This is a genomic window from Paenibacillus plantarum, assembly GCF_013141695.1.
In the GTDB taxonomy this organism is placed as follows: domain Bacteria; phylum Bacillota; class Bacilli; order Paenibacillales; family NBRC-103111; genus Paenibacillus_E; species Paenibacillus_E plantarum.
Genome location: NZ_WHNY01000082.1, coordinates 57672 through 115342 on the forward strand (window position 1 = coordinate 57672; position 57671 = coordinate 115342).

A 57671-nucleotide genomic window follows, 5' to 3' on the forward strand; every position below is an offset into this window, starting at 1 on the left:
GAGCTCAAACTGCTGCTGCACTACCTTGTGTATCCCTTCCGGATTCGCTTCGTGAATGACCGAACGCATCTTAGTTCCGAAGACGTTGCGCTCGACCGCCCGCTGGAGCAAGTCTTTCAGATCCGGAATTGGCTTTAGCAGCTGCACGCCTCCGTCTGATTCTGCCAGCCCCTTGTCAATCTTCAAAAAAGGTACAATGCCTTTCTTCTCCCACAAGTAATCGGTCGTAAACAGCCCATCGATCTTGCGGTCCATGGTGTTCTCGAACAGTATAGATCCCAGGATGTATTCCGCGTCAAACGCAGGGTTCTTGATAATACGCGTCCTCATTTCATGCACCAGCTCAAACATCTCCTCGTCGCCAGAATAACGGCTCGGCTCGATGCCGTACTGCTGGAGCGCCTTCGGTGTACTCCCTCCGCTTTGATCCAACGCTGCGATGAACCCTCGACCAGTGCGAATTCGTTCCAATTGCTTCGTATTCATGTACAATTCCTCCCAAGAATGCGTTTTTTTTCATTCATTGTACATCAAATTGATCAAAATTGGAAAAAGTGCCGAGAATGCTGAGAATAAGTATTATTTCCATTGGCAGAGGGACATATTGCTTTAATGCGATTCTCAGATCAACTAATAGTGCATAATTTCGTTACATTATGTCATAGGCCAATCTAAATGTTTTATTATGCGCTTGAAACTTACGTAACGTAATGCATTATGATGTGGATACTGGCTAAAGTTGGGTAAAATGAGAGGGAGTTGAAGAGAATGACGAAACTAACACGAATTGGTAAAACAGATTTAGTTGTCAATCCAATTGGGCTTGGATCAAGCGCTGTGGGAGGGCATAATGTTTTTCCTAATTTAAATGAAGAAGTAGGCAAAGATTTGGTGCGGGCTGCGATCAACCATGGAGTAAATTTTTTAGATACAGCGTTTTTTTATGGAATAGGACGTTCAGAGGAGCTAATAGGTGAAGTGATCAAAGAAGCAGGAAACCGTCATGAACTCATCCTTGCAACAAAAGCCGGCCTTACACTTGTCGGCAATGATCTTGCCATGGATAATTCACCTTTTTTTTTGAAACAAGCTGTTGAAGATAGTTTGAAAAGGATGCAAACAGATTACATTGATTTATTTTATATTCATTTTCCAGATCAAGATACACCTAAGGATGAAGCGGTTGGAGTCTTAAAGCAGCTTAAAGACGAAGGTAAAATTAGAGCAATTGGCGTTTCTAACTTCTCACTCGAACAATTGAAAGAAGCCAATAAGGATGGCTATGTTGATGTATTACAGGGAAACTACAACTTGCTGCAGCGTGAAGCGGAACTAGATTTCTTTCCCTATACGACAGAGAATAAAATCTCTTTTATTCCATACTTTCCACTAGCTTCGGGCTTGCTGGCCGGCAAATACAATTCGGATATGACATTCAATGATTTTCGCAAAGATATGCCTCACTTCCATGGCGGTAAATTTAATATAAATTTAGAAAAGGTAGAGCAGCTCCGTATAATCGCAAATGAAAAAAATGCCGAAGTTGCTCATGTGGTCCTTGCTTGGTATTTAACACATGATTCAATTGATGTTGTCATTCCTGGTGCAAAAAGAACAGAGCAAGTGCTGGATAATTTAAAAACATTAGACGTCCACCTGACAAAAGAAGAAATCAACGAAATTGATCATATTTTTAAATAGGTGCTCTGTGGTGAACACATTCAGGCCGATCTCTTATCTTCTTTGGTCACAGATGTCTCACGCGTGCATATAGTTAGCTCCATCCGTCATATTCGGCATAGACATAATCTCTAAGTCAGCCCTTTCTCTTGTTTATTTAAGGTACGATTCACCTTTTCCACACTTATCAACATTAGGGCGAGAAATACTAAGACGACAATTGGGAATAGAGATAAACTAATTTGTGACGCAATAAGACCAAACATAGGGGGAAGGAATGTTGTTCCAGTGTAGGCGACAGCCATTTGGTACCCCATTAATTTGGCTGAATTATCGCGTCCGAAACGAGCGGGAGTTTCATGCAAAAGCCCAGGATAAATGGGAGCAAGGCCTAATCCAATAAGAATAATACCAATTAGAGAAAATGTACCCGGTAATGGAAGTAGAAGAATGATTCCCCCGACAATTGTTACGATCTGTCCGTATCTAATTAACACACGATTACTGACCTCAAGGGCAATAAATCCGGTTATCAACCTTCCTAATGTAATGCCTGCATAATACAAGGAGATCCAGCGGGCCGCACTCTCAGCGGATATTTCCAGCGGACCAACCAAATAACTGGCCCCCCATAGTCCTATGGTCATTTCCACGCCACAATAAAATAGGAAAGCTATTAGAGTAGGTTTTACACCTTTGATTTGTAGGATATTTACTTTATTTAAGGATGAGTCGACCGGCTCAAGTTCTGGTTTATTTGTAGTTTCACTCACTTTTAAACGTTCTTCCTTGCGTTTGGCAGCCACACGATTCCAAAGAGGAAGCGTGACAAACAATATAACAACGAGTGAAAACTGAACAATGGATACCGCAACATATCCTCCCCTCCAGAAGCCGTTATCCCCTATATATCCTGACATTACAATTGGACCCATAGTAGCCCCAACTCCCCAGAAACAATGGAGCCAATTCATGTGATGAGCTTTATAATTTTCAGCAACATAATGATTTAAAGCTGCATCAACAGAGCCACCACCAAGTCCAAGGGGAATAGCAAAAATTATGAGCCACAGCATGGAAGGTGAAATTGAAAATCCAAGTAACGCCCCTGCTGTTAATACGCAACTAATTAGAGTTACTTTTCCGGTTCCCAGACGTTTAACTATAGCACCACTAGCTAAACTTGATACAATGGTCCCCGCGGCTATCGTCATGGACACAATTCCCGCCGCCCCCATTGATGTCCCTATGTCTTGCCACATGACAGGCCAAGCCGATCCCAGCAATGAATCTGGAAGACCGAGGCTGACGAAAGCAAGATATATAATTAGTAAAAACCATGTAGCCATAAAATCACCCCCTTTAAAATCATACTTTATAAAGTAACTTTATTAAGTATGTGCGATTCGTATTTTTTTGTCAATATACTAAAAAGAACCCCTGGAATCACAGGGGTCTTTCTTAATTGAAATTAATGGTCGGTTCTAACTCTTTAAGTATGATCCATCGCATACCAGATTCGAAATCCTCTTGGAACGTGTCTTGTTGGATCACTTCGGGATAGGTCGGCATGATATGTTCCTGTTGATACCTCTCCCACTCGTTTCTCCAGAAGCTTACGTCTACCCTATCTACATATACGACAACCATGTCAGGCGCGAGAATAGCGTTCACGGTATGAATGAGCTGGCATAAGGAATGGACAAATAGTGTACTGTTCATTTGACTCCATTGTTGATTGTTTGGGAGAAATTTAATTTCTCCAGCCATTCCGCTCTTACCTTTAACTAAACTGCCATTAAGATAAATTCCCATGCCTGGAGGATATTTTGTAGGAAAGTAAATGCCAACTATCGACCTATCATCAGAAAATTCATGGTTCGCATAAAAACCGCTGACAGCTGCATTAACATCATTCTCAACCAAAACTGGCAAATTAAACTTTGATTCGATTTCTTCAGCTAAACGGATTCCTATTAATTCACTATGACTAGTTACCGTCACTTCTCCGTTTACTGTTTGCCCTGGAATTCCAAAGCCAATCACTTTAATGGAAGGATACAGATTGATAAAATGTTCAATACTTTCATAAAGAAATTGGCGTTCAAACCGTGGCAATATATGTTCTTCTTTATCTATAATTCGATTTTCTAAATTAACAACCATAATAGTAACTAGTTCGTTGCCTTGATTCTCTTTTAAACTGATAACAAGTGCTAGACTAAAATCATAATTAAAACGATAGGTTAAAGCCGGTCTTCCACCGTTGGAAGGTACTGTTTCGTCCTCAAATATCTCTCCTAGTTCATGCAATTCCTTAACAAGAGAATTAACGGTGACCACACTGAGCTTAGTTAATTTGGACAGTTGTGGTTTGGTAGCTGTTTCGATTTGTTTAAGTGCTTGACGTACGTTATTTAAATTAATCTCTTTCATTAAGATAGCATTCGCAACTTTCATTTTGCTTCTCCTTATCTGGAATTAATTTTATCGTATACAGGTTTCCCTAACAAATTTGATACACATAATTCCCGAATTAACTGCTTAAAAGTAATGTAACATACCGTTTCACATTCCCATACATTTATTTGAACATAAAGATTAACGTCTTTCATCTTAGGCTGCCGCACAGACAAATAGTCACTCACCTACATAACATGAATAAGGAATGATATACACCTACTTTTAAAGGAGTGGAATGGATAATGAGTTTGCAACAGCTGTCTCCGCCGCCCACATACCCCCCTGCTAAGTCCTCTGGTTCTTACATGATCGATTGCGTTAATCAATACACCTATGTATGGTTAAAAAATGGCGACAGTTTCTGGTTTTTTCCGATTCGTGTAGAATCCTTCGGAACATCAGGTTTTAGATGGACAGGATCATACTGGTTATATGATGGCATAGATTCAAGGTTTATCGATACTGTAGCTTGTCCTCCGATTCCTACCCTTTATTGAATAAAACCATCGCCATTCATAATGGCGATGGTTTTTGATTGATTTGATTATTGCTGTCACCCCTTCATCCTGCTTTTTGCCTTCGCAACTTGGACTGCTTCCCGGATCTCTTCGTAGCTGGTGCACCGGCAAAGATTCGACTGCAGCCAGCCACGGATCTCTTCATCATCGGCATCTGGCTTTGATTGTAACAGGGGGTGGCAAACCATAATAAACCCTGGTGTACAGAATCCGCATTGAAAAGCAAACATTTCAATAAATGCTTGCTGCACAGCCGTCTCTCCACCTAAGCCTTCAATCGTTGTGACCTTGCGGCCAGGAGCTTCTACTGCAAGCATAAAACAGGATTTGATCGGCGTGCCATCAACCAATACGGTGCATGCACCGCAGTCCCCATTCTCGCACCCAGCTTTAGCGCCGGTAAGCCCAAGGCACTCCCGCAGCACACGAAGCAGTGTATCAGCTGAACGAATGGTCACCTGGTGTTTTTTTCCGTTAACAGCGAGCTCTACTTCTGATTATTCTTTTAACCACGCGTTTGCAAGCGTAATCGCACCTCTAGCTGCAGCAGTGTTCGCCAAAGCGTTAAGCATTACGAAATCGTGAATAATGCCTTGAAAACGGACAGCCGTAACGTGAACGCCTGCTTCGCGAAGCTTATTGGCATATGCCTCGCCTTCATCGCGCAAGACATCGGCTTCAGCTGTAATAATGAGTGCTTGTGGGAGTCCCGCAAGCTGCGCTGTGGTCGCGCGCAGCGGAGAAGCATAGATGTCATCTTTATCCCGCGGCTCCGCCACATACTGCTCCCAAAACCAAGCCATACCATCTTTCCGAAGGAAATAACCGGTTGCGAATTCCTTATAAGATTCCGTATCCAGGCTCGAATCCGTTACAGGATAGAAGAGCAGTTGTTTATGAATCTTTGGACCTTTGCGATTTTTGGCCATCAATGTAATAGCAGCCGTCATATTTCCTCCTACACTGTCACCAGCTACATAGAGGCGGTCCGTGTCGAACCCGTTTTCTTCACCGTTATCGGCAATCCATTGCAGGACGGCATAAATCTCTTCAATGGCCGTAGGAAACTTGGCTTCCGGCGAAAGGCTGTAGTTCGGAAATACAACGCACGCCTCTGAACCGACCGCCAACTCTCGGATGAGACGATCATGGGTATGTGCGTTCCCGAATACCCAGCCGGCACCGTGAATGTAAAGAATGACCGGCAACTTTGCCGTTACGTTTTTCGGGCGCATCAGCCTGATCGATACTTGACCGCTGGAACCCCCCTCGATTATTTTATCTTGAATGTCGACCGGTAGTTTCTCAATATCTCCAGATTGGACAGCATCGACTGTTTCGCGCCCTTTCTCCGGACCCAGGTCAAATAAATACGGTGGGTTTTCATTATCTTGCACAACTTTAAGCGCGGCTGCTTCCAATACTACTTTTTGTACGTTTGGCATGAACAACATCTCCTTTGGGTTAGGTCTCTCCCTTCCCTTTAACCAAAATAAGGTTCGACGAACCAGGTTACCCCCAAGCTAAATCCGTATGATTGATTATGACAGCACGGGTGCCAGCCCCGCGGCCACAACCATCAATACATCTTGTACCATTGCTTCTGCGGTGCGATTCTGGGGATTTCGACTCCACTCCACGGCAGAACCAAATATGCCCCAACTCGTGACGAGCGATGTAGCTTGCACAATCTCTACCGAGACCTTGGATTCTGACTCTGCATGTAACCATTCGAATAGGAGTTGATAAAGTTCTTTTTGCATCGCGATTTCAAACAACGGCTCAAATTGACGGTCTTCTGATGCCATGTACTCCCGAGTACGGGCAAGAAACTCAAAAACAGCAAGTAAGAGGGTACGCAAATTGCCCATATTTGATATCGAAGAATCCGGCAAAGCATCTTTCAATTTCTTCTGAAATTTTTCCCTCATCCAACACTCAAGAAATGCAAATTTATCTTCAAAATGCGCATAAAATGTGGCTCTATTCACAGTCGCCCGAGCAGCAATGTCTTGAACTGAAATGGAGTAGATATTCTTCTTTTCTAGTAGCAATTCCATAAAGGACTGCATCAATAACTGACGCGTGCGCTTCACGCGAGGATCGTTTGCGTTTATAGGCATTATTCACTTCACTCCTTAATTAACTAAGACAACAAAAACGCAGTGCTGTTGTTTAAGCCACGATAACAACCTTTTGCTGATTGTACAGATTGCTCAAAGCGTTTATCATTCATTTCACAGTGTAGTATATACGAAGCTGATGTGTAAGCAACAGTGTTGTATTTCTAACAAAAAGAAAGGATGATTGATATGATAGCAATAGTAAAAACTCAATTTGGAGGATCCAATTTCATTGGCTCTCTCTCTTGGAGGTGGTCCTCATGATTGTCGTTACCACGCCAACCGGCCAGATCGGCCAACAGGTCCTCGACAACATCTTTGACAGCAGGGAGGCAGTCCGTGTGATTGTACGCGATCCATCCCGTCTGTCCCCGCGCATGCGTGAACGTGTTGAGATCGTGCAGGGGTCGCATGACGATATCGCTGTCGTTACCAAGGCGTTCGAAGACGCCGACTCCGTTCTATGGCTGGTGCCTCCGAACCCGCAAGCCGAGAACCCTATGAATTACTATTTAAATTTCACCCAACCGGCTTGCGAGGCGATCAAGAGTCAAGGTGTTAAGCGCGTGATTGGCATCTCTAGTCTTGGTCACGATTTCGGCACTACTGCTGGATTACTGTCGCCTGCGTTCACGATGGATGATCTTATCGAAAACAATGGCGTGAACTATCGGGCACTGCGCATGCCATTCTTTATGGAAAACTTGCTCCACCAAGTCAACGCGATCAAGAGCCAGGGCATGTTCTTTATGGCTAATGCTGGAGATCACAAGCTCGCAACCTGTGCCACCCGCGATATCGCTGATGTTGCTGCCAAACTGCTGCTCGATCACTTATGGACAGGTCAGGATAGCGTATCGGTAGTTGGCCCCGATGATCTCTCCCCCAATGACATGGCGAGAATCATTTCGCAGGTGTTGGAGCGGCCAATCCGTTATCAGCAAATTCCTTACATGGAATACAAGGCGACAATGATGCAGTACGGGATGTCTGAGGCATGGGCGCAGGGCCTGATCGATATGGCTGCCGCCCAGGATCAGGGCATTTACAACAACGAGTCGCGTATTGCTCAGCGTACTCCTACTAGCTTTATCCAGTGGTGCGAGGAAGTATTAAAGCCAGCTTTCCTAACTTGATTCTCCCTTATTGATACTAGATAAGCATATCGGTTAACAGAGAGAAGGGCTGCACTTGGCAGCCCTTCTCATATTTTTATTCATTATTCTAGTCTCCATGGCCATTCAACTTTTCTATAATTTGTTTGATTGTCAGCCCCTCTTCTTCTTTCATTACACGAATTTCCTCAAGTCGCTTTAGCGCTAATTCACGTGGGTATCTTCTTGTCAGCCTTGTATCCTCTTGCTCAAATGGGATCATAGCTTCTTCCGTGTAATATTTAATAGTGCTGTATCGGGCGCCAGAAAGTTCAACCAACTCACTAATACTTACATACTCTGATGATAAAATATTATCTAAAGATCTTTTTCTACCCATATTTTTCACCCCTATGTTGCTGCAATACGGAAGCTAGTAGCCATTATCAATACTTTGGATAGCTGTCTCAACCGTCTTTAATTTTTTATAAATGTCCTCATTACGCAATATCTCTAGTTTTTGCTTTAACGTTTTTTGTTCATAATCAGAAAAATAATCGTTTAGCATGCTTTTAATATTTAAAAATAACACTAAGGCAACAGTATGTTCTTCCACATTCCCCTGTTCTAATAACTCAGCTCGAATCTTCTCCACGATGTGGTTCCGTATATTGGCTACGTCCGAATATTTTTTTACGGGAACAACAAATAAAAATTCCGTATTTTCTATCTCTAATATTCCTTTATCTACAAGGCTTTCTACAACCATTTTATAAATTTCTCTTCTATAGTAAAAATAAGAAACCCACTTCTTTAGCTTCTTTGGTTTCTCGGCAATCATAATTTCGAGTAATCTGTCCAGATATTTTTCACCTGTGGGCGCTGAGTTCGAAATTCTGATCGTATCATCCTCATCACATGTAATGTTGCCATTAATAGAAAGTTCCACTATACAAGCCATTATCGTATACAAGTCAACATGCATTCGAAAAAAAGACTTTAGTTTATTGGTTTCACTATCTAATGCAAGTAAGACAAACTCTTGGGGAATTGATAAATTTTGTAACATGCCGTATCATCCTTTCGAGGACATTTACATACTACTTACTACTTACTACTTACTACTTACTACTTACTACTTACTACTTACTACTTACTACTTACTACTTATATTATTGCACTACATACCATTAGTCAAAGGGTTTGTTAACCAACATCACAAATCAAATTTACTTTTATATAAATAAAAAAAGCCTGATTCCTCAGACTTTTTACATTTAAATTTATGTGTACGATCTGCACGATTCTCCATTATGGAACTGTACTATTGCTTTCACTAGGTCAGAAAATCCTTATAGATTGCATCTGGCCTTCAAATACAAACAAACATAATCACGCATTCAGCACTTGTCCGTCTAGCACGAGTCTTTCACGGAGTTTGGCATAATCGATCTCTTGCACAGCACAGTTAGCTTCCATGGCGAGCGCCGCTGCGGTTGCCGCAGATTGCCCGAGTATCATGAATACGGGCTCCATACGAATCGAACCATAGGCAATGTGCGAGGAGGACAGACAAACCGGTACGATTAGATTCGTACAATCCTCTCCTTTGGGTACGATGGAACGATAGGAAATCGGATAGGGTCCGCTAGGACTGATTTCTACATTACCTTCATTGATGCAACGCCCGTCTAACACAATTCTTCGGCAATTATGGGAATCCATGGTGTAAGCGGCCAGCCCAATGGAGTCTTCTGCCACTGTATACTTACGGCAGTGATGCTCGGTCATCACGACTTCGGCAATCATTCGGCGTCCTTCCCTTATATATAGCTGGTGCGGCCAGCCGCCAGTTTCTATGAACTCGTCAGCAGGTAGTCCCCACTGGCGCGCTTCCGCACGAACATAAGAAGGAACCGATTCATCATTTGCGAGAAAATACAGCATACCTAGATTATAATTCACATGATCCTGAAAAATAGCCTCGCGCGTTGCATAATTCCCCTCCGGCCAGTGATAATTGGCCCCGATATGATCGGTGCTGAACGCGCCACGGTTGTTGAGATCTGACTTCCCTCTGGGCATGATTTTATTCAACTGCATGGCATCCCATACACCGGAATTGATGTACCGCAAAAGCAATGCAAATCGGTCAGGGTTGTAATTCGGCGGTTCGGGGAAAGCGATTCGGTTGTCTGGAACATTCGTCAGACATATCCGGAAATTGTAAGCCTGAACGCTGCGATCACCCTGTCCCTGGTAGCCTGGCGCTTCATCGCTGATACCCGCAAGCAGTCCGCTGTCCGGTTTCCCTTCAATCCTGTACGGATCGGTCCAAGCATAGAAATTGTGCTTTGGATGCCCAAAGTGAATGCCGTTTAATGTCTCTCTGTATACCGAGTTCGCTTCCCGGCCCACATGATAAGATACACCTGCCCGAGCAAACAGATCACCTTCGTAGGTAGCATCTATAAAAATAGATGCTGTAAAGGTATTGCCGTTTTCCATCCGCATGCGGACAATCCTGCCGTTCTTCATTTCAACCGAATCCAGATGCTGTTGGTAATAGACAGGCGTCTCCGCACGTTCTAACCATTCGCGAAAAATCGCTTCCGCCATATGCGGCTCAAAGGCCCATGCGGCTCCATCCGGCTCATCGCTGCCATAATGTTTGCCGATTGTGCGGTAAAATTCCCGAGCAATTCCTCCGATTGCCTCTTTGTTTCCAACATCCGTACGGCCTAACCCGCTTGCTGTCATCCCTCCCAGGTGCGTGCCGAACTCGGCTATGACAGAGCGGAGCCCCATTCGACTTGCTTGAACGGCTGCGGCTATCCCTGCAGGCGTAGCGCCATAAATGCATAAATCCGCTTTGATATGCACTGGTGCATCGGCAGCTGTCTGCTGTGCATAATAGATTAATTTACTGAAATCAGCCATCTTCTACCTATCTCCTTATCCCCTAGAATTCTTTCTATAAGTACTGCGACTAACTTCAGCCTTCACAGCTTCAAAACCATCCGCCTACAATTCCAACGATATCCCAGTTGCCGTCCGTTCGCCCTTTTAAGGTGATTGAATCGCCGGGATTGGTGGATTCGATTACTCCCTTGAGACCAGAAGGTGTCCTGATCGACGATCCAGACTGCGGCATCAATTTAATTAGGTAAGGTGTGTCAACAACAACCGTAAATTGCTGTCCCTTCTTGGACTGCGGCAGTGTGAACGCCGAAATACTGGAAGTGCCTGAATTGCTAACAATATGTCCGTTGGCACCAGGGTCAATGGCTGCTACGGACGAGAGTGTCAGTTCTGGCTTCGGGGATAGGTCAGCAAACACCAGATCTGCTGTAGGATCTACATAAAGCAAACGCTGTGCGCCCCCAATAGCTGTGCAGTTGACAAACCTTATATTTCGGATGGCTTCAGAGCTATTTTTCTTAACCGAAAATCCACGTACAATCAAGGGCACCGACCGCTCTTCAATGGAAGCACATTCTACAAAATCTACGTTGCCAATGGCCGTTCTTGGAAACTGTGGTACGGTCGTCACAATGAAAGATGAGCCATACCCGTAGGGGTCTTCAGGCGCGTTTACCGTATTGCAATTAACCGCTCTGCAGCGAATGAAAGACACTTTAATGCTTTCCGGGGAGCTTGATAATACCGAAAACCCAGCATATTGCTCCTTTTCAGCCAGGCAATCGATAAACTTCACCTCACCCTTGACTGCATTCGCTCCTTCCGCACCATAATTGACCGAGCTACCGAAGGAATTGCTTTTGGTGCGGCAATGCTCAAAGGTAATATCGACACGCTCATTGGCAGCAGTCATTCGATGAAGAGTAACGAGAAAGCCACGCCCGACATTGCCCTCGGCCACGCAATCCACAAACCGGATTTTTTTCAAGACGTCTTGGCCTGAATTATTGTTGGGCTCGATATCGACACCACTTTTCGGTGCTGTGCCAGTCGTATTCGTGAATCTGCACCTCTCCACCAGCAATCCGTCTACGCTAATGACGGAAAGACCTTGCCGGCGGTTATTATTAGCTACACAGTCCCGCAAAACAACGTCCTTGCAATACGGCTGCGACGCTTCGTAGTTGCCGATATAGAATCCGTCCCCACCGCTGTCGTTGGCATGAATACCTTCAATGACGATGTTTTCTGATCCGCTTATATCGAAAATATGTGCCTGTTCTCCGGCGTTGTAAACAGGTTTGTTCATTTGCAGGGTAGCTCCGTTACCGATGATATGCACGTTTTTCACATTCTTAATTCGGATCAGTCGTTCGTAAGGTGATTTTCTATTTAAATTGTCAATTGCTTGGATGACCGTACCGGGTTCACATTCAATGACAATGTCACTCGGCACAAGCAGTTGTCCGCTCAAATAATAACCGACGCGCTGCTTCGGGATATATAGCTTTTTACCGGCAGCGGCGTTAATGGCATTCTGCAAAGTTTGTGTTTCTACAGTGACACTGTCACCGATAGCGCCGAACCAGGAAAGTCGAAGGGTATCGCCGATTATTCGCTTAAATCGTTTGCCACGCGTTGTAACGACTACCGTACCGGTATTGTCTACCGATGTCGTATCTGCGCTGTCGAGTAGAAAATAACCTTCCTTCCCCGCATCCGTCACATAGTAAGCAGCTTCAGGGAGCAGATCAGCGGATGTTCGCAACCCGCTCAACGTCACGGACAAGCACATGTCGATATTGCGTAAATCGGTCAGCATTAATTTTTGGCCTAGCGGTCCGTAAACGTTATCCGTAACGGATGATTTCGCTTCCGCTACCCCTTGAAACCTGGTGTTCAGCAGCCCCCCTGTGGCGAAAGCTACTCCCGCCGCTCCAATGGAAGCTAGCAGCTTCCTACGATTCATCCTCACCACTGATGTGCTTTCTGTGGAAACCTCCGTCATGTCATCATTCGGATTTGTCTGTTGGTTACTCATACCTAAAACCCCTCCCAGAAATATGTTGGATTAGCTCCCATCTTCAAGCTGGAGTGACAGTTAGTTGGCCTGCATCGGTAACAGTGACTATAAATACGCTTCCAATTGGCGATTTCAGCTTCAGTGACGAAGCACTTAACGCTCCCGCAGAACCAATCGGTTCCCACACGCCGGGAGAGCCGTCGGAGACGCAAACCCAGCCTACTGGCGATAGCGCGGAAGGCTGAACGTTCCACAGGATGGAACCGCGTTTCCAACTTCCCGAGACTGGCAAGGCTGAAGCCCATCCCGCTATCGTATCCTTCGTCTGGATTTCTGGAGATGTCCAAACCTTCAGATTCGCACCCCCGAATACGGGAGTCCCCGTGCCTGCGAACACGTTTCCGGTTGTAATCCGAAGGTCTGAGCCCGCTGCTGCCGAATCGATTTGAACGCATTTCCCCGCACATTCGGTCACATTGCCGTCAAAAAGCGTCTCCGTCACCACGCTGCCAAACCAATAACCAACACTGCCGATATTGACCAACTGATTACCGGTGATGAGATGACGGCCCGTCGCCTGCGGTCCTGCAAACCGGACGGCTCCATTCGACGAATTGATATCTTTAATCAAGTTGTTTGTGAATTGAACAGAAGTGCAATTGGTAAATGAGACGGCTATTGCTCTAGCCGACTCGATCCGATTGCCGGCGACGACAGGAGCTGCTGAATTCGCGATATTCCATCCAGATGCACCTGTCGCATAATCGCGGTTGCCGCTGATTTCAAGTCCTTTGGTCACATTGGAACTTTGGATCATGCGGGCGTCAGAGACAGATCCATAAAAGTCGTTATCTTTAATGGTCACCTGCACGGTGATTGCCGGAGCACTATTACAGCGGAAGAAATATCGCGCTTGGCCCTTATTTCCCGTTATTGTTATCCGTTTGTTCGGAGAAGCCGTATTCGGATTGTAGGAATTAATGAAATAAATTTCGCTATAATATTCGTTCTTTGTAATCCAGATATCCTCAACGACATCCGATCCTGTAGAGGAACTATTCGGCTCCAAGTCAATGGTGGCAACATACGGAAAGGAATCCTTGATTACATTGCCTTCGATCCATACTTTTCGACCGGAAACGACAGCGACTGCACATCTTCTTGGATTGCTGAGCACGTTGTCAAGAATATGTACATTTTCGCTAGGCGCAATATAATCGGAGCCTATATAGATACAGTCACCATAAGGTGCAAGCAAGACATTATTATGAATACATACATTGACGGAATTGGCGATCCTAACAAGATGCGACTGCTCGTCGGCTGTGCCGGCTGTGTAACCACCATTCAAGTAAAGTCCCGTGACATGGAGTCCGCCGCCCTGATAATTATGAATTAGCAGCATGCGTTTCTGATCAGACCCATCGGAACCGTCCATACGGATTTCTGGCATACCGATTCCGATCATGGAAGCCGTCAGCGATACAGAACCACTCAGTTTATAGAAAGACGACGTCTTGGGGACAATCATCGGCTTACCGGTAGCGGCAGCAGAACGGAAGGCATCCGTGTCATCCGTAGTTCCGTCTCCGACAGCGTTGTAGTCAAGAACATTGACCCATCCCGGGTCGCAAGTTTCAAGAAGAGCTAACCCTTGCTGCGCGTACACATTCTCAGTCACAGAACTGCTTGCCGCTGCTGCCGGCGTGCCTAGTAAACTCATCACCATTCCTCCGGCTGCTGCGGTTAAACCTGCCGTTCCCAGTACGGCAAGCAAGCTTCTTCGAGTCATCTTGCGGGCTTGGAGACCATCTTCCTCCTTTTCGGCTAATTCCAGCTGCCGCTGATTATCGATATCTTGAAGATTGACATCATGGAGCTCTGAATCCTTCATCATAATCCCTCCTACATCGTAGATATTCGGAAATATGCGGTTCGACTCATAGGTGTACAATACTTCTTGCTTAAGCTTACATACGCATCCCGGCTAACCAGATAAGGCTTGCAAATCTAACAACAGACAGGCGGTTAACGCAGCCGACCAGTGAAAATCGCGGATCACGTCAATTTTTCTTCGTATATCGTATACGTGCAGGGGTGGACCTTTCCGGCTGCATGCGGGCGGTGAAGTCTTATCATCAGCATCGAAATATTCAAAAATGACGCCATGCCGCTCATACCAGAACTTCACAGCAGCTATGGTCCGCTCCGCCAGTTTGTTGGCTTCCTCCTCCTTCCCCTGCTTGCGCAGACCCGTAATAATCAGATAATTCGTGCTGATCCACACAGGTCCACGCCACATATCCCTAGAGTACGTAACCTCGGAGACAGCGGTGCTTGGAACAGGCAAAGCCGTACCAAAGTGCTTCGGATCATGCAGCATCGCGAGCAGACGCTCTGTCCTTGTTTCCTCTAAATCTTCAAGCAGCATCGGCATAAAGCCGCTAACCGCCTTCACCTTCGACATGCTTCCGTTCATAGCAAGATCATAGTAAAATCCGTCTTCCTCGTCCCACAGTTTACTATGTATGTTCGCTGACATAGCTGTTGAACGACGGGACCATAACAATGAACGCTCATTGTCTCCCAGCTCTTCGGCAATACGCGACATATAGGTCATATCAGCAGCTGCATAGGAAGAGAAATCCACAGCGTCCAGCTGCGCCGCCTCATCGAATCGAGGTGAATTATCCATGCCCGATTCACCAGATCGGCAGAGTGGGTTGCCCTCGATCATCCATTCCAGCAAGCCGTTTTGATTATCGTCTCGGTGTGTAAGGATCCATTCCATATACAGTTCCAAACGAGGAAGTGCATAGGCAAGATCGGTCCTTCGCTTCGTATAGCGGAAGTTCTCCCAAACACCCCATGCCAATATGGGAGGCTGGGTAATCGAAGAAACCGTGCCATCCGCTCTGCTCATATGCGGAATCATCCCACCCTGTTGCTGAGTTTCGAGCACACTCTGGAGAAACTTCCAGGAGGTATCGGAGTGAATCCTGTTCATGGCGAAGGAATGAAATACGGAATCCCACAGCCACATCGCTCTGTGCGGTACCCGGTCGGGAGTCGACCAAGTCTGGCCGATCGACGCTTCAGCAGATAGGGTATTCACTTTCATGACGCTGAGGCATTTTTTTAGTAGTTTAGCTCTTGAAGGATCCCTCAGCTCAGGCAGATTGGCGTAGACACTCAATCTTTCCTCAGCCGTTTGATGTCGATCTAACCGGAGGGCGTCGACTGCGCGAAACGTCGCTTCGGCCAAATACGTACCGAAGGCCAATGTCCAGGATCGTTCATCCGGAGCCAACAGAAGTGCAATGACATCCCCCTTACCAGCATCCTCGGTAATTGTTAGTTTTCCTCCATCGGAACGAACTTCAGTCCGCAGTGTCAGACCGTAGCTGTTCTCGATCCCGTCATCCACGAACGATAGGTCCACGTCTCCATCTACCGGCAGATGACCAATCAACGTATGCCATGCTGCGTACGTCATCATCATCTCTCCACCATCAGTTTCGGAGATGAGCAAATCTCCTGTAGAGATCCGCACCTTGCCGAAATCGGTAGTTCGAAGTTTAAGCAGTCGACGTGTAGGCGTGTGAATAAGCAGATCGTAACCTTCCGACCCAACGGTAGCGACGAATTGCGACCGGGTGTCGGTTTCACCATCAAGTCCTGAAAATGCAAACAGAGCTCCCTCTCCCCACCTATCAGGCATATTCGACCAACTAGATGCTAGCGAATCAGGCCCCATCTCATTTCCCTCCTTTTTTCATTTGTGCTGCAGTTAACCTTTTAACCCCGCAGACGCTACGCCTTGCACGAATTGTTTCTGAGCGAAGAGAAACACAATCAGAACCGGAAGAATCGTAATAACGGCTCCTGCCATAATGATCGTCGTTTTGTTGTCTACTTCATTACGTAGAAACAGAAGTCCAAGTGGCAGCGTATATAGCTTCTTGTCTTGTAAATAAATAAGCGGCTCAAGTGTGCTGTTCCATGAACTGATGAAGGTAAACACAGCTAGAGCCGATAAGGCAGGCTTTGTCAGCGGCACATATATTTTATAAAAAATGGTCCAAGGATTCGCTCCGTCCACCCAAGCCGCATCATATAGCTCCTTCGGAAGCGTTTTGTAAAACTGGTGCATCAGAAAGATGCCGAAGGCGCCTCCCAGAAAGCTGCGCAGGTAAAGCGGATAATACGTATTAAGCATACCTAGTTGTTTCCATATAAAATAAGTAGGAATCATTGTGACTTGCGAAGGCAGCATCATCGTGCCCAGCATCGCCAGAAAAATAAGATTACGTCCTTTAAATTCGAAAAAAGCAAGTCCATAAGCGACGATTGCGCAAGAGGCAACCATGCCGACCATATCAAGCACAGTGATTAACACGCTGTTCATCGCGTAACGTACAAAATTAACCTCGACCCAAACCTTATAATAATTGCTCCATTCAATCGGATGTGGCCACAATTTTGGCGGCAACGTTAGTTCATCGCCTGGTTTCATTAATGATGTTGAGAGCATCTGCAAAAAAGGCACCAGCATGAATAACATGCCGCCAATCAAAATGATATAAGCGGCCCACTGTAAACCAAACGATTGTTTATTCATAGTGGACCCACCTCTTCTCCATTTTTTTCTGAAATAACGTAACTAACAGAATGATTGCAAATAATCCCCATGCCCATGCGGATGCAGCGCCCATCTTCGCGTTCAGGAACGCGTCCCGGTAGATCAGAATGTTCGGAACCATATTCCTGTCGTGAATGGAGTTTATATCGCCTTTCTCGCCAAGCATGACCAGAAACACGTCAAACGCGTGAAAAGCCGAAATCGTCGATAGGATCATGACCATATAAACCATTGGGGATACGAGGGGTATCGTTATTTTCGTAAAATATCTCCAGCCGTTAGCACCGTCAATTCGGGCAGCTTCCATGATTTCTTTGGAGATGTTTTGCATACCTGCGAGAAGCAGCACCATGGAGTATCCCGCACCCTTCCAAATATTCACGATGGCAATCGAACCGATGACCAGCCACCACTTTTCGCTCCGAACCCAATTCACCCTGTCGAGCCCCAAACTATCCAGCACCCAATTCAGAATGCCGAACTCGTTATTGTAAATCCAAAGCCAAACCAGTCCTCCTGCAACCCATGGCGTAATGACCGGTAAGAAGTAAATCAGTCGAAAAAACGTTTTTCCACGAATTTGTAGATTCAACATGTAAGCTAACAGCAAGGAGACCATCGTCTGACCCGGTACGAACAGCAGAGCGAAGTAGAACACATTGCGCAGCGATAGCCAGAATACGTCATTTTGCACCATTAACGACCAATTCCTCAGCCCGATCCAATGCGGCGCGTTGAACAGATCCCATTTCGTAAAGGTTAAATAGAACGAGAAGAAGAAGGGGAACAGAAAGAAGACGGCCAATTGTATGAGAAAAGGGAGGGTGAAGCAGAAGCCCCACCAGCCTTGTTTGCGCATCGTAACACCTCATTCGACCGGACCTGAAGTCCGTACTTATTTATTCTCGTCCAAAACAGCTTGCACTTTTTGCTGGATTTCCTTCGCGCCATCCGTCGGCGCTTTTTTGCCATCGAGGATATCGTTAAGAATCGGGGTCGCTGCTGCGCGCCATTGATTCCAGGACGGATTCTCATCCAACGTGCCTCCAGCCTCTTCGACGCCTTTCGTAAAAGCTTGCTTATTAGCTGGCTTGTTGCTCGACTTTTCTAAAGCTGCGAGCGCGGTTTTCTTCACTGGAAGGCTCGCACCGCTTTCAGAAAGAAACGTCTGTGCTTCGTCGCTCAAATAATATTTGAGGAAAGTCCATGCCGCTTCCTTCGCTTCCGGTTTCGCCTTGGAGTAAATCAGCCATTGGTTGACGACTGTAGGAACGAAGCGTTTGCCGTCAAAACCAATCGGAACCTTGACGACATCCCAGTCCAGATCAGGCTTGTTCTTATTTAAGTTGACTTGACCGGAATATTGCAGGAACGTCATCGCCGTTTTTTCACTTTGAAAATAATTCTGATTCGTTTGCATCTCTCGAGTCGGGCTGATTTTATCCTTAAGGATCGTATCGGCCCAACGCGTCAAGCCTTCGACAGTCTTGGGATCATTGAATGTTGCCTTCGACATGCCCGCATCAAGTGCTGAACCGCCGGTCGATTTGATCCAAGGAATCCAACCCTGAGCAATCGAGCTAGCCGTTTGGAAACCGTAAATATCTGTTTTCCCGTCGCCGTCCGTGTCCTTCGTCAATTTCTTGGCTGCATCGATCATATCCTGAAAGGTCCAGTTGTCAGTAGGGAAAGGAATATTGTTTTGCTGGAAGATTTTCTTGTTATAAACGAGCGCGTTCGGGTTGACGCCATGCGGAATGCCGAATATTTTACCGTCGGGTGTCTTGGCAGACAGCAGGGATTCGATATAATCCTCTGTCTTCAAGTCCCGTTTCATATAGGGTTCAAGATTTTCGGCAACGCCACGTGTCCCATAACCGAGGATAACGGCATTTTCTTGAAACCAGATGTCAGGCGCGTTATTGCCCGCGATATTCGTTACTATTTTAGTTGTAAAATCAGCCCACGGCGCTTCTTCGATTTGTAGTTTGATATTGGGATATTTCGCTTGGAAGCCGTCGATGATTTTTTTACTAGTGATGTCATAGCTGCCTGGCAAGCCGATCTTTAAATTAACTTCCTTCGGGGTGTTCGTTGTTACGGTAGACGTACTGGCCGCAGGAGTAACCGTAGTCGTATCTGAGGAGCAGGCTGTAGCTGAAAAAGCAATCAAAACTGATGCGGACACAAGTTTGAACATTTTCATACAAAGACCTCCCTTTTGAGAATGGACGAATGAATTGGCTAAGAACTTGTTTTGTTACACGTGTTCGTAACTACACATACTTAAATGCGTCCAGTAGATTGGCGCACATTCATCTCACATTTGATCTCAATATCTGCCATGCCATCTTGGCCATGCCCTTCTTTGCCTGCCATTATTCCCAATGCAAGCAGGGCCAGCTTCCCAATTGGAGGACCGATCGTCGTAACTGGAATCTCCATTCTTTCCATTTCAGGAATGTCGTCATATACGATTAATGAGTAGTCGTCGGGCATACGAATCTCCCTGTTTCTGAACAGCTTGATCAGTCCGAAGGCATAGGATTGGTTATCGACAATAAAGGCCGTCGGTTTATCGGGACTGTCTAGTAACTCCGCCACACGCTTCTCTGGAAAGGGTTCCCCCTCTTTGGCCGCAATCACATAATGCTCATGGTATTCCAGTCTCTGTTCCAGAATACCTCTGGTGAAGCCCAGTTGTTTCTCGTTGGAGTCCCCGACGAAAGTAATTCTGCGGTGACCGTTCGCCGCCAAATAGCATACGGATTCATAAATGGCTCCGCTTCGGTCTACGCTGATCCGGTGCGTGCCCTTCAGGCTGCCGCCTCCCATGAGCAGCATTCGCCCTTGAAATAGCTCCTTCTGCTGGATGAATGCCATGTCCGGCTGCCAACCCGGAGGACTCCAGAAAATGATCCGATCCACAAAGTGCTCGTTAAATGCACGAAGTCCTCGAGGCGGATCGGCCAGCGAGATCATCACGTCCAGTCCACGCTTAGCGGCTTCCTGCTGAATTTGCAGGCTGAGGTGATGAAAGAATAGTGCTTCCGATTTCGGCCACAATAAGCCGATCGTCTGCGTCTGTTTGTCGGCCAGTCTTCTTGCAGCCTGATTGGGGATATAGTTCATCTGTTCGGCCATATGGATGATTCTTTGTCGGACTGCATGGCTGACCCCCGGAGAGCCGTTCAATGCTTTCGATACGGTGGGATGGCTCACGCCTGCTGCACGGGCGATATCCTTAATGGTTACTTTCATGGATTTGCTTAGTTCCTTTCAACTTACACATGTCTATGATGATTTAGTATATTACACGTGTTCGTAATTAGGAATACTTTTCCATAATAATTTAAAATTTCACCAATCGCTCGATCTCAATCTGTCGACCTGTTCGCATGGAGACATTCCCGGCGATCCCCGTCAATATGGATATGGCTCCGTCGACATGTGAAGCAGCCCGGTTCAATCGGTCAGGCACTGGTTCTCCAAATAGATCGTTTAACAGAATCGGATCTCCTCCACCATGCCCTCCGCTTCTTTCTTCTATCTCGACCTCATAAGCCTTCTGGAACATCGGCTGTACGGTTAGCTGCTTGTGGGAAAGTGCACCCTCATCCTCTTTCTCCCCGGCCGAGTTGATGTACGATCGTTCCACTACCTTAAGCTCCATTCGCCCCTTGCTGCCGTTAAATACAACATTGAACCCTTCCCAAGGTTGGTACGCGTTCAAAGAATAAGTCAGAATTGCCTGGTTCTCATAACGTACGATAACGCCTAGCGTATCTTCGATACTAATTCCGTCACCGAACACACTTTGATCACGCTGGTAACCGTCAGCGATCTCCGCATCCAGATACAATGCTTTTAAATGATCGTTGGAATCCAGATGAAGCGCGAACGGATCATTTTTAGCTATTTCGCTGCCGAGTGCGCGTTGGTAAAATTGTGTCACGCCTCTGCGTTCCGCATTTTCGCGTCCGTAATACATCAAACCACCCATGGCAAATACCGATTGCGGACGAGTACCAAGCCAGAAATTAACCAGATCGAAATGATGAGTCGATTTGTGAACGAGCAGCCCTCCACTGTTGCGTTTATCCCTATGCCAGCGACGGAAGTAATCGGCTCCATGCTCGGTGCTGAGCAACCATTCGAAATGAACGGAATGAACGTCGCCAATAACGCCGTCCATAATCAGTTCGCGCACTCTGGTGTTATGCGGTGCATATCGATAGTTGAAGGTGACCCTGAGGTTGCGACCAGTCCTCTTCACTGTGTCAAGAATTTCTTGGCACTTGTCCTCGTCAACCGTCATCGGCTTCTCGCTTATCACGTCGCAGCCCAGTTCCATAGCACGGATAATGTATTTATGGTGCGTTCTGTCCATGGTTGTTACGATGATAGTATCGGGCTTCTCCTTCTCAATCATGGCATCGAACTCTTCTGCGCCGTAGACGGCAATTTCCGGATGTGCGTACTTTTCTTTGAGCAACCGATTCGCATAAGATAACCTTACAGCGTTGATGTCGCAAAAGGCGACAAGCTCAGAACGATCACGGTATCCTTCAGCGAGAGCTCCATAAAAAAATTCGGCGCGCCCACCTGTACCGACCAGTGCATACTTTTTTTTCATCATAGCCTCTTCCCCTCTTCATTTGTTATGACGCTTTCATTGTAACGCAATAAATCATCCTTTTCTGCGGATTATTTGCGATAATGACCCGCTTTCTTTGCATTTTTTGCGTATTTTTCAGGTGAGCGTGCTATAGTGAGAAAAAAGGAGGGGACAATCTGATGCAGAAGGAACTGTTCATCCACCATATGAAACGGAACGGCTACTACACGATGCAAAAATACCATTTTCACGACCGATACGAGATTTATTATTTAATTAATGGGGAAAGGACTTATTTTATCAAAGACCTGACCTATCGAATCCGTGAGGGTGATCTTGTTTTTGTTGATAAATACGAACTTCACAAAACGGGCGACACAAGTCTGCCGAATCATGAGCGTATTTTGATCAATTTTACCGAAAGCTTCCTGAATCATTTCAGTCAACCGCTGTTGTATGAACCATTCCGGATGAAAATCAGGTTACTTTCGGTTCCCCCGCATGAGCAGGAGTGGGTGAATCGATTGTTGTTTGAGATGGTGAAGGAGTCTAACGATTCTTTGCCGGGGTACGAAACAACGCTTCAGTCTCAACTGGCCACTCTGCTGATCTGGTGCGCACGCCGGTTAAACCGAGGAAGCGGAGCGGATTTCGAACACGAGAGCCCTGCCCATAAAAAAATTGCTGAAATCGTCGCCGCCATCAACGGCAGATTCGAAGAGCCACTATCTTTGAACGCCATTGCCAAGGAGCATTACATCAGCCCCTATCATCTAAGTCGAATGTTCAAGAAGGTTACCGGATTTTCCTTCGTTGAATATGTGACTAGCATTCGAATCAGTGAAGCGCAGCGACTACTCAGGGAAACCGACTGGAAAATTACGTTGATCGCCCAACGCGTCGGTTACGAGAACATTAGCCACTTCGGGCGTGTTTTCAAGGAGATTGCCCAAACAAACCCGCTTGAATACCGGAAAGCAGCCATGCGGGATAGTCATTAAACTATTCAATTGAAAACTAAGAACAAACAAAAAGCCGTCGCGTATAAGGCGAGGGCTTCGATCATTTCATACTACTAAGCTAAACCATAATCTTTCGCTAAACCACCAAGACCTTCTCTATACCCACTGCCTACTGCTGAGAACTTCCACTCACCTGAATTCCGATATAACTCACCTACGACCACTGCTGTTTCAATGGAGAAATCTTCACCCAAGTCGTAACGAATTAGCTCTTGGCCATCCACTTCATTAACAATACGAACGTAGGCATTGGAAACTTGCCCAAAGTTCTGATTACGCGCTTCTGCTTCATGAATCGTAATTGCAAAAGCAATTTTCTCGATCGTTGCTGGAACCGCCGATAAATTAACATTTATTTGTTCATCATCACCAGCGCCGTCACCTGTTCGGTTGTCACCATTATGTATAACAGATCCATTTTCATTTTCTTTGTTGTTATAAAAAACAAAGTTTTTTTCGTTATCCACTTTACCTGCAGCGTTGGTGCAAAATACAGAACAATCAAGATCGAAATTACCGCCGCCATCGTATTTATTCGTGTCCCAACCAAGACCTACAAATATTTTGGATAGCCCCGGATTTGTTTTTGTAAGATCTACTTTCTGACCTTTAGATAAATTGATTGGCATAGAATGTTTACCTCCACATTATTATTTTATTGGTAACGTTCAGCTAAGTCATCGATATGTGCTGCGTGAGCTCCCTCGCCAATTGCGTTAAATTTCCACTCGCCATTATTCCGATATAATTCCCCTGTAATCAGCGCCGTCATTGTAGCGTAATTGTCAGTTAAATTAAACCGAATTAACTCTTGATTATTGGCTGCATTCACAACTCGGATATAAGCAGATTTAATCATGCCAAAATGCTGGTTTCTTTCATCCGCTTCATAAATGTTCACAACGACAAGAATTTTATGAACATCTGATGGAACTCTGGCAAGATCAATTGAAATTTGTTCATCGTCGCCATGTCCATCGCCTGTCAAATTATCACCAGCATGCATGACTGATTCACAGTCACTGGCAAGGTTATGAAAGCATACAACATTCTCGTCTTTCACTAGCTTGCCATGTTCATTAAGAAGAAGTGCAGAAGAATCACAATCAATTTCTGGCGTCGTTTGCTTTTTTTGGCCAAAGAATCCTTTTGCTTCATTTGTCACTGGATCCCATCCAAGACCAACTACAAGTTTAGAAAGGCCGGTAGTGCCTTTCGTTAAGTCTATTTTTTGACCTTTTACGAGATTAATACTCATTACCTAGGTCACCTCCTTTCGACAGCGAAATTTTCTCTGCATGATACATACGACGTGTGCTCTCAAATAGTTCCAAAATAGAAAAAATGTTCTACCCCTCTATTCATTAAATTGCTGAAACAAAAAAAGCGCTAGACCATTTGGTCCTAGCGCCTTGAATCAAACCTAAGCTACCGTCACGATGATAGGTTGATTCTTAGTAATAATAATGGTGTGCTCATGTTGTGCCGCAAAGCCGCCGCCTGGTAAACTATAAGTCCACCCATCCGGCTGCTCAACGACATAATCCGCACCTGTTGATAAAAAAGGCTCAATCGTAATGACTAAACCCTCTCTCAATACACGTTTATCGTGTTTGTTATAGAAAGGAAGAATCTCTGTTGGAGACTCATGCAAGGATTTTCCAATACCGTGACTACACAAATTATTAATAACGTTATAGCCGCCTTTTTTAGCCTCGATTTGAATAATCCGTCCGATTTCGTTCAATTTAACGCCATGCTTAAGTGAAGAGATTACTTTCATCATCGTATTGTGTGTATATTCACATAAACGCAACAAGGATGGATTGATTGGAGTTATCGGAAAAGACTGCCCCGCATCTGCATAATAACCTCCCAATTCTGCCGAAACGTCAATATTTATTAAATCGCCAGGTTGGATAATGCGATTTCCAGGTATTCCGTGTGCTACTTCATGGTTAATGCTAATACAGGTGTTGCTTGGGAAATTGTATGTTGATTTCGGTGCCGGCACAGCTCCATGCCTTTTCAAAAAACTTCCTCCGATTTCATCAAGTTCCTTTGTAGTCATACCGACACGTGTGTGACGTTTCATTTCATTAATCGTCATTGCAACGATTTTGCCGATTGCCTTTAGACCATCGATATCATCTTGGGATCCTATTGTCATTAAAGCCCCTCCATTTTCAGATAACATTATTTTACACATTTTAAAAGAATACGCCACTATAGACAAAACATTCAATTGCAAATGAGGAATTGACTCTATTAGCTGGTCTCGAACGCTTCTGGTATTGGTTTTCTGTGGAATGCTTTCATATCTTGAAGCGGTGGGAGCCCGAAAAGCCGGCGGTATTCACGACTGAATTGAGCCGGGCTTTCGTAACCGACCTCCAGCGCGGCGGCCGTCGCGTTCGCGGATCCGTTCTGCATGAGGCGTCTCGCTTCCTGGAGGCGAAGCTGCTTCTGATATTGCAAGGGAGCCATTGTCGTGACAGCTTTGAATTTGTGGTGAAGTCCTGAGACACTCATTTTGGACGATCTCGCCACCTCTTCAATTGTAAAGGTTCTGTTGTAATTCTCTTTTATCCATTCAATGGCTCTACTGATCCCTTCATTCTGTTGGTCCATGAAGACCCGTTGGACAAACAAGTGCCCATAATCTCCCGTAAGTAAACGGAAAATCATCTCGCGCTTGATCAGCGAAGACAGAAAGCGGATTTCCGTCTCTGGCTTGCCTTGCAACTCCAACAACCGGATGAATAAAAGCAGCAAGTGCTCATCGGATTTGCCGACATAGGCTCCAGGGCCAAGTTTTCGGTCGAGCGGCTCCACAGTGATACTGGTATCCGACATGACAGTAGCAATCTCTTCCCCCGTTATATCGATTCGTAAGCCGATATACGGCGATTGCCGCGAAGCGCCGATAACTTGACCAGAGGCCGGGATATCGATCAACGAAACTAAATAGTCGCCTGCGCTATAATAGATCGTGTCTTGACCGAGGTGAAGCTTCTTGCCCCCTTGTAGAATCAGGCAAAAAGAGGGAGTGAGAACGCCAGGTATGATCTCCGTTGGTCGGTTGCGTCGGACTAGCGAAAAAAAGGGTATTGACGTCTCCGTACGACCCTCTGCAAGATGAAGGGAATCTACTATATTCAATATTTGATCCAATTTCGTCTGCATAGAAACGTTCCTCCAGTCCTTCAATCCTCTCCTATTATACGCCTTTCCTCTAAGAGCGCAAACCATTTAATCCAACAATAAGGATTACCTATTTGCAGTTTTGATCAATTTTTTAGCAGAAATGAGCTACTTCCCGATGGCGAATCGCGTCATAATAACCGTTATAACGTGAAAGGGAGGTTATCCTCTTGAAAGAACATTCGAAACGAATTATTTTGACAATAATCGTCGCCTGTCAGCTAATGATGGTGCTCGACGCTTCGGTCTTGGTTACCGCATTACCGGAAATTGGCAGTACTCTCCATCTGTCGACAGCCGCTTTGACTTGGGTGCAAAACGCTTATATTTTGGCGTTCGGAGGCTTCTTGTTGTTAGGCGCTCGAGCGGGGGACATTCTAGGAAGGAGAAAAACATTCACCGCGGGGATCGCCTTGTTTTCGCTGGCCTCGATGTTGGCCGGCTTGGCGCCGTCCGCTTCGCTTCTACTTGCAGCACGCGCTTTGCAAGGATTGGCCGCAGCGATGGCGACTCCGTCTGCACTCGCCCTTTTGTCCGTAAGCTTCTCGGAAGCGCGGGAACGGACGAAAGCGATTGCTGTTTACAGCGCCGTATCCGGAGCCGGCGGCAGCGTTGGTCTCATCATTGGCGGATTGTTGACGGATCTAATATCTTGGCGCGCCGGGATGTTCCTCAACGTACCGATCGGCATAGCTCTGCTTCTTATGGTGCCTCGGTATATGCAGGAGACGGAGACGAAAGCGGGTCGACTGGATATCATGGGAGCCATGACGTCGGTGATCGGCATGACGGCACTGGCATTCGGATTCGTTCAAGCCGCGTCTGTCGGATGGAAAGCGCCGGAAGTATGGGGTTCGCTTGCTCTCGGAGGTGTATCGCTAGCGGCTTTCGTGAGGGTCGAAGCACGGGCGAAAGAGCCAATTACCCCTCTTCGTCTGTTCGCAAGCCGAACACGATCCGGAGCCTATTTGGGTAGGCTGTTGCTCTTGTGTGGAAATTATCCGATCTTTTTCTTCGTTCCGCAGTTTCTACAAAAAGTTCTTCATTTCAATTCTTTGCAGGCTGGACTTGCGATCATGCCGTTTACGGTCGTTCAGTTCGGGATGATGTATGCCATGCCTACGCTTTTAACCCGATTCGGTCATGCAAAAGTACTAATCGCCGGGTTGATCATCGCGATCACTGGAACAAGTTGGCTGAGCCTCATTTCGGCTGATTCGAGTTTTCTTCCTCATCTGTTTTTCCCTTTGATCGTCATGGGTTGCGGTGCTGGGATGATCTTCCAGCCGTTTACGACGCTGGGGTTGTCCGGCGTGGAGGCCAAGGATGCAGGAGCGGCATCAGGGCTCGTCAACGTCGCTCATCAGACCGGCGCGTCGCTCGGACTCGCAGTCCTGATCGCCGTCTTCGAGACGGCGAACCGGCCGGGAGTTCCTACAGATACGACTTTTGCCCAAGCGATCTCGGTCTCGCTCGTGGGTTCGGCCGTTTTCCTGACGGCTTCTCTCCTGGCAGTTTTGTTCTTACTGCTGCCAGCGGATAGAGCGCAACGCGCCGTAGCGGCTGAAACGCGGAACGCTTCCTGAATTGTGCAATCGTGATTACTTCTAACTCTAGTCCTCGTACACTGAAAAAAATACAGTGCTAAGAATCGCTTTTGCTTTTTTTAAGTTACGGGAATCTAGCTTATTAAGTATTTCAATGACTTCATTCATTTCATTAGGAACTGTTGCCTTGTCAGGGTCTGCTCCTATTATCGATTTGGGCTTTGACTTACTGAGTGCTTGTGAATCTTCGTTTGACTCCATAGGAAACCACGATGCTTGCAAAGTTTCATGAAATACATTTACTAGAAATCTTAACTCATCATCGTTATAACGTTGCAAGAACTGATTAACCCCAATATCAATTTGCGTATGTAGGGCTTGATGCAAAGTGTTAATCTCTTTGCCTAGTGATGTCGTACGAAATAAAATCTCTTTTTTGTTATCAGGGATATATTCAAGAATGATGATTTGTTTTTCTGCCAGTCTTTTCGTGATTTTAGAGACATTTCCTTTTGAAAAACCAAATTGCTTCGAGATGGTTATCCCATTTACTGGTTCAAGCTTTCCGATGGCGCTAAGCACATGAAGCATATTAACAGTCATTTCTTTCATAATGTCCGCAAAGCTGCGGGGATTGGTTTCGTCGGAGAGACGAACGAATCTGACAAATGGCTCATTATTGACGGCACAACTGACAAACTGTCTCGCAACCGATGGCATATGTGGCCAAGTTCACAGGGGAAGTCGGTCGCCGTATGTCCGCTACCCCATTCCGACCAATTTCAAATCATGATCCGGTTGAACCCGGACGAGAAACCTATCCTCGATGAAGCTGCATTGACTGCTCAGTTCTACACTCTCACTGGATTCTCATTATACGACATCACTTGGACCTCCGTATTCCGGCCTAATATTCGACTCGCAAAGCACTACCGAGCGGGCAGAGTATTCTTGGCGGGCGATGCCGCCCACGTCCACACACCAGTCGGAGGGCAGGGACTCAATACCGGTGTGCAGGATGCCTATAATCTCGGTTGGAAATTAGGTCAAGTCCTCTCCGGAGCTCCCGACAGCCTACTCGACAGTTACGAAACTGAGCGTCAGCCGATTGCTGCACGTGTTCTTGGTAAATCAAGTGAGCTTTACGCAGGCCTAGACAAGCGCCGGATCTCTAGTCTCAAACGCGGAGACGAAGAACGTCAGCTCGGAATTTCCTATCATGCTGGGCCACTCGCAGCCGCTATAAACCCGGCCACCAAGACCCTGAAAGTTGGCGACCGAGCACCGGACGCACCTTGTGTCGGTCCAGGTGGGGCACTTCGACTCTTCGACTTATATCAGGGACCGCACTTCACTGTTCTTGCGTTCGGGATCGAAGCAGCCAAAGCACTTACGGATCTGGCCTGGCCGACTGTCGGTGCTGAATTACGACGATACGTTGTAGGGACTGTAAGTGTTGAGGACAATTGCATTAAAGACATCACAGGCAATCTCAAAAGAATCTACGGGATTACCACTGACATGCTGTTGTTAATTCGACCTGACGGTTACATTGGAAACATTATCATGAACAACTGGCTAGTGACTTTCGAGAATATAACCAAAATGATTACGTCACCCTGCTCTAATATGTAGCATTCGAACTATTTAAGTAAGTAACTATTTTGCCCGTTACCACATTAGATGTCTGTCATCTTTGCTTTCTAAATTTAAGTACTTCTATAATCAATTCTATTGAACAAAAAGCCACCGTTAAAATACCAATAAAAGAAAATAGATAGAGAATGAATCGCACAGTCATATAAGCCAATGGCATGCTATCAAAAAGATGTTGTATTGTATTCATTGCAAAAGAATTATTTAAAAAAAGAAGAAGTGCGCCAGCTAATATTCCGTAAAGTAAATTATTTTTATGATCCATTCAAAGCTCCCTTTATTCATTCGTTTTTTAAGAAAAGGCAACCAATCCGCTTGGATTGGCTGCCAATTTCGTTTAGCAATGAACGCTAGTTAACGTGCTAAGTTATTAGCACCAACCTCTCTCAGGCCAATCAGCTCCATATATCGTTGGAAAAAGGGCTAGCATAATAACGCCGCTATAAAATACTTTTATCCCCGCAGCTACTGCTTTTTTTCTGAAATTAGTTTCAATTTCCTTCATATGTATCCCAACCTTTCGTTATATATTTGTAAATTTTACCAAATAAACACTTCCATCCATATAGTACTAAAGAAGCAATTATTTCTTCACAATACTCATGTTCGCTTCATAGCTGCCTAACTTCACCTGATATCTACGAATGCAAAGAGACTACCGAAGCGTCGGCTTCAGTAGTCTCTTTTTATGACAATAGACAAATCTTTCCGGGATTCATCTTCCTTTTAGTGCATAGTAAATTGGAAATGATATGGCAGTTGCAATACTCAAACAAACAAATGAACTTGGGATTACTATTCTTTTCATTTTAATGGCTCCTAACTAATTTCATATTCATTTCGTTATGTATATTCTGTTAAACCTTATTATGCATGATGATGTACATGTCTATTCCTCTATGCTTTGAAATGCTGAATAATAATCTAATTAAATACCAACTGGATTAATGGGATTAATTCGATAATGATTGCACAAATTAATGCAAGAGGTGATAACGTGCATTTCTTATGGCTAGGTTTAGGCACTGGATTTTGAAAACAAATAAATGGAGCCTGATTTCAATTGCGTCCATTCCCTTAATTATGACGTTGGGAAATTCTATGCTTATTCCTGTATTACCATCCATTCGCAACAAATTACAAATAACTTCATTCCAAGTGAGCTTATTAATTACGATTTACTCTGCAGTGGCAATCCTCCTTATACCGATTGCTGGGTATTTGTCGGATCGCTTCGGCAGGAAGATCATCATAATCCCCAGTTTACTCATAACTGGCATTGGTGGTTTGATTTCTGGTTTAGGCGCATGGTGGCTGGAACATCCTTATGTAGTCATTATGCTGGGACGAGCGTTACAAGGAGTAGGCGCGGCGGGAGCTTTCCCCATTGTGCTGCCGCTTGTCGGTGACATGTACCAAAACGAAAGTGAAGTCAGTAAAAGCCTGGGGATTGTAGAAACGGCCAACACGCTAGGCAAAGTTCTGAGTCCTATTCTAGGATCGGTGTTGGCTTTCGTGGTGTGGTTTCTCCCCTTTCTCACCATCCCTGTGTTGTGTGTGGTATCTACACTATTAGTTGCCTTTCTTGTTAAATCCCCTAAGAAAAAAGATAAGAAAGGAGAGAAAGTTACATTTAGTAATTTTCTGCAAAACCTTAAGCAAATATTTTCGAAGAATGGTCGTTGGTTATCTGCAATTTTTGCCATTGGTTGTATCTGTATGTTTGTCATTTTTGGGACATTGTTTTATTTATCAGACACACTTGAAGACAAATATCAGATTAAAGGCATATGGAAAGGCTGTGTGATTGCCATCCCTTCGGCAGCGCTATGTCTTGCGTCGTTCCTAACTGGCAAAAAAATTGGTGAAAACAAGAAATTAATGAAATGGATTACTTTTAGTGGCGTAGCCATTGTGACTGCAGCACTTGTTATTTCTGGCTTAGTACAATCTCTATACGGGTTGATTATTTTAGTTAGTATTGCCGGCATTGGCATTGGTGTTACACTTCCCTGCTTAGATGCCCTGATAACGGAAGGTATTGATAAAGCAGAACGAGGCACAATAACTTCCATCTATAGCTCAATGAGATTCATTGGCGTTGCTGTAGGCCCTCCACTGGCTTCAGTCCTTATGAAGATATCATCACAACTTATGTTTTACAGCATCTCGGGAACTTGTGTTGTTGCTGCGCTTCTTGCTTTATTCGCTATTAAGCCTAGTAATGGAGACAACATCAAGGTGAAAAATAAGCGAGCATAAAAAATAAGCCCAGCAGATGGGCTTTATTTTACATGTGTTTTCAATCAAATGTGCTTAAGTCGTTGTACCTCCTCTTCAATTTGGCTTACATCAATCCTTTGGAACAATACTTCAACTTGGTTTAGCTCTCTTCCAGAGGGACACTCAACATATGCCCAAGTGGGATCAGATAAGCCTAGAAAATCCCAAATCTTTCTGCAGGAGAAAGGTAGGAATGGCTCCAAAAGGTTCGACAAATTCGCAATGATTTGAACACATGTATGAAGAGTATGACTACATGCGTCCACATTTTCTTTGATCTGGTTCCACGGTTTTTGATCATCAACATATTTATTACAGCTACGAATGAACGCAAATACGGTATCCAATGATTCTTTTAGCTTACCATTCTCAATAAGTGCTCCACATCGCGTATACAGGTCTTCAAGTTGATCTTTCATGCTACTATCAATCACACCTAATGGGATTGTACCTTCATATAATTTTCCGATAAATACTAAGCTTCGATTCACAAAATTCCCAAACGCCCCCAGTAACTCTCCATTATGGCTATAAATAAATTCTCTCCAAGAGAAATCCGTATCGCGATTTTCTGGGCCATTGGCAATAAGGAAATAGCGGATTGAATCCACCTCATACCTCTGTAAAAGATAAGGAACCCATACAGCCCAGTTTCGACTTGTTGAAAATTTCTTTCCTTCTAAAGTGAGAAATTCGCTAGAAATAATATGATCTGGCAGGTGTACATTTTTCAAACCCAGCAGAATAGCTGGCCATATTAATGTATGGAAAGGGATATTATCCTTCCCATGAATATAGTAGGCTTTTACACCTTCCTTGGACCAGAACTTTTCCCAAGATTCCCCGCGCTGATTAGCCCACAGCTTACTGGCAGACAGATACCCGGTGACCGCCTCTACCCACACATAAATTTTTTTCCCATCAAATCCTTCCAAAGGCACATCTACCCCCCAATCCAAATCCCGAGTAGCAGCACGATCCTGCAGCCCTTCTCTTAAATAACGTTTGGAAAGTCCAATGGCGTTTTCCCTCCAACCATCCGCTTGATCTACAAAGTTTTCTAGCTCAGTCTGGAATTTCGAAAGTGCCAAGAAGTAATGATCGGACAACCTTGACGATGGACTCCCCTTGCATAACTTACACGAACGATTATGGAGTTCCAACGGATCCAATAATGCGGAGCAGGCATCACATTGATCACCTCTAGCTGCACTACCACATTGAGGACAGTTCCCTTCAACATAGCGGTCTGGCAGAAAACGAACGCAATTATCACAGTACGTTTGTTCAACTGCTTTTTTATACAGAACACCATTATCTAGCAGTTGATTAAAAACCTGTTGCACAACTTCGTGGTGAAATGGATGATCTGTTCGGGTATAAAGGTCGTAGGAAAACCCCATTTGATGGAAACAATCCTCAAACTCATTATGATATCTGTCGGTAATTACTTTAGGGGAAACCCCTTCTTTGTTAGCTTGAATTGAAATAGGTGTTCCATGACAATCACTTCCTGATACATAAAGTACCTCTTCTCCTTTTAGCCGAAAATACCGCGCAATCACGTCACCTGGAAGTAAACTCGCTACCCGTCCTAAATGAAGCGATCCGTTAGCGTAAGGCCATGCTCCTCCAATAAATATGCTCATGATCCATTTCCTCCTAATTTTAAATTTGTGAAAACAAAAAAAGCCCTCGTCCTCAAAAAGGACGAAAGCTGTTGCTTACGTGTTACCACCTAAATTTACCGATCCCTCACGGTAACCGGCCTCAACAAGTACGTCACCACATGAGGTGATTATACCCTGGCACGTTAACGGGTGCGCCCGGTGCAGCCTACTTCCTCGCTGGAGGGTTCGATGCACAGCTCTGAGACCATGTTCGTCAGACGTTTCTTTACTCCTTTTCACCTACCGGAGCTCTCTGTTAAAAGAACGGGGTCCAACTACTCTTTCTCGTCGTTGCCTTTATTCATATTCCTTATATAGCCAATTATAAATGTGTATTTTCAGAAATCAAACTAATTTTCAATTATAATAATAAACTATTTGAACCAGCCCTTCTCTTTGAAACGCATAATAGCCTCAATTCGGTTACTGACATTGAGCTTATCGAGAATAACGGAAATGTAGTTGCGAACAGTACCTCTTGTAATATACATGTGATCAGCGATTTCCTTCGTGTTTTTACCGTCGGCGATCAGGTTCAAGACTTCCTTTTCCCGCTCGGTCAAAGGGTTTTCTTCATGATAAGTCTCATCTACTAGCTCTGAGGCATAAATTCGTCTGCCTGCCATCACACTCCGAATCGAGGTAGCGAGTTCCTCGCTTGGGCTATCTTTCAGCAAATAACCGTTGGCTCCTGCCTTGACGGCCCTCTCAAAATACCCGTAACGAGCAAACGTAGTCAAAATAATGACTTTGCAACCCAGTCCCTTTAGTTCTTCCGCCGCATCTAAACCGTTCATGATGGGCATCTCGATATCCATGACACAAATATCTGGCTTATGCAGTTTAACCAGTTTGACAGCATCCTCGCCATTGCTCGCTTTACCTACGACCTGCATATCCTCTTCCAAATCAAGTAAGGAAGCAAGTGCGCCAAGCAGCATCCGCTGGTCCTCGGCAATCACAATTCGGATCATATCCGCACCTCCCTTTCTGGTGGTATGATAGCATTCGGAACTTTTATGACAATCATGGTTCCTTTGTCAGAGACAATTTCCATACAACCGTTAACAAACTCAAGTCGCTCTTTCATGCCCCGTAAGCCATTTCCAAGTAAAACAAGACACTCTTTCGTCATGCCGATGCCATTGTCCCCGACCTTAATAACAAGATCGCTTGGTGATGGTTCAATAGAGATTGAACATGAAGTAGCACTGCTATGCTTGATTATATTCGTAACCGATTCCTTCAAACACATACTCAACACGTTTTCATTGATCAAAGACGTGTTGGTTAACTTCGGATCTCCCTCTACAATAAGGTCAATCTCTGCAGCCTTCAGTATCTGTTTGATTCGAAACATCTCTTCCACTAGTCTTGTACCACGCATTTGCGTTACGATTTCTCGAACTTCCTTTAACGCAATTCGAGCCGTCTGACGAACATCATTGATTTCGATTTGTGCTTGCGCTGGATTTTTGCTAATTAATTTCCCAGCCAAATCACTCTTTAAACCAATTAATGAGAGCTTCTGACCTAGTGTATCGTGTAAGTCGCGGGCGATTCTTTGGCGTTCTTCTAACTTTACCAACTCGGAAATTCGCTTATTGGCATCCTCTAGCTGTCCCTGCAGTTGTTCACTCCTATTTCGGTTGAACGTCGTGACAGGAATGAGGATAACGGCAATTACACAAATAATGATAAAGGGCAATTGGGTAAAATACACAGGATTTTGGGATACCAATCCATAGTTAACCGTTGCAATCGTGGTAACTAGATGTATGCAGTACAACGTAATAAATCCTGCTCGACTTTTCATGGTACCAATAAAAAATGCTAAAAACAGTGAGAAGTACACATAGCTGAAGGCGATGCCCATGATAATCGAAATAATAATTTGTACACTAGTCCAAAAGTACACAATCCATCCTTTCGATACGAAGGACAGCACGTAGCAACTAAAGAAAACCATGATCATGATCGTGCCTAACACAATGTGGTAAGTGGTAGAAGAACGAAATATAAAATAAAAAGGAAGGATATAAAAGACAACCCACACATACGGACTAATGCCGGTGTTTTTGTGAAAAATTTGATACCACTTTTGCATAGTCCGTTTAGCCTCTTTTTCTCCAACATAGTTTTACTAATATTTTAACATAAACATGGAACGATGTATTTATTGCCCTTGAAAGGTTGATTTACGCACTTTTACGTTTATTTTGTTAGTCAAAGGATCATGCTCATTTTCCTTAAGGTTTACCTGTTTTTTATTTTTATAACCGACAAACGTTTTGTTACGCTCATCCCATAGTTTAAAGCTTAGCGACTTCAAACTGGTGCCGATTGTAATGGTCGTTGCTTTCTGAAGTGGAGGCGTTGCATTATGCGCTTTTTCCAAATTATAATTGGGCACTTTCGGACTCAAATGATGGACATGATGAAACCCAATATTTCCAGTAATCCATTGCAGAAGCTTCGGCAGCTTATAATAGGAACTTCCTTCAACCGCGGCTTTCACATAGCTCCACTCATCTTCTTTCTCGAAGTAGGAGTCTTCAAACTGATGTTGCACATAAAACAGCCAAATTCCCATTAAGCCCGCTACGAACATGATTGGAGCTTGAATCAGAACAAACGACTGCCATCCAATTATCCAGATAAGCATGCCATATAAAGCAAGAATGGAAACATTCGTCATATACGTACTGATTCTTTCCTTACGTCTAGCACCTTTCGTGTTAAAACGGTTCGTAACTAGGAACAATAAGATGGGACCAAGTCCGAACATAATGAATGGGTTCCGATATAACCGATAGGCAATTCGGACCCATACGGAAGATGCCGCATATTCGTCGACGGTAAGCACCCACATATCACCTACTCCGCGTTTCTCGAGGTTGCTGCTCGTTGCATGATGAATAGAATGACTATTCTTCCACTGCTGATAGGGAAAGAGTGTAAGGATACCTGTAATCGTACCGACAATTTCGTTAGCTCTACGGCTCTTGAAGAACGATTGATGACAACAATCATGGAAAATGATAAAAGTTCGTATCACAAATCCGGATGCGATGAACGTAATCGGTAATGTGATCCAATAGTATATAGATAGGCTTAGATACGCAGCTACCCATAGTACGATTAAAGGTCCTAAGGTATTAATGAGCTGCTTGATACTAGCCTTCGTATTTGAGTTTTCATAAGGGGCAACCTGTTTTTTTAAGTTAGTAAGTGTGGATTGTGTCATTGTATCGTTCCTCCTCTATCTGGTGCGCAGGACTTGTTGGCGAATATCAGTAGTAGTATCCTATCTTCATTATAGATATCGCTTTCAGTTCGTTGCAGTCATAAACATCATGTAGACGGTATGACATATGTCATATAGGAAAGAGAGAACCATGATTAATTTGCTTATCACATTTTTGTGTGCTATGATTGGTCAATAAACGGCTTTGACATAAACTCACATATTGAAAAAGTGATCATTTGTGTAATGGTATCTTTTTTAATGTGTGATTTTTTTTGTTTGAAAAAAGCATGTTAATAACAATTTGGAGGTAATTATATTATGGAAACAGGAACAGTGAAATGGTTTAACGCAGAGAAAGGCTTTGGATTTATTGAAATGGAAGGCGGAAATGACGTATTCGTTCATTTCTCCGCAATTCAAGGAGATGGGTTCAAGTCGTTAGACGAAGGACAACGCGTAGAATTTAACGTAGCTCAAGGCAACCGCGGTCCTCAAGCTGAAAATGTTGTAAAACTGTAATCAATCCACAGTGAACTGTCCTTAACAAGTGTTAAGGGCAGTTTTTTTTCATATAAGGAGGAGAAAAAGATGTATTTTCGAAAAAAATCAGAAGAGGATCTCATTCAGGAAAACACGAAAGTTTGGGCATGTAATACCGAAGGTTGTAAAGGGTGGATTAGGGACAATTTTTCATTTGAATACGTCCCAACTTGTCATCAATGTCTATCTCCCATGATTAGTAGCTTGAAAATGCTCCCAATTATTGCTAACTCCAATAAAAATATGAAGTCTCTTCATAAAGGCAGATTGATCTCCTGATCCATTGGATCGGCATGGCAAAAAAAGAGAAGATCCAATTGGGCCTTCTCCCTCGCCTTAATCTGTGAACCTATAGAGTTGTTCCCTTGTGAATGTCCATTCCGGGGTGCTCAACTTTCCCTCAAACGAAGTAGAATACCAAGGATTCCCCTCTCCATTCGCTCCATTCTCCAGAATGTGTATGTCTTGCGCTGGCGTGTAGCCCTGAGCTAATAGAAAGAGCTTCTCACCGGTTTTGGGGTTCTCGGCCATATCCAATACGACAATTGCATGTCCAGGTGTGCCCCCTTCCAGAAACACATCTCCAGCCTGCATCTCTGATAGCGGAACCTGTTTCATTTCCTTCGACAAGGACAATGTTCCTGCGTATGCAAATACCATGTTCAGATAACTTCGAAACACCTCATAGCTGTTGGAGGCTGCCCCTCGTTTGGCCCATGAGACCTTGTTACCAGAAACTTCAATTCGATTCCCTTTTCTCCATGTTGCATAGTCAGTTCTAAAACCATTGGTAAAATTGAAATGAATTTTATCATAATTGCCACTGCCATACAGGTATTCCGCTCGCAGCCTCATAACCGCATCGGCACATTGCTGCAAGTCCCGCTCTCCTACATCCACATCAAGTACAGCTTCATAAACCTCTTTAGCCTTAAGATCCCCATTAAACAAATGTACCTTGGAGCCATGGGGCTTCAGGGGTAGATTCCGCAAATAAAGCTCATATGACCCATCCTCTACGGGAACTCTCTCATAACCTTTAGGAACGGCTATCCGGTCTATCACGTTGGCTCCTTCAGCATGAATCAACTGTTGTTTGTGGGATTTGGTTCCCGAAACAGCATCCGCGGCTGAGCAAGAACTAAGCAACATCGCAGAAAGGGCAGTCATTGCTATCCATTTTTTCACAACTGTAATTCCCCCTTCTCTACTCGGCTCTTCTAAACTTTGTTTGGTGTATTCCATATCTCCCAATAATATCATATAAATGATTAAACTGGTTATTATTGAAACTAACTGCAATTTTAAACAAAAAAAGCCGACTGACAATTAAATGTCAGCCAGCTAGATAGTCTTATGATATTTCTTTCTCTAACCAAAGATTTATTGCCGTATGACTGGGATACCAGCTGGGAAGCTCTCGCTCCATTCCCCATTCTCATAACGGAGTTGAATCGTCCCGGTTGGAATATTCAGCTGTAAGGAAAATGACGTCCAGCTTGCAGGAAGCTTCGGACAAAACGCGATCTCTTGCCACCCCGGCTTCGCTGGCTTTAGACCTATAATATCCTCGATCAGCAATGGAACTGGCCCACTTGCCCATGGATGGCATAAGCTCGTATTCCATTTCTGGTCTTTCCCCCATGCTTCGAAGCAGGTGGTTGCTCCTTCTTTGATCATATTCCCCCATGAGTGTTCATCATCGGCTGAGAGCAAGTCATAAATCAACGCATGTTCACCGACCACCGCAAGTGCCTTCATGACAAAGTAGGAGAAATAAACCCCGCATGCGAAACGCTTGGTGCGGATCATATCGACAATTGCGCTGATCGATTGCTCCGGTGCGATATGGAATAGCAAAGGAAGTACATTGGCATGCAGAGCATGATGCGTACTCTGTTCCGAATCTCTAAACAAACGATTCTTCTCGTCATAGAAAGCTTCTAAGAAGCTCTTTTTTAATGACGGCAGCCGATTCTCATATGCAACCTCGAGTAATTCGCGAATCTCATTTACAGCACTTATGCAGCCGATATACAGCGCATTGATTACGTTATGGCAGCCAGGACCGACTGGCCTGCTCAGATCAAAATCATAGTTGTCACGTAAATTTTGTGGCCAATCGACCAGATTCCATTTGTCCGTGAAATTTTCAAGCAACCCATCTTCACGCTCAAATTTCTCAAAATGTTTAAGCAAACCTTCCGCATACGGGTACATCTCCTGAAGAAAAGCCGTATCCCCACTGTAACGATAATACGTCATGACTTGCATCGGCCACTGCAAAGAGAAATCAGCAATTTCCTGCATAAAATGACCCGGTACAACAGCCATTATCCCTTCACAGACGAACGAACTACGCCCAAATTGTTCAATAGCTTTGCGTGTCAGCCGTAAATCCCCACTGAGCAGCATGTGTGAGTGACCAATAATCGTATTGTCCCCCAAATACTGCCCCTTCTCTCGACTCGGACAGTCCACGAAATTTTCTTGCGATCCGTATCGGACACCATTTTTGCAAATGTCAAAAATCTGATTCATCAATTCATCCGAGCTGTGAAGCACGCAGCTTTGCTCATCTAACGGATAATGCCTGACTACCGCGTGGAAGGATTCCGGGTTAAGCGCCTCCTCAGGTCCTTGCACTTCCACATAACGGAATGCTTTGTAATCATAGGTTTCGAAGTCATCTATGTCACCAGATAATGTCCACTGGTCATGATAAAGGCAATTGCAGCGCATTTCGTAGCGAACGGCTTGATCTCCGGGCATCAGTTCCTCTCCCGAGTAAATTTGTACCTGATCTCCTGCATTTCCATGAGCATTCATGGCGAATTGACCAGTCAGCTCGCTTCCGAAATCGATCAAATAATGACCTGATGTAAGCTTTTCGACATGTGAAGGCTGTTTCTTGTAGACGGAGAGCTGCGGGGTTGGCTGCTGAACAAATGTATAATCCGTATGCTCCGCAGGTAATGCATGTGCCCAATCTGAATCGTCGTAGCTAACTTCTGTCCACCCCCGTTCCGATTGCCTTGCATCCAAATGCTCTGTAAATTGCGTATCGTAGCCGAACGTCACTCCGGGCTGATTATCATTAACTCTCTTGGCTTTCCATGTACGATCTGTCTTGATTAGTAACTGCTCGCCAGCCCACAATTCTGCAATGAGACCTTGTCGGTTATCGGCACTATTATAAGCGCGATTTAACAGCCCCTGATAGTAGACATGAACGGCTATTACATTATTCCCAACTTTTAAAAAGGAACTTACATCTATACGATTGTAATAATAATGATTCGCATCACTCTGTGCTGGCCCTTGTCCAACGAACTCACCATTCATATACAGTTTGTAATAATCATCTGCAGTTAAATGAAGCCAGATCTTGTCCTCAGCTATCGCCTTGTCATCCAACTTAAATACATTTCTTACATACCAATGGTGATGTTGTAAATCCGGGATATACGGTTCAACTGTAACCTCTTCATGCTCTTTATGGTAAAGATAGGATTTTTCCAAATTCATAAAAGCACGATCTGTCAGCCAATTGGCCTGCCACTCTTGTGTCAACCTGTCCCTCTCCTCTGCATGTGCGTAGTATCATCAGATTAAAATCACAATTCCACTATTCGTGAGAACATAGGAAGATTCCTTTTCTTAACCAAAAAAAGCCCGATTTCTCAGGCGTTTTTCCACTTTACAGCAGCACATTCTCATTTATAAATGGATTGTCCCTGACGATTTTTCTTACTCTCTTCATTGTATTCGGGTATTTGGGCACACCAGCGATTCGATCGAGCAGCAACCATCTCAGGCAAGCCATCGCTTCAAAGATCTCCAATTCCCCCGTAACTACAGGATTTTCTTCTTGATATTTGTATAAAAAGGTCAGGTATTTGCTCTCGCTAACATAGATACGCAGAAGCAGACAAGCCCATGACAGATCATACCTAGGATCTCCTAATTGCCCGTTCGTCCAGTCGATCACCGTGTAGTGTCCATCCTCTTCTAGAATATTGCCAAGATTGAAATCCCCGTGTATGAGCCGGTCCATTTTCAGATCCGCGGCGTCAACGAGATCGATCAGATTCACCTTCATTGCTGGAAATGCCTCGATCCCAGGGAAGAAATAAGTAATAAAATCATACTTAGCTAGTTCCATCCCCGCCAAATCATCTGGAGACAAGCGGTGAATATCGGCTAGAACAGTCGTTATCTTCTTGAAAATGCTCGGACTCACCTTCGTAACCGTCGTTCCGTGATATCGGGTCAGCAACACCGCATCCCCAGCTTCGGTTTGTCCATAACCGATCGGTGCGGATACGCGGATTTTCTGATAGAGTAGGGCTTCCAATAGGCGATATTGACGCGCGACATCAGGTTTCGAACGTTTATTCCAAACTTTCAGTACAAAATGATTCTCTCCAAGTGTGATCTTCATCACTTCTGCTTCAAGCCCTGGCGAAAGCGGACTAAACGTGAGTTCAGCGCCTGAATGAAACAAGTCGTTCAGAATTGGGTTTCTTTCCTTCCATTCAATACCGTTAAACATATCAATCCTTCCATGTCCTGATACCATATCTTCACATTGTTTCATTTCTCACCTCTGGTGATTTAACTTCTTCCAGAGAATTCAACATTTTGCTGTGTAATCCTGCCTGTTATAGGATTGTGATTTTAGAGTTCTTTTACATGAATGCTAGTTGTTGGGATCTCGAGGTCTAAAACTAAATGGACGTTTGACTGAGTTGCGTTCTCCTATATAAAACTGCTACTGCCGCTGCAATAAGGATCATTCCCATAATAGCGGGTGCAGCATGACCAAGTGATACATAGATTTGACCTCCAACGATTGGCCCAATCATTCTTGCTAAAGCTTGAATAGATTGGCTACCGCCTTGAATCCTTCCTTGTTCACTCGCATCGACAGACTTGGAGAGCATCCCATTGAATGAAGGTCCAAAGATCGAATCACCAAAACCAAATATAAACATGCCAATGATAAAAAGAGGATAAAATGAGAATAATGCTGATAGCGCAATTAGACAGTAGCCAATAATCTCCGAAACCATGCCAAGAATGGCTATCTGTTTATCACTGCTTTTCATCAAAAGCTTGGGCATGATGAAACCTTGAGAAATGATGTCTTGAACGCCCATAATTGAAAACATAAGACCGATTAATACTGGCTTCCAACTGAAAGTATCCAATGTAAATTGTGAAAATACGGCTTGTAATGATCCGTTAGGTATCCAAAGTAAAAACGCTGAGATAAATAGCCTTTGTAAGTTTTTCATGGCAAGTATATGGGCAAGTTGTGTAAATGGATTCAGTTTGACAAGTGAAATCTCTTTCAGTCTGTTGTTCTTATTAAGGCTCTCCGGCATAAAAAAGAATCCATAAACTACATTCAATACAGTTATGATTGCTCCAACAAACATGGGTGCAGAATAACCGAATTTGGCTAGCAGTCCGCCTACAGTTGGGCCAATGACGGTGCCTATACCTACAACCGCACTCACCCACCCAAAGTATTTGGTTCTCTGTTCGGGAGGAATGATGTCTGCAAAATAGGCGAAGATCGTGCTAATGCTTCCTCCTGTTATACCCTCTATGATGCGCCCAACAAATAGTACCCATAGAGCTCCTCCCATGCCAAAAACGAAGTAACCAATTGCGGAACCCGTAAGACATAGTAAGAGCAATGGGCGACGGCCATATTTGTCGCTCAATACGCCTAATATAGGCGCCGCGAAAAACACGCAAAGAGCATAAACAGAGGTCAACAGCGTTACAATAATAGCTTGTTCTCCTGGACTGCTTGTATATGGCTGCACTAAGAACGGGACGACAGGTGCTATGATACTGAAACCTATTCCGCAAAGAAACACAGAGATAAGACCGAATAGTAAGGCGTGTTTATTTACGGTTTGAGTTGTGTTTTGTGTATGGTGTGATCTAAAAATGGACATGAAATTCCTCCTCGATTGTTATAATTATGATTCCGTGGAAACAAACTTATCGTACTGAAATTTTGTTTCCTTGTCAACAAAGATACAACAATAAAAAAGCAGCCGTTCTCCAGAGAGCCCGACTGCATGTGGTTATATTGTCATTACTTGCATTTATTCCGAGACACTTTCTATACCCATTTTCTTTATCTCTATATCCAAATGTCTATTGTACTTTTTCAAAAAGCTAAGCACACTGTCAAATTGTTCCTCGGTTACTTGCTCAAATACGACTTTATCTCGTTCTTGAAACTCTTTATGCAGGTCCTCATGAATGTTATATATGTCTTTTCCTTGCTGAGTAAGCTTAAAATAGATTTCTTTCTTATTATCCGACTTCTGGTAGCTTACAATAAGGCCTTTTTTTATGAGTTTCTGAGTTAATTTGCTAATAGCACCACGCGTCATATAAAAGGTTTCCGCAAGTTTTGTCACGTTGGAATCACTATTATTTTCAATGTATTCAATGCAATGTACTTCAGTTGATGTATACCCCTTGAGACTGTCTTCCATCTTATCCTTATTCAGCCAAACCATCTTGTTATACAAGTCTCTGAAACCCATGATGACCTGATCTTCTTTGTTCATGGCTTGTCCTCCCACCCGCTCTTACATGAACCCTATTATAATAATTTTTGTTTCTATTTAAACAATATTAAATTAATTCATGAATAAACACAAATAAGAGCTTACCGCGAAGTAAGCCCTTCAACCCTCTTTATCCTATTCCTTTACAGCTCCCAGCATGATGCCAGATACAAAATATTTCTGCAAAAATGGATACACGATTAGCATCGGCACCATGGCTATAAAGACTTTGGCGGCATTGAGTGTCCTATTGGACAACTCAGACAGCTTTTTATACTGTTCAGGCGTGAGGTTTGTGCCGACTGGGATGTTAACAACCAATTGCTGGATATAGGTTTGGAGCGGATATTTATCGGAAGTGTTCATCAGCACCAGACCGTTAAAGAACTCATTCCAGTGATAAACACTGATAAACAGCGCTACTGCCGCTAATACAGGGATGGAACAAGGAATATAGATCCGAAACAAAGTTGCCCAAGGGCCGGCACCATCTACAATGGCTGCTTCACTAAGGTCTTTCGGGAGATTCCGAAAAAAATTCATGATCAAAATAACATTAAAGATCGGGACACCACCGCCAAGCACCAGCGCCCAAATCGAATTAATCAAACCATAGTGTTGGATCGTGAGATACCATGGAATCAGACCGCCATTGAAGACCATACAAAAAACTAGTATCCACATGAACGTATTGCGCGCTGTAAAATCTTTCTTAGGTCTCGCCAGTGGATAGGCCATTAAAACACTTACAATCATAGAGAATGCGGTACCTAGTACGGTTCGTTGGATCGAAATCCAGAATGAGTTCAAGAACAGACTATCATTAATAATCTCTTTGTATGAGGCTAATGAGAAACCAATGGGATAGAGAGTAACCAATCCTGCGTTTGCAGCTGATTTATCAGAGATGGACACACAGAATGTATACCATAGTGGATATATGCAGCTAATCAGCAACAAGCCAAGGAGAATCACATTGACAATTTCGAAAGTACGTGATCCTAAAGTCGTATTTCTTACCATTGCAACGCCCCCTTCTAAAACACCGTATAATCTGCATATCTGTACGCCAGACGGTAGGATATGACAATCAGCACGAAGCTGATGACAGACTTGAACAACCCTGCCGTTGTCGCTAGTGAGAATTGTAGATTCTGCAAGCCCAGTCGATAAACCCAAGTGTCTAAAATATCGCCCGTTGAATATACAAGCGGATTATAGAGATTATATACCTGATCGAAACCAGCATTCAGCACATTACCAAGGCTTAGAACTCCCAGCAACACGACCGTTGTCGTTAGCGCAGGAAGTGTAATATTCCTAATCATTTGCCATCGATTGGCTCCATCGATTGCTGCGGCTTCATACAGATTCATATTGACGCCTGTTAGTGCTGCAAGATAAATAATGGCATTGTAACCGAACTCTTTCCACACATCGGTACCGATAACCAACTGACGAAATATACTTGCATCTGCCATAAAAAGCTTGGGATCCCCTCCAAACATTTCAATGACTGTGTTGACAACGCCGTAATAGCCAAAAATGCCGATAACAATCGTAGCCATAATGACCCAAGATAAAAAATGCGGTAAATAAACAACCGTCTGAACGAACTTTTTGTAGCGCAAATTGGTCAGCTCATTCAACAAAATCGCAAAAATCAAGGGGATTACCAAATTGAATACAATTTTGCCCACAGCGATAATAATCGTGTTGGTGATGACCGATTTGCTGTCATTCAGTTGAAACATGTATTTAAAATTTTCCATCCCAACCCATTCGGAACCGAATATGCCCATTCCGGGATTATAATTTTGGAATGCCATCACGATGCCGAACATCGGCACAATACTAAATAGAATTAGCCAAATCATGCCTGGAAGCAGCATCAAATAATAATGCTTCTGAAAGCCCATTTTCCTCATCATGGTTGTCCCCCCATCTCAGTTGGCATTTTGAAAATTTGCAAAAGGCGTTGAGTCCACCAACGCCTTTTGCAAGTTTGTACACGTTATTTTTTTAGAAGTTCAGCTACTTCCCCTGTGATCTGATCCCCGCCCTGAGCCTTCCAATCTTTAACAAACTTATCAAAAGTATCGATGGATGCTTGGCCTAGGATGATTTTTAGTACAGTCTCATCCTCCATCTTTTTCAAGTTAGCCCATTTAGTCTCCATTGTCGGTGTTTGGTTATAGGTCACACTGAACACTTTTTTATTGATCGGGATTGTTGAGAAAGATCGGTCGCCAATCATAAGTGAATATAGACGCTGGAAATCACCGAAGTTTGTCTTATCGAAGTTGCTGACATTTAGGTTATCGTAAGGCGGTTTAATGACGTTTTGTACTTTCTTCGCATCGGCATACATCAGCTTATACAAGCTATTAGGTACATTGTAATCTTCCGGTTTCTTCTGCCCGTTCAGTACTTTGAGAAGCTCGGTGTACTCATACTCGGTTTCATTAGCTGCCGCCATTACGTTGCGAAGCGGGTACCAGGCCACATTGACGGATAAATTGAACGTAGCCTCATCGCGAACAAGCGCGTTATTCATAATGAGAATAGCTTTGACGACGTCTGGTTTCGCGTTTTTACTAATGAGCGTATACGTACTGCCCGTTGTCTTCATATGGGTGTTCCATTTGCCATCATCGGTATATACAGGATAGGCTTGCCAATTGGCATTCGGGTCGTTTTTAAAGGAATCGCCGTTTCCATATCCCCCATTCCACCACGGACCAAAAAATATCCCCGCTTTGTTCGCATTGATTGGATCCCCTACGTTATCACGTGTCCCAACTTCAGGGTCAATGAGCCCCTTCTTATACCAATCAGCCAGTAAAGCAAGTGTCTTCTTCGTATTGTCCGTAGTTGTTCCATAGGTGACCGAGCCATTGCCATTATCCAGCCAATAGCCCGGATATGCATCTAAAGCGCCAAATAACGGATCGAATCCACCCATGTTGTTGGACGAAACGAGGAAAGTAGCGTAGGGAAACGTATTCTTTGACGGACCTGCAATGCCAATTGTTTTATCCCCGCCAAGCTTGCTATCAATGAACGCTTTAGCTGTTTTCTCAACGTCTGCAACTGTCTTAGGCACCGGCATATTCAGTTTATCGAGCCAGTCCTTGCGAATCCACATGATGTGAACTCCATCGGTATCCACGGTGATATTAGGGAGTGAAGTCATTTTGCCTTTGAAGCTTGCGTTTTCCAACGCACGTCCTTGTGTACTGGCCATAATTTCCTTTACTTGCGATGAAGCATACTGGTTGAACGAATCGGTGATATCGTACAGTAATCCCGAACTGGCGGCTTTTGTCATAAAGGAACGGTCATCAACGACCATGCCATCCGGAAGTTTAGCCGATGCAATGGATAGGCTAACTTTCTGCTTATAGTCATTGCCTGTTGCTGCTGTCCAGTCAACAATAATGTTGATATTGTACTTCTCCTTCAGATAGCGGGTATATTGGTTATTACCAACACTGTCACCTTGCGGCAACGTTTTGTCTGTTGGGTCTACAACCATGCCGATATGAACGTCGACGGGAGACGGAAATCTGGCAAATGCTACATCTTCCCCAGTTGTTGGTGTTGAACTTGTCGTTGAAGGCGCTTTCACTTCTGGTGTTGCGGAAGCTTTCACATCTGATGTTGATGGGGTGGTCGTCTCCTTTGTTTCATTTGGAGACGTACAAGCTGCCAAGCTTGAAACCAGAAATGTTGTCAGGAGTACGCTTACAAGTTTTCTTTTCAACTTAATCCCTCCCTTATATCCTTTCACCATTATTATACATACAAGGTTTAGATAAAAAGTCTGAAGGATGTATCGTGTTTAGGATGAACTCATGGATTCAGGGGGGTATTTGTTCGACATTCAGTGATCAATTCTCCCTATGGCATTGAACTGTGCCCGAAATTCCGATGGAAGCAACCGCGTCTGCTCGTAAAAAATCTGTGAAAAATACTTAGAGTCGCCATAACCGACAGCATTGGCAATCCATGTCACGGGCCGATTTGTTTCGCATAAGAGCCGCTCAGCTGCACGGATCCGCTCTTGCCGGAGATAGTCGTTGAACGTTGAGCCTGTTGTCTTTTTAAAGCATTGGCAAAAATAGCTCCGACTCATATTCACATGTTCGGCCACATCTTCAGCATGCAGGGTTTCGGACGTATGCTGGTGAATGAAAACAACCGCCTTGAGCATGCAAATCATCGTTTTCGTTAAATCAGTTGACTTGGTTACTTGCGAATAGATTAAAATTCGGTAGCGGCGAATCCACTCAACCGCTGTCCGGATGTCATCGATTTCAGACCAGAACCCCGTTTCTAGCTGAGCGGCGATCTCGACTTGTGAGATCACTCGCATGAATAACCCCTCTAAACGGCGTACTGAACGATTCGACTCTATCGTTTGCGTACATAAAGATTGGAAAACTGCCTCATTATACAACCAGTAAAGAGAGTGCCAATCTTGTTCGAGCTTGCGCCATTGCTCATCTTCTCGGAAACTGTTCTCATTTTCAACACGATTCGTTTGAACAGACACCGTTGTCGTGGATCCGGTTTTACCTGTGTGCTGGGGAAATTCGTCAGCCAGTTTATGCCGAATTCGGCCCAGAATTTGCTCGTCATCTTCTAATTCTAAGCGAACTTTCGATATATAATCGAGAACGCCCAACCTGTAAGCTGCTTGCACAGTCTCAAAATCTTCATGAAAAGTAAGCATCACAGAACGCAAACTCGGGTGTTTGATTCGTGCAGCTTGTATCAGCTCTATTCCTGACATCACAGGCATAGAGATGTCGACAAACATGAGATCCACGTCATGATGCTCCAGGAATTCCAAGGCTTTTGCACCATTCGCAGCTTCTCCAGCTACCTGCATACCATGTTCAGACCATGGCATGATGGAAATTAGTCCTTTTCGCGCGAGTTTATCATCATCGACAATTAAAACACGGATCATATCTGTTTCTCCTTTCAATAGGGGAGATACATGATAACAGTTGTACCCTGATTCGGAGTGCTGTCAATTCGCAGACGGGCGCTATCACCATAGAACGATTCCAACATCGACCGCACATATCGTAGACCGATTCCCCTGCCTCCCTGCTGTTGATCAGGTGATTCACGCTGTAGGAGCGCAAGCGTCTCCTCGCTAAGTCCTTTGCCATCATCGCGAATCATGATTTGGATGAAACCAGCGATTTCGTCTGGCTGAATGCGCACCTCCAGCTTGCCGTGTTCATCAAGGCCATGACAGACGGCATTCTCTACAACTGGTTGAAGTATAAACCTGGCGACTGGACAGTCGAGATAGTCTCCCTCAGGAATATCCAAATTCACTTGGAAATCATAGCGCTTCTGCTGCAGTTCAAGATAGGCGCGCATGACCTTGATTTCTGTGCGGAGCGTTGCCGTTTCCTGGGTCTTCCCTAAATTGTAGCTAAGCAAAAAAATTAACGTGGATACAAACTTGTCGATTTCAGGCTGCCGATGCATAATGGCCAGCCAACGTACGGAATTAAGCGTATTCATTAAAAAATGCGGGTTAATCTGATAAGCGAGCTTTTCTATTTCCAATTGATGCCGTCGTTTCTCCTTGTGTTCCACATCGATAATCAATTGCTGAATTTGTTGCTTCATTTTATTAAACTGATCAAATAGTTTATCAAATTCGGAAATGCCTGTACGATATTGCATTGCGCCCATATGACCTCTTCCGAGTGCCACCATTTCCGATTCGAATACGCGCAGGGGTCTGTTAATCAGTCGCAGAAGCAGCAAAGCGATTGATAAAAGAATGATAAGAGCGATGCCTAATATTAACAACATATGATTTTTCCAGGTGTAAAATTCGTGGTTATAGCTCTCTACAGGCAGCATAAGTGAGATATGATAACCGTAATCACTAACTAACTGATCCCATATGTATCCTTCTGTCACACCAGAACTTCCTCCCAGAATTAAGTTCTGGCCGGGTGAAAAAACACTTGGGTTGCTGCTGTACTTCACCCTCTCTTCTTGATCACTTAACACCAGTACATACGGTAAATTTAGACTGGATGAAAGTTTACTAATGTCAGTCGCCAGATCAGACTTGGCTTCGACATAAATCACTTGCTTCGTTCCATCGGAAAAAGTGATTTCTCTCGTCACCGAAACGACCTGATCGTCGCTGAACCTGCAAAGTGACAAATGTGGCGATTGATAGTTGATACTCTCGTTGCCAGACACATTAGGCAGAGATTGCATACTGAAATCTTCACGCAATGGCAGATTTGAATAAAGAGGGCGCTTCTCATCTGGGTTATAATACATCACTAGTTCCATTGCTGGGTTAGAGAAGGAGATCAGTCCGATATTATTTGATACACTTAGCGAAAGTTGAAGTCTATTATAGAGATCGTCTGTGGAGAAATACGTATCCATGAGGTTGCCGACATTGCCTTGAGGAGTCATTTGCTGTGTTACCTGGAGTAGATTGTAATAAACTTGCGTGAGCTTCATAGATTGCTGGTACAAATCGAAGGCCATGTTTGTTTTGATTTTGTTTTGCTGCATCGTGTTAATTGCATTATACGAAACCGCTGCCATTAAAATGGAACATCCCAAGAAGCTCGAAATCAGTGTTGCGACAATTCGTTTCCTAAGCGAAGTGCTGCGCACGTTCACCACCCCATAGTTGAACTACCTTTAGTAAGTTAAATCACCAGATACGTCCTTAGGATTCATCGTTATGAGTATTCGATACGAATTGTATATCTCCTTCTAATCAAACCTCGTTTGTTTTTTATTTAACTACATTAATTATTAGCGATGTAAAATAAATGCAGTAATTAGGCGAGCAAATAAAAAAACGATGCCCCCATAAAGGGCACCGTTTGTAACTGCCTATATAATTTCAATATACCCTTCAGTTCCATTCACGCGAATCCGTTGCCCATCTCTAATCAGTTTTGTCGCATTTTCTACACCTACAACAGCTGGCAAGCCATATTCACGCGCGATAACGGCGCCATGCGTCATCAGTCCACCAACTTCGGTGACAAGACCTTTAATGGATACAAACAACGGTGTCCAGCCTGGATCAGTAAAGGACGTGACTAATATGTCCCCTTCTTCTATATTCGCATCTTCCATATTTAAAATGACACGTGCACGTCCTTCGATTACGCCTGAAGAAACGGGTAATCCAACTATCGCGTCAGCGGGGAGATTTTCTCGGTTGTATGTACCCGAAATGATCTCACCATCAGAAGTGATTACACGTGGGGGCGTTAGTTTTTCAAAAAATTTGTAATCATCCTTTCGCTTGCTGATGATCTGATAATCCAGTTTGTATGTGCGTACGACTTCATGAAGCTCTTCAAAAAAGAGATAGAAGATATCTTCTTTTTCAAGAATAACTCCTGCTTGTACAAGCTGTTCGGCTTCCTTCAGTAAAGCCTGCTTATACACGAAATAGCGGTTAACCCAACCGTATTTGGGATATTCACGATAACCGATGAAATTCCGAATGCGGCTGATCATTCGTTTGGTCTCTTCAGCTTTTTGTTCACCATCCGGCAATTGGAGTAATCGAGCTAATAACTCTTGTTCTTTTTCCAAAGCTTCCTGGCGCCCTTGCTCAAATTTTCGATGACCTTCATTAGGCTCAAAGGCTTTGATGTTACCCAGAATCATGGGAACCAGTGTAATTGGTTTTTCGCTCCAACGCGTTTTAGAAATATCGATTTCTCCAGCGCATCGCATACCGTACTTATGGAGATACGCATAGATTGCGTCATGAGCTTCCTGTCCACCCTCGAACTTAACTAGTTCATCCAAGAAGTTATCATTTTTTACCTGCTGTAAATATTCAATGACATCCGGATAAGAGCGAATCCGATCTGCGACTTCCATTAATGCCAGACCCATTTCTGAAGTAATATTGTAGGGTACCGATTGTGAAAGCGTATCTGCAGCGTTTTTTTCACCTAACCACTCGTTCATTTTTTCATTGATCCATAATGAAGCATTTATGGCAGTCATAAACACTGTCGTACTTAGCGGGTCAAATAAGATATTCTTTAATTGCTGGATATCTTCCAGAATATAATCAACTACATGGAATCCTGATTTCGTCTGGATGTTTTGTTTTAACTCTTCTACCGATGCACGATTACTCTGAATCAAATCAGAAACGATGTTCGGATTGCTTTCAATGTGTTCCAGCATATCTGTATGACTTCTGCCCGGCATTGGTGCTGTTGAATCATTTGGTAACAGTTTTATATAATCTCGCTCAATGATGGTCATGAGCGCGCCTTTTATGAGCGGATCGGTTCCGATGGTAGTTAATAAAGCTTCCCGGCCAACAGCTGTAGCCAGCCTAGGCGCAACATCAATAAACAACCTCCCACCGGCTTTACGCATAGGTGCAGGAGTAATTAACAGGTAGAAAGACAATCCCAATGGTTTTATGGGATCTGTCATCATTTGTTGATGGCCAACAGATAGATAGACGTGATTCTCTTGATCATACGCTTCAGGGATCGGGTATAACGTCGTGATCGGCCGACTCTGGACAATATAAAATGTATCTTCAGCCAAACACCACTCAATATCTTGTGGGCTGCCAAAATAAGCTTCGATCTGTCTTCCGATTTGAGCTAGTTGTACAATTTGTTGATCCGTAAGTGTTTGCGACGTTTGCTGATCTGGGGAGAGCTGCTTGGTTTCTGTTCCTCCTTCTTTTCGTCCGTAAATAGCCAATTTTTTGGTTGCTATCCGCTTATTGACGATTCCCCCATCTTGTATGCTATAACTATCGGCAGAGACCAACCCAGAGACCAACGCTTCTCCCAGGCCATAACTGGCATCAATGGATAGCAGCTTTCGGTTAGATGTTATGGGATCCGCGGTAAACAAAATCCCCGAACTCTGCGGGAAAACCATTCTTTGAACGATAACAGCAAGATATACTTGGCTGTGGTCAAATCCATTTTGCATCCGATAAATGACCGCGCGATCCGTAAATAAAGAGGCCCAACATTGGCTAATATGCTGTAAGATGGCATCGATGCCGATAATATTTAGATAAGTGTCTTGTTGACCAGCAAAAGAGGCATGTGGTAAATCTTCTGCGGTCGCACTAGAACGCACGGCATACGCATGTTCATCACCGAACTGGGAAAGATAGTGAGTAACTGCTGTGACAACATCAGAAGGAATTTCTACGTCCATAATGATCTGTCGAATCTGCTTACTAATTTCAGCTATTTGATCTCGATCATCTACTTTAAGCGTGGTTAGTCGATCCAACAAAGCATGATACGATTCGTTTTGACCGATGGCTCTTTGATACCCAACTGTTGTGACAGCGAATCCTTCTGGGACAAGTAGACCTTCAATTCTTGATAGTTCCCCTAAATTCAACCCTTTTCCACCAACGAGCGAGAGCTGCGTTTTTTCCATTTCCTGAAACCCGAGAACCAAAGAACTCATTCAAGATCTCTCCTAACCATAGAGTGATAAAAAACATTTGACAAGAGTTTCACCGGCGTGTTAAACTTAGATTGTAGGATGTAATACTTATGTTCACAAAAATTAATAAAATCACAAACTGATTATATCATCGAGTCTATATATATGCAATATGAAAGAATCTGAGCAATTTGCTCAGGTTCTTTTTGATTTCCTCACGCTTCTCTGATGTTCGCTTCCTATCACTTCCAAAACTAGGCATGCATAGAATAATGCTTAGGAGGCGAAACGAATGCCAAATTATCGGATTATCGTCGATTTATCCGACCGTAATCTGTATTTGCTTGATGGGAATACGGTTACTCGCTCATTCCCGGTTGGAATCGGCAAAATGGTTACAAAAACACCTAATGGCGAATATACGATCATTAATAAACAACCTAACCCCGGAGGTCCATTTGGAGCCTTTTGGTTGGGCCTATCTAAACCCCACTACGGCATCCACGGAACCAGTGATCCTTCTTCGATCGGAAGGGAAGTTAGTCACGGTTGTATCCGAATGTACAACGAGGATGTGCTTCAGCTCGCTCTGCTCGTTCCCATTCATACTCGCGTTACGATTCGGCCATAAATTCTACGTCCGTGCGTTTATGGTTCGACCACGGACCCTACAAAAAGCCATGCTCCGGTCTGGCGGTCTTCAATAGCAAAGAAGAACGGCCGGTTTATCGTCATCTGGAACGGTCCATCGATTGGTGCGGAAGCGCCTGCCATTTGAACCGAAGTGACCGCTGCAGCCTCTGTCCCTTTTTCATTGACCTCGATGAACGTTTTGTGTGTTATCGCACTGATGAAAAGGTTGGGTGGAATTGGTGCCATGCCCGAAAAATCTGCATGAGCTTCGTCAAAAGGCAGCGTCATGCCCATTGCTTGGAGCGGTTCTTTCAACTTTTCGCTGTATGCAATCTTCAACCGTGGAAGCTTGATTTCCCCCCTGCTCGATTTGAACGACGCTTGCCAGCGATTGGGATCCGCCCAAAGCTTATCGTGAAGAGCACCAAGTGAAGAAGAATCGTCCGGAAGTATGACAAGCATATCCATCTGCCCCTCTGCGTATGGCAACCGAATGGCTTGAAATCCATCTTCTTTTACATATTCGTAAGAACCCGATTGCGTCATCATCTGCACTTGCTTAGTGGAACCGTCTTGCAGATTGAAGCTTTCTTCTTTCGTTGCAGAAAGTTGGAATTCCTTTTTCCACCCGCCATTGAAATAGACGGCATTCATCAGGATCATAACTTCATTGGGATTGATGGAGTCAATTATCTGCGGAATTTTCCCGTTGGTATTCTTATTTACCCAGTCATTAATGGTATCAGGTGCTTTGGGACTGTTGAAATCGAGTTCAGCTACTTTCGTGTTATAAAAGTTTTGAAGGGTTTTCATGAAATCACTGTGAAACGCTGCTCCCTTTCGTGACCAAAGCGAGTTGGCAATGTTCACTTTAACGCCGTTGCCCGAGTGTTGCAGAAGGTTGATAAGCGTCTCGTTGCCCCCATTTATTTCATCCAGGGACATGCCTTGCCAGCCCAACGTTTTGGCCATTGAGGCTTGCGTTTCCCCCTTACTTCCGTTGTAAGACATGGCAAGCGCCAAAGAAATACTGGTGGGCGAAATAACTATGTTTTCCTGGTTGTTCTTCTCTGACTGAACCAGTTGCCGATGGAGCTGCATGCCGAACTCGTTGCTAGCTTTCACGATTCGCCCATCCACTTTGTCCGCTGTCACTTGTCGTTGTTCCAATGACATCGGATTTCCAGCAGGATTACCACATGCATTCCCAATCAGTATCAACAGTAAGCCAGCCGCAAGAAGCTTACTATTCCTAAAATTATTTTTCATCCTGGTCCCCCCTGTCATTCCTATATGTTATAGACGAAGGAACTTTACATAATGTTCCATAACTAACTTGGAAATAAATTAGGAGATTCGAGCAGATCTCCCTGGCATCATGTCATATTATTCCAATGAAATTATAGATTGTTCTAGAATAATTTAAGGTATCCAATTTTACTTTTCTTATAATTAATCTTATAGCGATTCGTTAAGTAAAGAGGAGGAAGCAAGAGTGCAGGATCAGCAAATAAATCTCGATCTAGGACTTGTCAAAACGTATGCGCCACAGCTGTTTTTTGATCGCTTGGAACCATTTTTTCCAGTTCGCGTTGGGGTAACGATATTCGATCAGGATGGTCCTTCCCCTTCCTTTCGTCGCATAATCCGTTTCGAGTCGGATGCCAGCATTGAGAAGGTTATTGAATATGCCATCTACTGGGATTATGATATCGAACATTTGTACGAGTTGGAACATGTTTGGATTTATGTCGGGTATGACGGCAGTGTGATCAATTGTGAGTGCAGCTTCCATGGCAAATTTTTTAAAGGGCTACTGAAGGATCGGAGCAATGTATCTGAAAACAATCCAACTCAGGTAAAACTGTACTCCCAACCTGGCAAACACGCGTTTTCCCCACTTCTCGCTATGCTTGAACTTGTCCCGAATTTAGATACGTGTACCTATGAGACAGCAGGCAGCGCAGGTTTATTAGTCCCAGACATGTTGCGAGACCAGATGAGTACGAACAATGAAACGAACCAATTAGTAGAACGCTATTTGCAGACTTTCCGGTTCCGACCAACGATGGAATTTACTGAATATACTTGGAATGAAACTATTTTCGTGTCGTTGCCCGAGCTTCTGAAGGAAATTCCACAACGTGTTAGTCATGAATTGAACATAATGAAGAAGTATTTTGGCATCCATGAATAGCTAGGTTCGCACGAAGCTTTTCTATATGACGAAGACTACTGGTGGATACCAACCGTTAATTGGCTGGGACGATTTAACTGCTGCCGCAAGGGCTGCATTAAACACGACAAGCTTCGTAGATGCAAACGTCGCTTTAAATGACTCGAATTTTACAAACAATTTAGCCAATGCTTGGTATCAATAATTGAAAAAGCAACTTAGTTATACGAGTTCAAGGGCAGGGAAGATTTACTTCCCTGGCCTCCTTTATCTCCGTAAAATATCTGACTGGTCACTTATCTAATTTGTACAAGTTGGTATGAGCGGCATCCGTCAAGAATAAACAAGTCAGATTTCAGATTACGGGCTCGATCCGTGGAGGAGTTTCCTTCAGTAAGCCTCCTAAAATTTCCTAACTCTAGTTATCATATAGAACAGTACGTAACTAATGATTAAAACCATAAACATGAACTTACAGAAAGAGAAAATATGATAAAGCTTACTTCTATCCGTTAACATGATAACTAATTCATGCATGATATAACCTGGTCGCATGATAACATCCCAACTATTCCATCGAACGAATCGGCCAATGTAGATTCCAAAACTACTTAGTAGGAGAACGAAAATTACAAAAATCCAGCTAGCAATAACTCCAAATGTTATTCTCACCAAATTCTGCACCGAAAACAGCGAAACTGATCCCAGTAAAAGCCCTAGAATAGCGATCGTAAATATACTAAATAAATGCTGCCAAAACACGACATCTGCCCAAAATCGCTTAGTAGGGTCAAAGCTGTACCGCGCGAATACATGAAGTAAATCCGTCACAAGGTATGGCGCATTGGGGAAGAAGAAAAACCATGAAGCACCCACGAATAGGATTAATACTGCACGTATTTTCTTACGGGTATAGCAAAATAGCAGATCTAGAATTACGGCAAACCCTACAGGTACCCATGCAAGAAACGTATCCCAAAAGATAAATGAATAGAGTCTATTTCCTGACGGAGATTGGATATTATAAACACTGATTAAACTAATTAACGTAGCAACACACAGGACGATAATGAGATAGATTTTTCCTGGGTAATTTAGGGAATTTAGTTTTTCCAAGATTGTCCTCCTTAGTAAAATAAAAAAGCAAGGAAGATTTACTTCGCTAGCCTCTAATTTTGTATATCCCTTTTACGATCTATTTCAATAACACTACCAGATTATGGATTTAATTCAAAGCATGGATTTATGTTAGATTCATATTCTACTGTTCTAGTATTACAAAAAAAGAGCTACCCCGCGGCAGCCCTTAGCTACTAACATTTTCATTTAAAAATTCCCATCCTTTATCTCTATCCTGTTACCTTCTGGATCAATAATGATGCCAATGGTTCCCCAATCAACTCTTCTTACATCAACATCTACACCTCTTTGTTTAAGTTCAAACACGGTTTGGTCAAAATCATAAACATCAATTCGTAAACATACGGAACTTTGCGCTCTTGTTTTCTCACTCTGCGATGCTACT

The 57671-nt window shown here is 44.0% G+C and carries 52 protein-coding genes, 1 pseudogene and 1 other annotated feature (2 of these 54 cut by a window edge); of the genes and pseudogenes, 11 read left to right on the forward strand and 42 right to left on the reverse strand.

Annotated features, from left to right (window positions below):
- Positions 1 to 486: the 5' portion of a fructose bisphosphate aldolase gene (locus tag GC096_RS33540; RefSeq protein ID WP_171636905.1), read on the reverse strand. It extends 402 nt beyond the left edge of the window; only the first 486 of its 888 coding nucleotides appear in the window; it begins with the start codon at positions 484 to 486; its stop codon lies off the left edge, out of view.
- Between the two features lie 282 nt (positions 487 to 768).
- Here GC096_RS33540 and GC096_RS33545 point away from each other — a divergent pair, with 282 nt between their 5' ends.
- Positions 769 to 1701 carry an aldo/keto reductase gene (locus GC096_RS33545; protein ID WP_171636658.1) on the forward strand — a complete coding sequence of 311 codons (933 nt, stop codon included), beginning with the start codon at positions 769 to 771 and terminating at the stop codon, positions 1699 to 1701.
- A 110-nt stretch (positions 1702 to 1811) separates the two neighbouring features.
- On the opposite strand, the gene GC096_RS33550 is transcribed toward GC096_RS33545, so the two are convergent.
- The 5 genes and pseudogenes from GC096_RS33550 to GC096_RS33570 form a co-directional block, all read right to left on the reverse strand.
- On the reverse strand, positions 1812 to 3029 hold the full coding sequence (locus GC096_RS33550) for an MFS transporter (protein ID WP_171636660.1): 1218 nt from the start codon (positions 3027 to 3029) through the stop codon (positions 1812 to 1814).
- 112 nt (positions 3030 to 3141) lie between these two features.
- A complete protein-coding gene (locus GC096_RS33555) occupies positions 3142 to 4140 on the reverse strand; it encodes an ROK family protein (protein ID WP_171636662.1) in 999 nt (332 codons plus the stop codon).
- Between the two features lie 556 nt (positions 4141 to 4696).
- A pseudogene (locus GC096_RS33560) lies at positions 4697 to 5152 on the reverse strand ((2Fe-2S)-binding protein); the annotation flags it as partial.
- 6 nt (positions 5153 to 5158) lie between these two features.
- Positions 5159 to 6106, reverse strand: a complete 948-nt coding sequence (locus GC096_RS33565; RefSeq protein ID WP_171636665.1) for an alpha/beta hydrolase — start codon at positions 6104 to 6106, stop codon at positions 5159 to 5161.
- Between the two features lie 96 nt (positions 6107 to 6202).
- Positions 6203 to 6784: a TetR/AcrR family transcriptional regulator gene (locus GC096_RS33570; RefSeq protein ID WP_171636667.1), complete on the reverse strand. Its 582-nt coding sequence runs from the start codon at positions 6782 to 6784 to the stop codon at positions 6203 to 6205.
- A 260-nt stretch (positions 6785 to 7044) separates the two neighbouring features.
- Here GC096_RS33570 and GC096_RS33575 point away from each other — a divergent pair, with 260 nt between their 5' ends.
- On the forward strand, positions 7045 to 7920 hold the full coding sequence (locus GC096_RS33575; protein ID WP_171636669.1) for an NmrA family NAD(P)-binding protein: 876 nt from the start codon (positions 7045 to 7047) through the stop codon (positions 7918 to 7920).
- An 88-nt stretch (positions 7921 to 8008) separates the two neighbouring features.
- Here GC096_RS33575 and GC096_RS33580 read toward each other — a convergent pair whose 3' ends face one another.
- The 11 genes from GC096_RS33580 to GC096_RS33630 form a co-directional block, all read right to left on the reverse strand.
- Entirely contained in the window at positions 8009 to 8278 is a 270-nt protein-coding gene (locus tag GC096_RS33580; protein WP_171636671.1) for a MerR family transcriptional regulator, read from the reverse strand.
- A gap of 33 nt (positions 8279 to 8311) precedes the next feature.
- Positions 8312 to 8947: a GOLPH3/VPS74 family protein gene (locus GC096_RS33585; RefSeq protein ID WP_171636673.1), complete on the reverse strand. Its 636-nt coding sequence runs from the start codon at positions 8945 to 8947 to the stop codon at positions 8312 to 8314.
- Between the two features lie 323 nt (positions 8948 to 9270).
- Positions 9271 to 10818 (reverse strand): FAD-dependent oxidoreductase, encoded by a 1548-nt coding sequence (locus GC096_RS33590; protein ID WP_171636675.1) that lies wholly within the window; start codon positions 10816 to 10818, stop codon positions 9271 to 9273.
- A 70-nt stretch (positions 10819 to 10888) separates the two neighbouring features.
- Positions 10889 to 12841 carry a right-handed parallel beta-helix repeat-containing protein gene (locus GC096_RS33595; RefSeq protein ID WP_171636677.1) on the reverse strand — a complete coding sequence of 651 codons (1953 nt, stop codon included), beginning with the start codon at positions 12839 to 12841 and terminating at the stop codon, positions 10889 to 10891.
- 43 nt (positions 12842 to 12884) lie between these two features.
- Positions 12885 to 14720, reverse strand: a complete 1836-nt coding sequence (locus GC096_RS33600; RefSeq protein ID WP_171636679.1) for a right-handed parallel beta-helix repeat-containing protein — start codon at positions 14718 to 14720, stop codon at positions 12885 to 12887.
- 90 nt (positions 14721 to 14810) lie between these two features.
- Complete coding sequence (locus GC096_RS33605) at positions 14811 to 16580, reverse strand: amylo-alpha-1,6-glucosidase (protein WP_171636681.1); 1770 nt, start codon at positions 16578 to 16580, stop codon at positions 14811 to 14813.
- Positions 16581 to 16613: 33 nt separating this feature from the next.
- The gene (locus tag GC096_RS33610; protein ID WP_171636683.1) at positions 16614 to 17444 is read right to left on the reverse strand and encodes a carbohydrate ABC transporter permease; all 831 of its coding nucleotides are present in this window, start codon (positions 17442 to 17444) and stop codon (positions 16614 to 16616) included.
- Positions 17437 to 18324: a carbohydrate ABC transporter permease gene (locus GC096_RS33615; protein WP_171636685.1), complete on the reverse strand. Its 888-nt coding sequence runs from the start codon at positions 18322 to 18324 to the stop codon at positions 17437 to 17439. Before GC096_RS33615 ends, GC096_RS33610 begins: the two co-directional genes overlap by 8 nt.
- Positions 18325 to 18360: 36 nt before the next feature.
- The gene (locus GC096_RS33620) at positions 18361 to 19671 is read right to left on the reverse strand and encodes an ABC transporter substrate-binding protein (RefSeq protein ID WP_171636687.1); all 1311 of its coding nucleotides are present in this window, start codon (positions 19669 to 19671) and stop codon (positions 18361 to 18363) included.
- Positions 19672 to 19751: 80 nt separating this feature from the next.
- Positions 19752 to 20726 (reverse strand): LacI family DNA-binding transcriptional regulator, encoded by a 975-nt coding sequence (locus tag GC096_RS33625; protein ID WP_171636689.1) that lies wholly within the window; start codon positions 20724 to 20726, stop codon positions 19752 to 19754.
- Between the two features lie 91 nt (positions 20727 to 20817).
- Positions 20818 to 22104, reverse strand: a complete 1287-nt coding sequence (locus tag GC096_RS33630; protein ID WP_171636691.1) for a Gfo/Idh/MocA family oxidoreductase — start codon at positions 22102 to 22104, stop codon at positions 20818 to 20820.
- Positions 22105 to 22262: 158 nt separating this feature from the next.
- On the opposite strand from GC096_RS33630, the gene GC096_RS33635 reads away from it, so the two are divergent.
- Positions 22263 to 23084: an AraC family transcriptional regulator gene (locus GC096_RS33635; RefSeq protein ID WP_171636693.1), complete on the forward strand. Its 822-nt coding sequence runs from the start codon at positions 22263 to 22265 to the stop codon at positions 23082 to 23084.
- A gap of 74 nt (positions 23085 to 23158) precedes the next feature.
- Here the strand turns inward: GC096_RS33635 and GC096_RS33640 are convergent, their stop codons facing one another.
- The 4 genes from GC096_RS33640 to GC096_RS33655 all read right to left on the reverse strand — a co-directional run bounded on the left by GC096_RS33640 (position 23159) and on the right by GC096_RS33655 (position 26291).
- Positions 23159 to 23734, reverse strand: a complete 576-nt coding sequence (locus GC096_RS33640; RefSeq protein WP_171636695.1) for a TerD family protein — start codon at positions 23732 to 23734, stop codon at positions 23159 to 23161.
- Between the two features lie 26 nt (positions 23735 to 23760).
- Positions 23761 to 24363, reverse strand: a complete 603-nt coding sequence (locus tag GC096_RS33645) for a TerD family protein (RefSeq protein ID WP_171636696.1) — start codon at positions 24361 to 24363, stop codon at positions 23761 to 23763.
- Positions 24364 to 24528: 165 nt separating this feature from the next.
- Positions 24529 to 25275 (reverse strand): type I methionyl aminopeptidase, encoded by a 747-nt coding sequence (gene map, locus GC096_RS33650; protein ID WP_171636698.1) that lies wholly within the window; start codon positions 25273 to 25275, stop codon positions 24529 to 24531.
- 98 nt (positions 25276 to 25373) lie between these two features.
- Positions 25374 to 26291: an AraC family transcriptional regulator gene (locus GC096_RS33655; protein ID WP_171636700.1), complete on the reverse strand. Its 918-nt coding sequence runs from the start codon at positions 26289 to 26291 to the stop codon at positions 25374 to 25376.
- A gap of 188 nt (positions 26292 to 26479) precedes the next feature.
- Here GC096_RS33655 and GC096_RS33660 point away from each other — a divergent pair, with 188 nt between their 5' ends.
- Positions 26480 to 27895 (forward strand): MFS transporter, encoded by a 1416-nt coding sequence (locus GC096_RS33660; protein WP_246303149.1) that lies wholly within the window; start codon positions 26480 to 26482, stop codon positions 27893 to 27895.
- 27 nt (positions 27896 to 27922) lie between these two features.
- On the opposite strand, the gene GC096_RS33665 is transcribed toward GC096_RS33660, so the two are convergent.
- On the reverse strand, positions 27923 to 28468 hold the full coding sequence (locus tag GC096_RS33665) for a MarR family transcriptional regulator (protein WP_171636703.1): 546 nt from the start codon (positions 28466 to 28468) through the stop codon (positions 27923 to 27925).
- Here GC096_RS33665 and GC096_RS33670 point away from each other — a divergent pair.
- Positions 28439 to 29491 carry an FAD-dependent monooxygenase gene (locus GC096_RS33670; protein ID WP_171636705.1) on the forward strand — a complete coding sequence of 351 codons (1053 nt, stop codon included), beginning with the start codon at positions 28439 to 28441 and terminating at the stop codon, positions 29489 to 29491. The two genes, GC096_RS33665 and GC096_RS33670, sit on opposite strands and share 30 nt — an antisense overlap.
- Positions 29492 to 29546: 55 nt before the next feature.
- Here GC096_RS33670 and GC096_RS33675 read toward each other — a convergent pair whose 3' ends face one another.
- On the reverse strand, positions 29547 to 29777 hold the full coding sequence (locus GC096_RS33675; protein ID WP_171636707.1) for a hypothetical protein: 231 nt from the start codon (positions 29775 to 29777) through the stop codon (positions 29547 to 29549).
- A gap of 105 nt (positions 29778 to 29882) precedes the next feature.
- The gene (locus GC096_RS39215; RefSeq protein ID WP_281366861.1) at positions 29883 to 30017 is read right to left on the reverse strand and encodes a hypothetical protein; all 135 of its coding nucleotides are present in this window, start codon (positions 30015 to 30017) and stop codon (positions 29883 to 29885) included.
- 527 nt (positions 30018 to 30544) lie between these two features.
- Here GC096_RS39215 and bcbE point away from each other — a divergent pair.
- A complete protein-coding gene (bcbE, locus tag GC096_RS33680) occupies positions 30545 to 31774 on the forward strand; it encodes a bacillibactin exporter BcbE (RefSeq protein ID WP_246303151.1) in 1230 nt (409 codons plus the stop codon).
- Between the two features lie 44 nt (positions 31775 to 31818).
- Here the strand turns inward: bcbE and metG are convergent, their stop codons facing one another.
- The 4 genes from metG to desA form a co-directional block, all read right to left on the reverse strand.
- Positions 31819 to 33444, reverse strand: a complete 1626-nt coding sequence (metG, locus tag GC096_RS33685) for a methionine--tRNA ligase (RefSeq protein WP_216626346.1) — start codon at positions 33442 to 33444, stop codon at positions 31819 to 31821.
- 54 nt (positions 33445 to 33498) lie between these two features.
- Positions 33499 to 33766: a binding site (T-box leader), on the reverse strand.
- Positions 33767 to 33839: 73 nt separating this feature from the next.
- Positions 33840 to 34439, reverse strand: a complete 600-nt coding sequence (locus GC096_RS33690; RefSeq protein WP_171636711.1) for a response regulator transcription factor — start codon at positions 34437 to 34439, stop codon at positions 33840 to 33842.
- The gene (locus GC096_RS33695; protein WP_171636713.1) at positions 34436 to 35572 is read right to left on the reverse strand and encodes a sensor histidine kinase; all 1137 of its coding nucleotides are present in this window, start codon (positions 35570 to 35572) and stop codon (positions 34436 to 34438) included. The genes GC096_RS33690 and GC096_RS33695 overlap by 4 nt, the downstream gene beginning before the upstream one ends.
- A 69-nt stretch (positions 35573 to 35641) precedes the next feature.
- Positions 35642 to 36712 (reverse strand): Delta(5) desaturase DesA, encoded by a 1071-nt coding sequence (gene desA, locus GC096_RS33700; RefSeq protein ID WP_171636715.1) that lies wholly within the window; start codon positions 36710 to 36712, stop codon positions 35642 to 35644.
- Positions 36713 to 37033: 321 nt separating this feature from the next.
- Here desA and GC096_RS33705 point away from each other — a divergent pair, with 321 nt between their 5' ends.
- Both GC096_RS33705 and GC096_RS33710 read left to right on the forward strand, forming a co-directional pair.
- Positions 37034 to 37234: a cold-shock protein gene (locus GC096_RS33705; protein ID WP_056625586.1), complete on the forward strand. Its 201-nt coding sequence runs from the start codon at positions 37034 to 37036 to the stop codon at positions 37232 to 37234.
- Positions 37235 to 37303: 69 nt separating this feature from the next.
- Positions 37304 to 37534 carry a cold-shock protein gene (locus GC096_RS33710; RefSeq protein WP_171636717.1) on the forward strand — a complete coding sequence of 77 codons (231 nt, stop codon included), beginning with the start codon at positions 37304 to 37306 and terminating at the stop codon, positions 37532 to 37534.
- A 57-nt stretch (positions 37535 to 37591) separates the two neighbouring features.
- Here the strand turns inward: GC096_RS33710 and GC096_RS33715 are convergent, their stop codons facing one another.
- The 11 genes from GC096_RS33715 to ppsA all read right to left on the reverse strand — a co-directional run bounded on the left by GC096_RS33715 (position 37592) and on the right by ppsA (position 53358).
- Complete coding sequence (locus GC096_RS33715; RefSeq protein ID WP_216626347.1) at positions 37592 to 38443, reverse strand: DUF4846 domain-containing protein; 852 nt, start codon at positions 38441 to 38443, stop codon at positions 37592 to 37594.
- Positions 38444 to 38638: 195 nt separating this feature from the next.
- Positions 38639 to 40828, reverse strand: a complete 2190-nt coding sequence (locus tag GC096_RS33720; protein ID WP_171636721.1) for a family 78 glycoside hydrolase catalytic domain — start codon at positions 40826 to 40828, stop codon at positions 38639 to 38641.
- Between the two features lie 127 nt (positions 40829 to 40955).
- Complete coding sequence (locus GC096_RS33725; protein WP_171636723.1) at positions 40956 to 41855, reverse strand: phosphotransferase family protein; 900 nt, start codon at positions 41853 to 41855, stop codon at positions 40956 to 40958.
- A 130-nt stretch (positions 41856 to 41985) separates the two neighbouring features.
- Positions 41986 to 43230 carry an MFS transporter gene (locus GC096_RS33730; RefSeq protein ID WP_171636725.1) on the reverse strand — a complete coding sequence of 415 codons (1245 nt, stop codon included), beginning with the start codon at positions 43228 to 43230 and terminating at the stop codon, positions 41986 to 41988.
- A 153-nt stretch (positions 43231 to 43383) separates the two neighbouring features.
- On the reverse strand, positions 43384 to 43857 hold the full coding sequence (locus GC096_RS33735; protein ID WP_171636727.1) for a MarR family transcriptional regulator: 474 nt from the start codon (positions 43855 to 43857) through the stop codon (positions 43384 to 43386).
- 135 nt (positions 43858 to 43992) lie between these two features.
- Positions 43993 to 44880 carry a carbohydrate ABC transporter permease gene (locus tag GC096_RS33740; protein WP_171636729.1) on the reverse strand — a complete coding sequence of 296 codons (888 nt, stop codon included), beginning with the start codon at positions 44878 to 44880 and terminating at the stop codon, positions 43993 to 43995.
- 14 nt (positions 44881 to 44894) lie between these two features.
- Complete coding sequence (locus GC096_RS33745; RefSeq protein ID WP_171636915.1) at positions 44895 to 45785, reverse strand: ABC transporter permease; 891 nt, start codon at positions 45783 to 45785, stop codon at positions 44895 to 44897.
- Between the two features lie 86 nt (positions 45786 to 45871).
- Positions 45872 to 47623, reverse strand: coding sequence for an extracellular solute-binding protein (locus GC096_RS33750; protein WP_246303152.1), 1752 nt, complete (start codon positions 47621 to 47623; stop codon positions 45872 to 45874).
- Between the two features lie 120 nt (positions 47624 to 47743).
- A complete protein-coding gene (locus GC096_RS33755; RefSeq protein ID WP_171636734.1) occupies positions 47744 to 48835 on the reverse strand; it encodes a response regulator transcription factor in 1092 nt (363 codons plus the stop codon).
- Positions 48836 to 48849: 14 nt separating this feature from the next.
- On the reverse strand, positions 48850 to 50466 hold the full coding sequence (locus GC096_RS33760; RefSeq protein ID WP_171636736.1) for a sensor histidine kinase: 1617 nt from the start codon (positions 50464 to 50466) through the stop codon (positions 48850 to 48852).
- A gap of 297 nt (positions 50467 to 50763) precedes the next feature.
- Entirely contained in the window at positions 50764 to 53358 is a 2595-nt protein-coding gene (gene ppsA / locus GC096_RS33765) for a phosphoenolpyruvate synthase (RefSeq protein WP_171636738.1), read from the reverse strand.
- A 271-nt stretch (positions 53359 to 53629) separates the two neighbouring features.
- Between ppsA and GC096_RS33770 the strand changes: the two genes are divergently transcribed.
- Positions 53630 to 53968: a L,D-transpeptidase gene (locus tag GC096_RS33770; RefSeq protein ID WP_171636740.1), complete on the forward strand. Its 339-nt coding sequence runs from the start codon at positions 53630 to 53632 to the stop codon at positions 53966 to 53968.
- A gap of 17 nt (positions 53969 to 53985) precedes the next feature.
- On the opposite strand, the gene GC096_RS33775 is transcribed toward GC096_RS33770, so the two are convergent.
- Positions 53986 to 55239 carry a serpin family protein gene (locus GC096_RS33775; protein ID WP_171636742.1) on the reverse strand — a complete coding sequence of 418 codons (1254 nt, stop codon included), beginning with the start codon at positions 55237 to 55239 and terminating at the stop codon, positions 53986 to 53988.
- Positions 55240 to 55465: 226 nt separating this feature from the next.
- Between GC096_RS33775 and GC096_RS33780 the strand changes: the two genes are divergently transcribed.
- Both GC096_RS33780 and GC096_RS33785 read left to right on the forward strand, forming a co-directional pair.
- On the forward strand, positions 55466 to 56167 hold the full coding sequence (locus GC096_RS33780; protein WP_312886401.1) for a hypothetical protein: 702 nt from the start codon (positions 55466 to 55468) through the stop codon (positions 56165 to 56167).
- 25 nt (positions 56168 to 56192) lie between these two features.
- Positions 56193 to 56351, forward strand: coding sequence for an NPP1 family protein (locus GC096_RS33785; protein WP_171636744.1), 159 nt, complete (start codon positions 56193 to 56195; stop codon positions 56349 to 56351).
- A gap of 197 nt (positions 56352 to 56548) precedes the next feature.
- Here the strand turns inward: GC096_RS33785 and GC096_RS39620 are convergent, their stop codons facing one another.
- Positions 56549 to 57262 carry a DUF1361 domain-containing protein gene (locus tag GC096_RS39620; RefSeq protein WP_171636746.1) on the reverse strand — a complete coding sequence of 238 codons (714 nt, stop codon included), beginning with the start codon at positions 57260 to 57262 and terminating at the stop codon, positions 56549 to 56551.
- Positions 57263 to 57472: 210 nt separating this feature from the next.
- Positions 57473 to 57671, reverse strand: partial view of a VOC family protein gene (locus tag GC096_RS33795; protein ID WP_171636748.1) — the 3' portion only. 158 nt of this gene lie beyond the right edge of the window; the window shows 199 of its 357 coding nt (coding positions 159–357); its start codon lies beyond the right edge, outside the window; the stop codon is at positions 57473 to 57475.

Coding starts and splice junctions, on each gene's coding strand:
- GC096_RS33545 (WP_171636658.1), top strand. CDS start 769: ATGACGAAACTAACACGAATTGGTAAAACAGATTTAGTTGTCAATCCA.
- GC096_RS33550 (WP_171636660.1), bottom strand. CDS start 3,029: ATGGCTACATGGTTTTTACTAATTATATATCTTGCTTTCGTCAGCCTC.
- GC096_RS33555 (WP_171636662.1), bottom strand. CDS start 4,140: ATGAAAGTTGCGAATGCTATCTTAATGAAAGAGATTAATTTAAATAAC.
- GC096_RS33565 (WP_171636665.1), bottom strand. CDS start 6,106: ATGCCAAACGTACAAAAAGTAGTATTGGAAGCAGCCGCGCTTAAAGTT.
- GC096_RS33570 (WP_171636667.1), bottom strand. CDS start 6,784: ATGCCTATAAACGCAAACGATCCTCGCGTGAAGCGCACGCGTCAGTTA.
- GC096_RS33575 (WP_171636669.1), top strand. CDS start 7,045: ATGATTGTCGTTACCACGCCAACCGGCCAGATCGGCCAACAGGTCCTC.
- GC096_RS33580 (WP_171636671.1), bottom strand. CDS start 8,278: ATGGGTAGAAAAAGATCTTTAGATAATATTTTATCATCAGAGTATGTA.
- GC096_RS33585 (WP_171636673.1), bottom strand. CDS start 8,947: ATGTTACAAAATTTATCAATTCCCCAAGAGTTTGTCTTACTTGCATTA.
- GC096_RS33590 (WP_171636675.1), bottom strand. CDS start 10,818: ATGGCTGATTTCAGTAAATTAATCTATTATGCACAGCAGACAGCTGCC.
- GC096_RS33595 (WP_171636677.1), bottom strand. CDS start 12,841: ATGAGTAACCAACAGACAAATCCGAATGATGACATGACGGAGGTTTCC.
- GC096_RS33600 (WP_171636679.1), bottom strand. CDS start 14,720: ATGATGAAGGATTCAGAGCTCCATGATGTCAATCTTCAAGATATCGAT.
- GC096_RS33605 (WP_171636681.1), bottom strand. CDS start 16,580: ATGGGGCCTGATTCGCTAGCATCTAGTTGGTCGAATATGCCTGATAGG.
- GC096_RS33610 (WP_171636683.1), bottom strand. CDS start 17,444: ATGAATAAACAATCGTTTGGTTTACAGTGGGCCGCTTATATCATTTTG.
- GC096_RS33615 (WP_171636685.1), bottom strand. CDS start 18,324: ATGCGCAAACAAGGCTGGTGGGGCTTCTGCTTCACCCTCCCTTTTCTC.
- GC096_RS33620 (WP_171636687.1), bottom strand. CDS start 19,671: ATGAAAATGTTCAAACTTGTGTCCGCATCAGTTTTGATTGCTTTTTCA.
- GC096_RS33625 (WP_171636689.1), bottom strand. CDS start 20,726: ATGAAAGTAACCATTAAGGATATCGCCCGTGCAGCAGGCGTGAGCCAT.
- GC096_RS33630 (WP_171636691.1), bottom strand. CDS start 22,104: ATGATGAAAAAAAAGTATGCACTGGTCGGTACAGGTGGGCGCGCCGAA.
- GC096_RS33635 (WP_171636693.1), top strand. CDS start 22,263: ATGCAGAAGGAACTGTTCATCCACCATATGAAACGGAACGGCTACTAC.
- GC096_RS33640 (WP_171636695.1), bottom strand. CDS start 23,734: ATGCCAATCAATTTATCTAAAGGTCAGAAAGTAGATCTTACAAAAACA.
- GC096_RS33645 (WP_171636696.1), bottom strand. CDS start 24,363: ATGAGTATTAATCTCGTAAAAGGTCAAAAAATAGACTTAACGAAAGGC.
- map (WP_171636698.1), bottom strand. CDS start 25,275: ATGACAATAGGATCCCAAGATGATATCGATGGTCTAAAGGCAATCGGC.
- GC096_RS33655 (WP_171636700.1), bottom strand. CDS start 26,291: ATGCAGACGAAATTGGATCAAATATTGAATATAGTAGATTCCCTTCAT.
- GC096_RS33670 (WP_171636705.1), top strand. CDS start 28,439: ATGAAGCATATTAACAGTCATTTCTTTCATAATGTCCGCAAAGCTGCG.
- GC096_RS33665 (WP_171636703.1), bottom strand. CDS start 28,468: ATGAAAGAAATGACTGTTAATATGCTTCATGTGCTTAGCGCCATCGGA.
- GC096_RS33675 (WP_171636707.1), bottom strand. CDS start 29,777: ATGGATCATAAAAATAATTTACTTTACGGAATATTAGCTGGCGCACTT.
- GC096_RS39215 (WP_281366861.1), bottom strand. CDS start 30,017: ATGAAGGAAATTGAAACTAATTTCAGAAAAAAAGCAGTAGCTGCGGGG.
- metG (WP_216626346.1), bottom strand. CDS start 33,444: ATGAGCATATTTATTGGAGGAGCATGGCCTTACGCTAACGGATCGCTT.
- GC096_RS33690 (WP_171636711.1), bottom strand. CDS start 34,439: ATGATCCGAATTGTGATTGCCGAGGACCAGCGGATGCTGCTTGGCGCA.
- GC096_RS33695 (WP_171636713.1), bottom strand. CDS start 35,572: ATGCAAAAGTGGTATCAAATTTTTCACAAAAACACCGGCATTAGTCCG.
- desA (WP_171636715.1), bottom strand. CDS start 36,712: ATGACACAATCCACACTTACTAACTTAAAAAAACAGGTTGCCCCTTAT.
- GC096_RS33705 (WP_056625586.1), top strand. CDS start 37,034: ATGGAAACAGGAACAGTGAAATGGTTTAACGCAGAGAAAGGCTTTGGA.
- GC096_RS33710 (WP_171636717.1), top strand. CDS start 37,304: ATGTATTTTCGAAAAAAATCAGAAGAGGATCTCATTCAGGAAAACACG.
- GC096_RS33725 (WP_171636723.1), bottom strand. CDS start 41,855: ATGAAACAATGTGAAGATATGGTATCAGGACATGGAAGGATTGATATG.
- GC096_RS33730 (WP_171636725.1), bottom strand. CDS start 43,230: ATGTCCATTTTTAGATCACACCATACACAAAACACAACTCAAACCGTA.
- GC096_RS33735 (WP_171636727.1), bottom strand. CDS start 43,857: ATGAACAAAGAAGATCAGGTCATCATGGGTTTCAGAGACTTGTATAAC.
- GC096_RS33740 (WP_171636729.1), bottom strand. CDS start 44,880: ATGGTAAGAAATACGACTTTAGGATCACGTACTTTCGAAATTGTCAAT.
- GC096_RS33745 (WP_171636915.1), bottom strand. CDS start 45,785: ATGAGGAAAATGGGCTTTCAGAAGCATTATTATTTGATGCTGCTTCCA.
- GC096_RS33755 (WP_171636734.1), bottom strand. CDS start 48,835: ATGATCCGTGTTTTAATTGTCGATGATGATAAACTCGCGCGAAAAGGA.
- GC096_RS33760 (WP_171636736.1), bottom strand. CDS start 50,466: ATGGCAGCGGTTTCGTATAATGCAATTAACACGATGCAGCAAAACAAA.
- ppsA (WP_171636738.1), bottom strand. CDS start 53,358: ATGAGTTCTTTGGTTCTCGGGTTTCAGGAAATGGAAAAAACGCAGCTC.
- GC096_RS33770 (WP_171636740.1), top strand. CDS start 53,630: ATGCCAAATTATCGGATTATCGTCGATTTATCCGACCGTAATCTGTAT.
- GC096_RS33775 (WP_171636742.1), bottom strand. CDS start 55,239: ATGAAAAATAATTTTAGGAATAGTAAGCTTCTTGCGGCTGGCTTACTG.
- GC096_RS33785 (WP_171636744.1), top strand. CDS start 56,193: ATGACGAAGACTACTGGTGGATACCAACCGTTAATTGGCTGGGACGAT.